The organism is Undibacterium sp. TJN25 (genome assembly GCF_049339885.1).
In the GTDB taxonomy this organism is placed as follows: Bacteria; Pseudomonadota; Gammaproteobacteria; order Burkholderiales; family Burkholderiaceae_D; genus Undibacterium.
Map to the genome: position 1 here is coordinate 279,922 of NZ_JBMPPM010000006.1, position 56,179 is coordinate 336,100.

A 56,179-nucleotide genomic window follows, 5' to 3' on the forward strand; every position below is an offset into this window, starting at 1 on the left:
GGCCGACCTGGATCAAAGGGATACGCTGGCTCGGCTGGCGAACCTGGCGCACTATATTGTCCATCTGGCACCACCCCGTTCCGAGGGCGAAAACGATGCCCGGACCCGTAATTTGACCGCCATTCTACCTGACAAGAGCCACCTTGTTTACATCAGCACCACCGGCGTGTACGGCGACTGCGGCGGCAGCGCGTTCGATGAAACGCGCCCGGTGCGGCCGCAAAATGCGCGCGCCAGGCGCCGCGTGGCAGCGGAAAAGCTGCTGCGGGCCTGGGCCAGGCGTAGCCAATCCTCGTTATCCATCCTGCGGGTACCGGGCATTTACGCCGGCGACCGTCTGCCGCTGGAGCGTTTGCAAAAAGGCACGCCGGCATTGATAGAAGTGGATGATGTCTATACCAACCATATCCACGCCGACGATCTTGCCCGGCTGATCAAGCTGGCGCTGTTCCGCGCATCGCCGGGCAGGGTGTACCACGCGGTGGATGACAGCGATATCAAGATGGCAGCCTATTTCGATGCGGTAGCGGATGCCTTCCAGCTGCCGCGCCCGCCACGATTGCCGCGCGCCGAACTCAGCGCAGCGGTCAGCCCCATGCTGCTGTCCTTCATGTCGGAATCACGCCGCCTGCAGAACAGCCGTATTAAGTCGGAACTGGGGATGCGGCTGCGCTACGCGCGCGTGGAGGACGGCTTGCGGCAGGCTTTGCGTGATCGCGCCGGAGCTTGAACAATCAATGGAGGACCGGGTTAAATAAAGTTGGCGCCGGTAAGTGCAATAGCGTCAGCGTATTGCACCGAATGATCTGGATACATGCATGAACAAATGCGCCGTATATCTGACGCCAGGCGGTGCAATACGCTAAAGCTATTGCACCCTACGATGTTGCGATGCCAAGGTTCCGGGCGTGGTCAGGCGTCGGCGACAGGCAATTCGATGAAAAACGTCGAACCTTCGCCTTCCACGCTGGTAAAGCCGATGCGGCCGCCCATTTTTTCCATCATAGTCTTGGTCAGCGACAGGCCCAGGCCGGTGCCTGCATATTTACGCGCTGCCTTGGCGTCTTCCTGGGTGAATTTTTCGAAGATGCTGCCCTGAAATTCGGCGGAAATGCCTATGCCCTGGTCCACCACCGACACCCTGGCCCAGCTGCCTTCGATGGAAATATACACCTGCACCTGGCCGTGCCTCCTGGAAAATTTGATCGCATTCGACAGCAGGTTGGACAGCACCTGGATAAAGCGCTGCTGGTCGGCATTTACGATGGCGTCCATGCTGTGCTGCGCGTCGAATACCAGCGCGATGCCGAATTTTTGCGTATAGCCTTTGTTTGCGTTGATCGACTTGGCTACCAGTTCCCGCAGCGAGCCCGCCTGCAGGTTGAACTGCATGCCGCCGTATTCCAGTTTTTCAAAATCCAGCAGGTCGTTGATCAGTAGTGTCAGCCGTTCCGCATTGTCGTTGGCCATGTCCAGCAGGGTTTTGGCCTTGTCCGGAAGCGCGCCGCCTATGCCACCCACCAGCAGGCCCAGGGAGCCGCGAATGGACGTCAGCGGCGTGCGCAGCTCATGCGACACCGCGGCGACGAATTCGCCTTTCAATTTTTCTACCCGCTTGCGTTCCGACAGGTCATGCAGGATCAGCACCAGCAGCGCCTGTGAGCCCAGCTCCACCCTGGCGATCGCCAGTTCCAGCGGGATTTCCTGGTCCAGCCGCTTTCTTCCCGTTAATTCCTGGCGGGCCTGTTTCTCATGCGGGGTTTGCCTGTCCTGCATATAGCTGTGCAGGAAGGCTTCCGATGCAGGGTCCGGGAACAGGCTCAGGATGTTGCGGCCGAACAGCGCACCGCGTGGATAGTCGAGCAAGGTCTCGGCGGACTGGTTGGCCGATTCAATGAAGCCGCTGGGGTTCATCGTGATGATGCCTTCCGCCGCATTGGCCAGGATGGCGCGCAGCCGCTCCTCGCTGTCGTGCAGCTGGCTGGTGCGGTGCGCCACCAGGATTTCGACATTGAAGGTGTGCGCCGTCACCACCAGCAGGTAAATGCCCAGCAGGCTGGTGAACAGCAGGCCGCCTATCATCGTGAACCAGGTGATCCATGATACGTGCACATCCCAGTAGGCAGCGGACGGCTGCGCCAGCAGTGCATACTGGCGGCCGCCGAAATTGATGGTGGACTGGAAGATGCGTTGCGGATCCACCTGCTTGATGGCATCGTAAAAGGTGCCGCGCTTGCCGGGGTAGGACAGGTCGTAAAACTTGATCAGGATATTCTGCTGCTCCTGCTTGCTGAGCAGGTCTTCCACCACCTCGCTCATTCTCAGTACACTCATGGCCACGCCCTGGAAGGCCGCGGCGCGTCTCCATGAACTGTCCAGCGGCTTGCCCGGCGCGTAGATAGGCGCGTACAGCAGCACCGAATACTGGTCTTCCTTGTCGGTCACCAGCACCAGCGGATCGGTCACGGTGACGTTGCCGCTGTCGCGCGCTTCCTCAATCGCATTGCGCCGCAGGTCATTGGAGCCCATGTCGTAGCCGAAGGCGCGCGTACCGGTCCTGAACGGCTCTATATACGTGATGGGGAAGTAGTCTTCGCGGTCGGCCACCGGCGTCAGCTTGCCGCCGGGCCCGTTCTCGGCAATCTTGAAGTTGACATAGCCTTCCCGCAGCACCGACGCCTCAAACGCCGCCTTGTCCTGCAGCGTGACCCGCGGCGCCCAGATCAGCGAAGTGATGGCCTTGTTGGTCTGTATCGTATGCTGGACGAAGGTGGAAAACGCACTGCGGTCCACGTTGCGGGCGCTGGAAAAGAAGCGTTCTATATTGCCGACCGCATCGGTATGGTTGTTCAGCTTGTTCTGCAGGTCCTGGCTGATACGCTCCACCTCCAGCCGGAATTCCAGGAACTGCTTTTGCTCTTCCCGGTGGCGGATATAGACGAATACTGTCACCACCACGGCCAGGCAGACTGTCAGCGGCAGCAGCACATTCCAGCGGCGCGAATACCAGATTTCGCGCGGTCTGCCGAACAGCACCATGACGATAGGTGTGATGGTCAGCACGCCCAGCGTATCGCCGACCCACCAGGTGGCCCAGTTGTTGAGCACATGGTTGCCGGGGATGATATTCAGGCAGTACAGCGACAGCACGCCTATGCTGGACCCGGTAATGCAGGCCAGCACGCCGCCGTGCAGGAAGAAACGGAAAATGGATTTGTCGCTGTCCAGTGCCAGATCGCGGCCGACGAAGCGGCGTATCAGGTAGCGGCCGCTGAAGGCCTGCAGCGTGGCGCCGCAAGCCAGCAAAGTTGCCAGCAAGACTGAAAGCGAGGACAAGCCCTCGGGGGATTCCCAACTGATCATCACATTGACCAGGAAAGCGCCCAGCGCCACACCCGGCAGCAGACGGTAGCCGGCCAGCAGCACCACGCCCAGCGCCAGACCTGCCGGCGGGTACACGGCCATTGCGTAGCCGGGCGGAATCGCCAGCAGCAGCGACAGGCGCCCCATCAGCAGGTAGGCGGACGCCAGCGCCATTATGCGGAACCATGCTTTCGTGAACAGGAAGGAAGAAAGCCGCCACACCGGCGAGCCCGTATGCCGCAGTGACGGCATCAATGCTCTCCCTGCCGCCGCATGGGCAGGGGGCTCAACTGCATCGAAGCAGGCTGTTTATACAGGGTATGCAGAGCAGCAGGCATGGCGCAATTTCCAGATCGTCAGACTATCGGACTATCAAACCAGCGCGGAAGTAACCTTCAGTACCTCTTCGGCAGTGGTCAGCCCCTCGATGATCTTGTAGGCGCCGGCAATGCGCAGCGGTTTCATATCGTCGGCGATGCTTTGTGCGCGCAACGCATGGATGTCCGATTCTTCCTTGATCAGCTTGCTGAAGGGCTGGGTCACCGTCAACAGCTCATACAGGCCGGTGCGGCCCATGAAGCCGGTCTGCCGGCATTCAGGGCAACCCACAGGCCGGTAGACGGTGGCGGGTTTGGGGATGTTCCATTCTTCGGTCAGGCTCTTCCAGACTGCATCCAGCATTTCCCCGTCCGCCGATTTGCAATGCTTGCACAGCGTGCGCACCAGCCGCTGCGCCAGGATGCCGATGATCGTCGCTTCCAGCAAGTAGTAAGGCACGCCCAGTTCCAGCAAGCGCATGATGGCTGACGGCGCATCATTGGTGTGCAGCGTGGACAGCACCAGATGGCCTGTCAGCGCCGCCTGTATCGCCATCTCCGCGGTTTGCAGGTCGCGGATTTCGCCCACCATGATGATGTCCGGGTCCTGCCGCATCAGCGCTTTCACGCCGTCGGCAAAGTTCAGGTCTATGCCGGGCTGCACCTGCATCTGGTTGAAGGAAGCTTCCACCATTTCTATCGGGTCTTCCACCGTGCAGACGTTGACGTCCGAAGTGGCCAGCGCCTTCAGTGTCGTATACAGCGTGGTGGTCTTGCCGGAGCCGGTAGGCCCGGTCACCAGGATGATGCCGTGCGGCTTGGCGGTGAGGTTGTCCCAGCGCACCGCATCATTGATGGGGAAGCCCAGTTCCGGCAAGGTCTTGACGACGACCTCGGGATCGAAAATACGCATGACGACCTTCTCGCCGAAGGCGGTCGGCATCGTGGACAGCCGCAACTCTACCTCCTGGCCGCCGGCGGTGCGGGTCTTGACTCGGCCATCCTGCGGCCTGCGCTTTTCTATCACGTCCATGCGGCCCAGCAATTTGATGCGGGCCGTCATCGCGATCATTACAATCGCCGGCACCTGGTATACCTGGTGCAGCACGCCGTCGATACGGAAGCGTATCGTCGCCATGTCGCGCTTGGGCTCCAGGTGGATGTCGGAGGCGCGCTGGTCGAATGCAAACTGCCACAGCCAGTCCACAATGTTGATAATGTGCTGGTCGTTGGCATCGACCTGCTTGTTGGATTTGCCCAGCTCCACCAGCTGTTCGAAGTTGTTGCGCAGCGCCAGGTCATTGTTGCTGGCTTTTTTCGCATCCTTGATGGATTTTGCCAGCGTGAAGAACTGCGAGATATATTGCGAAATATCCAGCGGATTGGCCATCACCAGCCGGATTTCCTTGCGCGTGATCTTGGCGATCTCGTCCTGCCACTCGCTGCTGTACGGTTCGGTAGTGGCGATGATGACAGCGGTCGGCGTGGATTCCACCGGCAGGATGTTGAAGCGCGTCGCATAGGTGGACGACATGACATCCGACACTTTGGTGAAATCGATCTTCAGCGGGTCGATGCGGTAAAACGGCAGCTTCACCTTGCCGGCCGTCCATTCGGTCAGCCAGTCCAGCGTCAGCACATGGTGGGGCGCCAGCGCCGACTGCAGCTTGCATTGCGCGACGGCAGTCAGCGGATGCATGGTGGCCGGGCCGTTGTTCAGGATGGACTGCGCATGGTTGAAATCGGTCTTGGCGGTTTCCTTCTTCACAACGCCGTCCGCCATCAGCCAGGTAAAGATTTGCTGCATGCTCAGCGCACGTGGCGCGGATTTGGTCATTGCGGTTGCCATGTGTGATGTCGCCTCAGGAATTCGTTTTCAAACCATTCACCCAGGATTTTGCCGGCAAGCCGACGCTTTCCTTGATGGCTACGGCGCGCTCATACAGTGCCGGAAAATCCAGTACGCGGCGGGACTTGAACGCAATTGCCACCACATTCCCGTCATGCACTTCAGGCAGGCACAGCACTTCGTCAAAAGCGAAGCGCATTGCTTTCATATTCTTTACATAGCTGGGGTGGTCGCCGAACAGGTTCACCGTCAGTACCCCCTGGTCCGTCAGGCAGGCTTCGCAGGCCTGGTAAAACTCGGCGCTGTCCAGCACCGGGCCGCGCGCGGTAGCGTCATACAGGTCTACCTGCAAGACATCGATCTTGCCGTGGTTGTTGGCATCGTTGACGAATTCATTGGCATCCATTTCCAGCACCTGCAGCCGCTCGTCATTCGGCGGCAGCTTGAACATGCTTTCGCAGACCGAGATCACTGAGGGGTTCAGGTCCACGGCCGTGACCTGGGCCTGCTCAAAACGGCGGTAGCAGAATTTCGTCAATGCGCCTGTGCCCAGACCCAACTGCACAATGTGCGCCGGCTCCTCAATGAACAGCATCCACATCATCATCTGCTGCGCATATTCCAGCTCTATCCAGTCCGGCTTGCGCAGGCGCATCGCGCCCTGCACCCACTCGGTGCCGAAGTGCAGATAGCGCACGCCATCCAGTTCAGACAGCGTAACGGGCGCAAACTTTGGTTTGCGGTTTTTTTTCAGTGCCGTTGCGGCAGCCTTGGGGCCGGAACGCAGGTTCGCCTCGGCTTCTATGGATTTACGTTTGATCAGCATGCGCTCATTTTACCTACAGGACAGCTTGCCACAGTAATAATTTCTGCGGAAATGACACTTGTACATTGGCCGGTGGTGACGAAGCAGCACTAAGGGCAGGCTGCAGCGCTGTCGTTATGCTGCTGCGGTGTTGCCATCGAACAAAGTTTATGTAATTTTGGCTATTTTTTCGCTTTGCAAGACGAAATTTGGTCTTCGGAAGGCGCGGGTTTTACATGCGTGTTTCAAAATACAAACAAATTGATAGCTATTTTTAATGACATTATGAAACATAATCTAAAAATCATTAGAATCCCCGTTTCGCTTGAAGATGAGAGCAGCGAATATCTACTGTAATCGGGTTTAGTCAGGCGGATCGGAATCTTTGGTCAAAAAAAGCAATAAAGGATGGCCAAAACCGGCGCGGCCAGAGGGGCACGGGACCTGACTTCAGGTATAGAAGGGCAGCTTACAAGAATCACAAGGCAAATCAGTAAATGAGCGGCGAGGCATCAAGGTCTCGCTCCGGCGTTTTTCATTCCTATGAAAAGGATTTTGTATGACGAGTGTTAGCGAAATATGTAAAGCACATAATGGTGTGACCACTTGGGGATTTTCACAGAGTGATCTTTCTGTGGCCTATCACATATTTTCCAATCCGGCCACGCGCTGGGGTATCTGTGCAGCTCTGTCTGCATATTGGATAGAGCGCCATGCACACGATGGTTCTCTCGCCAATGAGCTTGGCGGCGGAGGCGTCGGGCCCCTCAAGGTCGGCAAGATAAAAGAAATTGCCATGCTGCACGGCCACGTGTCGATGAGGGGTGATCGTTCAGATCAGCATCGCGATCTTGGACTCTGGCTAAAAATGCACGATCTCTTGCCATTACATGGATCTGAAGTCCTCAAAGGCGACTCAAAAAAGGTAAAAGGCATGTCCCCGACGCGCAACGAGTTCGTCGCGAGCACGACCGGTGCAATCGCAAATATAGAAGGCAACATGGTCAGGGGTATGCAAAAATTCAGCTCATGCTATTTGCGGCTGAACTTTGGCGGCAACATCCGGTTCAAGGGCGAGGGCGGCCACGCTGTTGCGGTCTGGCTCGGTGGCCGGACCTACGGATCGGCGGGAGACGCACTGTTTTTCGACCCTACCTATGGAGAGTTCTGGTTCGAATCGAAAGCGGATTTTTTCAGATTTTTCCCGGTTTTCTATAAGGCCAAGTATCTGTCCGGACTGATGAACTTTAATACACGCTGGGAAATTCTGCCGTGTGCCTTGCGAGCCTACTAATGCTGATGGATGCCTGTTAAAGCGCCATTGGGGAGCAGCAGCGCGACAGGTACTCTGCATACGGGCAGGCTGGCGAGGTCTTTATTCATCAATGCGGATGGGATAGGCCATCGCTGGCGACGTCGTATTCAGCTTTACTGCCGCGCGCAGCGCCATACTTGGTAATGCTATTCAAGATAGCGTGACAGAGCAGGCGAATGGGGGGCAATACACCAGTCTCGTGATCATGCCATTGCGAGCCTGTTTCGGCAAATATATTATTATCAAATAATGCCGCGACAAAAGCAGCGTCAAGCCAATGTCTCGCGCAATCTTGTCCAGATGATCAGCTTTTTCTCGAAACTTAAGGAAGCATGCGCAGGCGAGGTGGACGGCAAGATCAGCGTGCGGTAGCCGGCGGCGGCGAACTGCGGCGCAAATTTACCGGAGGTCTGGCCATTGAAGCCCACCGTCTCCAGCAACGGACACAACTCACGCAGGCGGGCGAAGTCATTGGCGGCGGGCTTGCGGATCGCAGAATCCAGGCTGCCCTCGCGCTCGCAGGCGCCCAGCACATCCCATAGTCCTATGCGATGCGAAAGAAGGCGCGGCAGGCGGTCGGCATAGGGCAGGCCGGCAAGATCTTCGCCAGTCAGCGCGGACAGGATGGGCCATAACTGGTTGCGGGGATGGGCGTAATACTGCTGCGCCTGCAATGATGCCTCGCCTGGGAAGCTGCCGAGTACCAGTGTAACGATGTTTTTGTCGATGACGGCAGGAAGTCCCTGCAGCCGCGATGATTCTTCTTTCAGCGTCATTGATTCGATCTGGGTGGGAGGATTGATGTCAGGTATCCATGATAAGTCTTTGTGCGGGTTGATGCAGGTGTGCGCATCGGCGACTTCTTTGCAGGAGACGGCATGAGGGGCCGAGGGAGCTGGATTGCTTTCTTTAAATAATATTGCTATATTGATATTTAAGGCAGGCAAATTAGAGGGCTCTGTCTTTGTCAGTGAAGGTTTCTCCGACTACAATGGATTGATGTGTCGGCCCGGACAATGGGGTGGCCTATATAAAAAATATAAATTCTTATTGGAGACGAATATGAATACCAGCGTCAGTCAGGCAAGAGCGGTGGATGTGCTATTGGAAAAATATGCGGAAAGCCACCAGAACCCAGTGAATGAATATATTCATTTTATCTGCGTGCCGGTGATCATGTGGACGGTACTGGGGCTGATCTGGGCTATCCATCCTTATGCGGCGGTGGCTGCCGCCCTGGTGTCGCTGGCATATTACTTTACGCTGTCGGTATCATTTGCGGTGGGCATGAGTATCATGGCGGCTGCCATGCTGTGGATATTGTATGTGCTGCCGCAGCCCTGGATATTGCCGGCGGCAGTCAGTGTGTTTGTGATTGCCTGGATAGGCCAATTTATCGGCCACAAGATAGAAGGCAAGAAGCCCTCGTTCTTCGATGACCTGCGTTTCCTGCTGATAGGGCCGCTGTTCGTGCTCGGCTTCCTGTACCGGCGCCTGAATATTGCGTATTGAATGTACGGTGAAATCAACATTCAGGGCTGGCATGGAACATTTCGGATAAAATCCTGTCCAACTTATTTGCTAATGTATGTGCTGAGGTAGGTACCGACTGCGCATCGCTTAACCTGAATTTTCGGAGAGTATTGTGAAAAAATTGTCTATGGTCGCTATTGTTGCTGCTATTTCCGCATTGAGCGCCTGCGCGGTGCAACCCCAGTCTTCCAACAGCGTCTATCGTTCTGGCCAGACACAGAACGAGCAAACCGTGCGCCTGGGCGTGGTGGAGTCGGTGCGTGAAGTGATTATCGACGGCGGCCAGAGCGGCGTCGGCACCGTGGGTGGCGCAGCGGTTGGCGGCATTGCCGCGGCTTCCACGATTGGCGGCGGCAACGGCTCCGCAGTCGCGGGTGTGCTGGGAGCCATTGCCGGCGGCCTGATCGGCAACAAGCTGGAATCCGATGCAACGCACCGCAAGGGCCTGGAAATCACTGTCAGGCTGGATAACGGCGAGCTGAAAGCGATTACGCAGGATGCCGATGAGGGTTTCCGCGCCGGCGAGCGCGTGCGCTTGCTGTCGACAGGCCGTACGACACGCGTCACGCATTAATTGATTGAATATGGCCGGCAGCAATGCCGGCATGAAAAAAGGGCGGTGCATGTGAATGCACCGCCCTTTTTGTTCGATAGCAGAGCCCGCAGATACGGGCTTCGCTATGCTTATTTGCTCAGCAGCATGTCGTTCAGACGCTTTACGAAAGAAGCAGGGTCCGTCAGTGAACCGCCTTCGGCCAGCAAGGCCTGGTCAAACAGGATGTGCGACCAGTCGCCGAATTTTGCATCTTCCACCTTCAGGCGCTGCACCAGAGGATGGTCCGGGTTCACTTCCAGGATAGGCTTGGATTCTGGTGCGGTCTGGCCGGCGGCCTTCAGCATACGCATCAGGTTGCCGGACAATTCGTTTTCATCCGCCACCAGGCAGGCTGGTGAATCGGTCAGGCGGAAAGTCACGCGCACGTCCTTGGCTTTGTCTGCCAGCGCCGTTTTCATTTTTTCCACCAGGTCCTTGAACTCGGTTTCCGTTTCTTCGTGCTGCTTCTTCTCGGCTTCGTCTTCCAGCGTGCCCAGGTTCAGGTCGCCCTTGGCGACGGAGGCCAGTTCCTTGCCTTCGAAGTCGGTCAGGAAAGACAGCATCCATTCATCGACGCGGTCGGTCAGCAGCAAGACTTCCACGCCTTTTTTGCGGAAAATTTCCAGGTGCGGGCTGTTCTTCGCGGCCGTGTAATTGTCGGCGGTGACGTAGTAGATCTTGTCTTGGCCTTCCTTGACGCGGCCCAGATAGTCGGCCAGCGATACGGTCTGCGCGTCGCTGTCGTTATGCGTGGAGGCAAAGCGCAGCAGCTTGGCAATGCGTTCCTTGTTGCCGGCGTCTTCGCCTATGCCTTCTTTCAGCACCTGGCCAAACTCACCCCAGAAGGTCGCGTACTTGTCTTTCTTTTCCTGCTCATCGGCATTCGCCAACTCTTCCAGCATGCTCAGCACGCGCTTGGTTGAACCTTCGCGGATGGCCTTGATGTCGCGCGATTCCTGCAGGATCTCGCGGGACACGTTCAGCGGCAGGTCGTTGGAGTCGATCACGCCCTTGACGAAGCGCAGGTACACCGGCATCAGCTGCTCGGCGTCGTCCATGATGAATACGCGCTTCACGTACAGCTTGATACCGCCGCGCTTGTTGCGGTCCCACATGTCGAAAGGGGCACGGGCAGGGATGAACAGCAGCTGCGTATATTCGCTGCGGCCTTCCACGCGGTTATGCGTATAGGTCAGCGGCGCCTGGAAGTCGTGCGATACATGCTTGTAGAATTCTTCATACTGCTCAGGCGTGATGTCGGACTTGCTGCGTGCCCACAAGGCGCTGGCCTGGTTCACGGTTTCCAGTTCGTCTTTGACTACCTGCTCTTTTTTCTCTTCATCCCACTCTTCTTTCTGCATCAGGATAGGCAGGGAGATATGGTCGGAATAAGTGCGGATGACGGACTTCAGTTTCCAGGAAGACAGGAATTCTTCTTCGCCTTCGCGCAGGTGCAGCGTGATGGACGTGCCGCGATCGGCTTTTTCTATCGCTTCCACGCTGAAATCGCCTTCGCCGGCGGATTCCCAGCGTACGCCTTCAGACGCAGGCGTGCCCGCGCGGCGCGATTCCACCGTGATCTTGTCTGCCACGATAAAGCCGGAGTAGAAGCCGACGCCGAACTGGCCTATCATTGCCGCGTCTTTTTGCTGGTCGCCGGACAGTTTGCCGAAAAATTCCTTGGTGCCGGATTTGGCGATGGTGCCCAGATGGGCAACCGCGTCGTCGCGGGTCATGCCGATGCCGTTGTCGGCGATAGTGATGGTGCGCGCTTCCTTGTTGAAGCTGACCTTGATCTTCAGGTCGGGATCGTTTTCAAACAGGCTGCCGTTGTTGATGGCCTCAAAACGCAGCTTGTCGGCCGCGTCGGATGCGTTGGAGATCAGCTCGCGCAAGAAAATTTCCTTGTTGGAATACAAGGAATGGATCATCAATTGCAGCAACTGTTTTACTTCTGCCTGAAAACCCAGGGTTTGTTTATCATGATCAGACATGTTTTCCCTCAAAAATCGAATAAGTGGTGTAGTAACGTGGTGATGTGTTTATTTTTTGTACCTGCTCGCAAATGAGGCTTTTAACACTGTTTTCAAGAGGGCCTTTGCATCATTGAAGTGTGTTCCTTCATAATGTTTTCATTTTGCTACAATTTGTGCGTTGCAGTATCCGGCGCATCTCGTCTATCCTTGATACGATACCATCCAGCTTATCCATCCCGGCTCTCCATACCATTCAACACCGTTTTGCACGTCCCGTTCATGAGTTCACGCTAAAGGAAATATCATGCAATTGAAAGATAAAGTCGCCGTCATCACAGGTTCCGCCAGCGGCATCGGCAAGGAAATTGCACAGGAATACGCCAAAGAAGGCGCCAAGGTCGTCATCGCCGATCTGGTGCTGGAAGCGGCCGTCAAAACGGCGGAAGAGATCAAGGCAGCCGGCGGCCAAGCCATAGGCGTGGCGATGAACGTCACCGATGAAGCGCAGGTAGACAAGGGCATTGCCGATGCCGTAGCAGCCTTCGGCGGCATCGACATCCTGATCAGCAACGCCGGCATACAGATCATCAGCCCGGTAGTGGACCTGAGCTTTGATAATTGGAAAAAAATGCTGGCGATCCACCTGGACGGCGCTTTCCTGACCACCCGCGCCTGCATGCGCGAAATGGTCAAGGGCGGCAAGGGCGGCTCCATTATCTACATGGGTTCCGTACACTCGCACGAGGGATCACCGCTGAAAGCGCCTTATGTCGCCGCCAAGCACGGCCTGGTCGGCCTGGCGAAAGTAGTGGCCAAGGAAGGCGCCAAGGACAAGATCCGCGCCAACGTGATCTGCCCCGGCTTCGTACGCACGCCGTTGGTGGACAAGCAGATTCCCGAGCAGGCCAAGGAACTGAACATCAGCGAAGACGACGTCATCCACAAGGTGATGCTGAAGGATACGGTAGACGGCGAGTTCACCACCGTGGCCGATGTTGCCCGCACCGCGATCTTCCTGGCAGCCTTCCCGACCAATGCGCTGACAGGACAATCGATCGTCGTCAGCCACGGCTGGTTCATGCAGTAACAGCAGCCAGCAAAAATGTAGCCTGGATGGAGTGCAGCGTAATCCGGGAAGGCCGCCGCGAATTTTGCGGCGGCAATCGTTGAACAGGTTCAGGCTTTGTGAAAATCTGCTGCCGCCAGACCCGCTACAGCTTGACCCGGATTGCGTTACGCTCCATCCGCGCTATGTCCCACCTATTTGTCCCACCTATACCGGCTTGATCGTCATGCCCGCCGCAGTATCTTCCACTTCATAACCCAGCTCGCGCAATTCCTTGCGCAGCGCGTCGGCTTCCGCCCAGTTCTTGCTGTCTCGCGCGGCCTTGCGGCGATCAGCCAATGCCTGGATGCCGGCGGGTATGTCTTCCTGCACGGGCTGCCAGTGCTGCAAGTCCAGCCCCAGCACTGCATCAAAACGATCTACTGTCGCCTTCTTCACTTGCGGCGGCAGCTCGGCTTTTAGCAGTTCCCACATTACCGCCAGTGCGCGCGGCAGGTTCAGGTCGTTATTGATTTCGGCGTGGAAGCGCTCCACAAAGCGCGGGTCGGCTTCCGCCGCGGCATTGCCGGTCCAGGACAAGTAGGTATCCCGCAGGCGTTGCAAGGCGGTTTGCGCGGCGGTCAATGCTTCCCAGCTGAAGTTCAACTGGCTGCGATAGTGCGCCGTCAGGCACAGGTAGCGGTAGGCCAGCGGGTCCACGCGGCGGTCGGCCAGCGTTTGCAGGCGCAGGAAATCGCCGCTGGACTTGGACATCTTGCCGGCATCGATCTGCAGGAAATAGCCGTGCATCCAGAAGTTCGCCAGCCGCGTGCCATAGCAGGCTTCCGTCTGCGCGATTTCATTGGTGTGGTGGATGGGGATATGGTCCTCGCCGCCGCAATGGATATCAAACCACGGTTCCAGGTATTTGGCAGACATCGCCGAGCACTCTATGTGCCAGCCGGGGAAGCCTCGGCCCCAGGGGCTGTCCCATTCCATTTGCCGGGTTTCGCCGGCGGGGCTGAACTTCCACAGCGCAAAGTCGGTGGCATTGCGCTTGTCGCCCAGGGCAACGCGCTTGCCGGCTTCCTGGCCTTCCAGGTTCAGCCTGGCGAGGTAGCCGTAGTTGTCCTGCCTGGAGGTGTCGAAATACACGCCGTCCCCAGTGATATAGGTATAGCCTTTTTCCTCGATTACGCGGATGAAGTCGATCTGCTCGGCGATGTGATCGGTTGCCTTGCACCAGATGTGCGGCTCCAGCATGTTCAGGCTGCGCATGTCCTGTTTGAAGGCAACGGTAAAACGTTCGGCAATGTCCCAGGCCGATTCACCGGCCTTGCGGCTGCCTTTTTCCATCTTGTCTTCGCCGTCATCGGCATCCGACACCAGGTGGCCAACATCGGTGATGTTGACTACATGGCGCACCTGGTGGCCGTTGAATTCCAGCGTGCGGCGCAGCACGTCCTCAAACAGGTAGGTGCGCAGGTTGCCGATGTGCGCGTAGTCGTACACAGTGGGGCCGCAGCAGTACAGGCCGGCCCAGTCCTGGCGCAGTGGCTGGAAGGGGCGCAGCTTGCGCTCCCAGTTGTCGTAAAGGAGGATGTCCATTGTATTGATGGAATAAAAAAAGCAAATCGGGAAAATCGGCACCCGCACAAAATTGCAGGCATGGGAGGGCTTACAGCATCAACAACAATGTTGCTTCATGCGAGGTGCAGCGGGGAGGGCGGTGTGGCGTGGTCTGGCCTGCATAAGCTAATTCGAAAGTGATTATTCGTAATTTACCACAGCCCTTTGCCCTTGGCATGGTTTTGCCGCGTATTTGCTGCGCCAAGAGGGGGCCTCAGAGATATAATGATCTGAGCGAGAAGAATGAATAACAACGAACATCCGCCCGGAGTGCAGCCATGCAAACCCTCTATCCCGACGTCAGCGAGGACCAGTACCGTTCGCACTACCTGAACGCGGACATCGCGCAGTGCCGCCGGGTTGTGACGGTGGCGATGTGGGCCATGCTGCCGCTGATGTATTTCGATTTCAGCCTGCGCCAGCCGGGCAGCCTGTACCTGTTGCTGATGGCCGCGCATGCGGCGGTGTTTGCCTTTTCGCTGTGGTTTGCCCGCCAAATGCCCAAAATTTTGGGAGCGCCCAAGCTAGACCAGCAGATGCTGCGCTGGGTCTGGCTGGCGCTGGCCGTGACACTGGCCGGCAATGCCTCCCGCCCGGTCGACTATTTCGGCCACTACTACATCGATATCTGGATTGTGGCGATGTATTTCGTCGTACTGCCGCTGCCGCTGCGGCTGCTGAACCCGCCCATGGTCGGCTTTGTTGCCGTGTCGCTGTCGCTGCTGTTTTTATACAAGCAGGCACCTGCGGTCTCTTACACGTATAACGTGGCATTGATGCTGCTGCTGGCAGCCATTTCCGGACATACCATTTCTTCGCGCACGCACCGCTTCCGCCGCAAGACGCTGAGCGCCGAGCAGGAACTGGAAAGACAGGCCAGCACCGATCCGCTGACGGGCGTTGCCAATCGGCGCGAGTTCATGCGCATTTCCGACGGCGAACTAAAGCGCCATGCGCGCCTGGGCAAATCCCTGTCGCTGCTGGTCCTGGATCTGGACCACTTCCGCAAGATCAATGAGGCGCACGGACACCAGGCCGGCGAGGTCGTGCTGGTGGAAGTCACCCGCAGGATGAAAAGAGCAACGCGCAGCTATGATTGCCTGGCACGCTATGGCGGCGAGGAATTCTGCGTGCTGCTGCCGGAAGCGTCGATAGAAGACGCAGGCAAGATTGCTGCGCGCACCAAGCACACCATCATCGCCATGCCGGTATCGGTATCCGGCAAGGAGCTGCGCGTCAGCGCGACGATAGGCATTGCCACGATGCTCACCGGAGACACCATCGCCAGCATACTGAAGCGCGCTGATGCGGATCTGCATAGGGCCAAGAAAGAAGTTGCAGATGGTGCAGGTGCGGATACGTCGACTCCCGCATCGGCTGACCCCGCTTCTTCTGCTCCCTTGCCTGTTTCCTTGCCGGCGGAGGCAGGCAAGGCCGCGTGAAGCCCGTCGTTTTCACTTTCACTTTCAATAACTGCTTGCCTGGTCTAGGTAAAATGGCAATAAATTGCTGTGTATTCGCAATAGTGATTTATTGCTAATTTTTTGCGCAAGCGTATCGCCGTTGTGACGCATTTTGTTGCCCGCGACCAAAAAAATACAATCATCCGCCCAAATCTCAGCCAACTGTTGACCGCGAAGTAATTGTCGTGCTAAACATCGAAAAGTTACAATTTTATCGCTCTATTCGGAAGATGGATGCTTGACATTTTGCTGTATGGAAATGTCAGTGTCTTGCTGGGAGGTAAGTTACTTCGATGTAATATATTAATGCTATGATCGAGGATTACCTTAACGACATCGCAATGGAGATGCGTTAATTTGCGTTGATTGGGAATGGCGGACTATCCGCCGTGCATCATTGTGGTGAATGCATGCAGGGGTTATCCTGAGGGCTTACCTTGTTATCGTATTTTTAGCGGATTTCTTTAATTTAAGGCGCCTGGAATAGATCTATTTATATAGGTATCTAAAAAACGGCGCCTTGGATGCATAAAAAAGCAGTACAGCAGTACATAAGCACCAAGCAAGCATAAAACAAGCAATGACCAAGCAGTGCAGGCATTAAGGGTTTCCCGGTTGGGAGAGAAAAATAAAAACGACTCAACAAGATCTTGATATACGCAGCCGCCTGATGGCTGCGCGCTTGCCATCCATGCCTCAGACCCTGCTCAAGTTGATGGAGCAATGTCAGTCCGAGGAAGTAGGGGTGGCGGATTTGTCACGCCTGATCGCCCAGGACACGGCAATGACGGCCAAGATGCTGGCTGTCGCCAATAGCTCCGCCTATCACCGCAACGGCCCCTCCAACGGGCTGGACCAGGCGCTGCAGGCTATCGGCACCGAGATGATCAAGACTATCGTCATCAATGAGTCCGTTTCCCAGATTTTCGACAAGCTGTCGCAGTCCGGCAGCGCCGACCTGCGCGGTTTCTGGTCGCACTCGGTGCAGTCCGGCATGACAGCCAAGGTCATCGCGCTGCGCATAGGCTATTCCAATCCCGAAGAAGCCTACCTGGCCGGCCTGCTGCACGATGTCGGCCGCCTGGCGCTGTTTGCGATCCTGCCCAAAGAGTATGCTTTCAATTTTTTTGCACCGGATGACGACAACCTGTGCGCGGTGGAAGAGCGCACCCTGCAGACCACGCATGCCGAAGTCGGCTCCTGGCTGATAGAGCAGTGGAGCCTGGATTCTTTCATCGCCGATAGCGTGCTGTACCACCATGAAGCGCCGGCCCGCCTGGAGAAGGCGCACCCGCTGATCCGCATCACTTACCTGGCCCACGCGCTGAACAGCAGTGCACTGACTGACGCACAGCTGGAAAAAGCCGGCGCCCTGTGCGGACTGAAGCTCAGCGACCTGAATGACATCCGCGGCCGCGTGACCGACCAGGTCAAGAAATCGGCACAGCAGCTGGATATCGACCTGGAAGAAGAAGTGCAGCCACCCGCGCCGGTAGCGCCGGTCGCCAAGGATGTGACCAAGGACAAGATGATAGAGCAGGTGCGCGGCATGGTGCTGGCGTCCGAGCTGGGCCGCTCCTTCTCGCGCCAGCAGGGCGAAAGCGGCCTGCTGGAAACCATCGCCAAATCGGCGCGCATCCTGTTCCATTTCGACGGCGCCGTCATCCTGCTGATGAACGGTACCCGCGATGCGCTGGTCGGCAGCCGCGTCGGCGAGCACAGGTTGCGGCTGGCCGACTTCTCGCTGCCGCTGGATACCGACGGCAGTGTCATCGCAGAAGCTGTGCGTGAGCGCCGCGTGATGTTCACCAACGTCCAGCAAGCCGGCGAAGAGATGGGCGTTTTTGAAGAACAATTGCTGCGCCTGTTTAATACCGACCAGCTGGCTTGCCTGCCGCTGCATGCCGATGGCGTCAGCCTGGGCGTGATCCTGGCCGGCTTCATGGCATGGCAGGCGGACGACCTGGGCAAGCGCGAAAGCTTCCTCAAAACTTTCAGCAGCCAGGCATCCATTGCGCTGAGAACCCTGCTGAACGAAAAAGACGAAGCCGACAATATGGTCGAGAACCTGTCGCGCAACTACCGCGAAGCATCGCGCAAGGTGGCGCACGAGGTCAATAACCCGTTGTCCATCATCAAGAATTACCTGGGTATCCTGGACCGCAAGCTGCTGAACCGCGAAGTGGTCAGCGGCGAGGTGACGATACTGAATGAAGAGATAGACCGCGTCGGCAAGATCATCGACGAATTTGTCGACGTGAACGTGGTGGAGCAGTCCGGCAAGACCGACATCAGCCGCGTGGTTGGCGAAGTGGTGCGGCTGTTCCAGCAGGCTGAATTTGCATCGCCGCTGGTAAAGATAGAAAACCGCATGCTGGACGAATCCTTCGAGATAGACGGCAGCGCCGATACCTTGAAGCAGATTTTCATGAACCTGATCAAGAACGCGCTGGAAGCGATGTCCGGCGGCGGCGTGATCGAGGTCGGCAGCCATGGCCTGGTGAACCGCGACGGCGTGCTGTACGTGGAAACCTGGGTCAAGGATACCGGCCCCGGCATTTCGCCTGAAGTGATGGCCAAGCTGTTCTCGCCTGTGAAAAGCAGCAAGGGCAAGGGCCATAGCGGGCTCGGCCTGAACATCGTACACGGGCTGGTGAAGAAATTGCAGGGTCTGATCAGCTGCCGCAGCACCAAGCAGGGCACGACGTTTGAAATATTGTTACCGGTAGCACAGCGGACGGAGCATGATTCCGTCGCTTACTCCTAAAGCCAAAAAGAACCCTCTGGGACAAAAATGAGCCTGATAAACTCGTATGACTCGACCGCAATCAATGTCGCACTGGACGGAATGGATCCAGTGACCAGACTTGAACAGGCGAAAATTCCGCGTTTACTGCTGGTGGACGACGAACCCAGGCTCCTGAGCAGCTTGCACGAACTGCTGCGCACCGGTGAATACCAACTGGTGACGGCAACCAACGGCGCCGAGGCGATGGAGCAGCTGAGCAAGCTGCATTTTGACCTGGTGCTGCTGGACCTGCGCCTGCCCGACGTCAGCGGCCACGACCTGATGGATTTCATCATCGAACGCGGCATAGATGCCAGCGTCATCGTGCTGAGCGGCGACCGCGGCATCGACGCTGCCATCGGTGCCTTGAAGCGCGGCGCCTACGGTTACCTGCGCAAGCCTTACCCGCATGAAGAATTGCTGAAGACGGTAGAAAATGCGCTGCAGAAGCGCCGCCTGGAAGCAGAAAACCGCGATATGGCCTGGCGCCTGGAGTGTTCGGAAAAACTGTACCGCTACCTGGTGGACAGCTCGCCCGACATCATCTACACGCTGAACATAGAAGGCAAGTTCACCTTCGTCAACGACAGGGCGCATCAACTGCTCGGCTACAAGCCGGACGAACTGATCGGCAAACATTATTCCGTGCTGGTGCATGAAGAAGACCTGGGCCGCGCGCGCTACGTGTTCAACGAACGCCGCATCGGCGCGCGTGCATCGCGCAATATAGAACTGCGCCTGCGCTACCAGAACGAGCCCGACCGCGACCGCGAATTCGACAACACGGTGATGTCCATCTCCTTCAACTCGGTCGGCATGTATTCCGTCGACCAGGGCGACGGCAAGCGCGAATTTTTCGGCACCTACGGCGTGGCGCGCGACATCACCGAAAGCAAGCGCGCCGAACAGCTGATTTCCTACCAGGCCTACCACGACATCCTGACCGACCTGCCCAACCGCGCGCTGTTCCGCGACAGGCTGAACCTCGCGCTGATCCAGTCCAAGCGCAGCAAGTCCGAGCTGGCGGTGATGTTTGTCGACCTGGACCGCTTCAAGCTGGTCAACGATACGCTGGGCCACATCAAGGGTGACGAGCTGCTGCAGATGGTAGCCTCGCGCCTGCGCGAACGCCTGCGCGAGGGCGATACCTTGGCACGCCTGGGCGGCGACGAATTTACCTTGCTGCTACCGGATCTGCGCGACAAGCAGGATGCAGCGATGATCGCCGACCAGATCGTGCAGACGCTGAGCCAGCCTTTCCAGCTCGGCGCGCATAAAGTGCACGTATCCGCCAGTGTCGGTATCGCCGTCTGCCCCGGCGACGGTGAAACCGCAGACGACCTGATACGCCACGCCGATATCGCGATGTACAAGGTCAAGGCGCTGGGCAAGAACGGCCACAGCTTCTACGACAGTTCGATGCAGGATGCCTCGCACCAGAAGATCCAACTGGAACAGAGCCTGCGCAAGGCGCTGGAACTGGGCGAGCTGGAAATGTATTACCAGCCGCAAATCGACGTCAATACCGGCCAGGTGATAGGCGCTGAAGGACTGATACGCTGGAACCATCCGGAGCGCGGCGTGCTGACTGCCGGCGAGTTCCTGCCCTTTGCGGAAGAAAACGGCCTGATCCTGCCGATCAGCGACTGGATGCTGGCGCCGCTGTGCCGCGACCTGAACGAATGGAACACCGTCACCGACCAGCCGCTGCGCCTGTCGCTGAACCTGTCGCCGCAATACCTGGACCGCGGCGATTTTCACAAGAAGCTGAAGGCCGCGCTGGCGGTGCACGAGATATCGCCGTCGCAGGTGGAAGTGGAAATCACCGAGAACCTGTGCATCCGCAATCCCCAGTATGCGATCGAGCAGCTGAACAAACTGTGCCAGCTGGGTATCAGCGTTGCCATTGACGATTTCGGCACCGGCTATTCATCGCTGGCCTACCTGCACCGCTTCCCCGTGCATACGATCAAGATCGACCAGTCCTTCGTTCGGGAAATCCAGGAGGCGGACGGCCACTACCCGGTTGTGCTGGCCATCATCTCCATCGCACGCGGCCTCGGCCTGCACCTGATCGCCGAAGGCGTGGAAACGGATACGCAGGCGCGCTACCTGGAACAGGCCGGTTGCACCACCTTGCAGGGCTTCCTGTTCCATGAGGCGCTGCCTCAGCAAAAATTCATCCAGCTGTTGAGAGAGAATGCCAGTGAATTTTCACTCAAATGAAACCGCAGTACATCGTAAAGGTTTTCAGGATTTGGAAGTTCGTCGCACAACCGAATGGATGACAGGTTTATGGAAATGCAAATGAAGCGGGCTGCCGATGAGGGCGATGCGGATGCGCAATACCATCTGGGCCTGCAATACATCCACGGCAAGGGATCGGAGCAGGATGCCAAGCTGGCCATCCCCTGGTTCCACAAGGCTGCCGAGCAGGGCCACGTCATGGCCCAGTTCAACCTGGGGCTGATGTACGCTACCGGGCAGGGCGTGCAGCAAGACACCGAACAGGCCATGCACTGGTACCGCCGCGCGGCCGAGCAAGGCTATGCGCGTGCGCAGTTCAACCTGGGCCTGATCTACAGCAGCTCCGCCAAATTCCAGAACCACATCCAGGCACTAGCCTGGTACAGCAAGGCCGCCGAGCAGGCGCATACCGGTGCGCAAAACAATATTGGCCTGATCTACATCACCGGCCAGGGCATGCCGCGTGACTACCGCAAGGCCATCACCTGGTTTGAAAAAGCCGCCACGCTGGGCGACGCCGCCGCGCAAAACAACCTGGGCATGATCTACGGCAACGGCAAGGACATGCCGGCCGATTATCCACGCGCCATCTCCTGGTACAGCAAGGCGGCGGAGCAGGGCTATGCCAGCGCCCAGTTCAACCTGGGCCTGCTGTACGACACCGGACAGGGTGTGCCGAAAGATCACAAGCAGGCCATCGTCTGGTACCTGAAGGCGGCCGAACAGGGCCACATCAAGGCGCAGTTCAACCTGGCGCTGGTGCATGAAACCGGCGAGGGCGTGCCGCATGACATGAAGCAGGCCGCCAACTGGTACCGCAAGGCGGCCGAGCAAGGGCACCCTGCCGCGTGCTACAAGCTGGGCCTGATGTACGACCAGGGCCTGGGCGTCATGGAAAACGGCCGCGCCGCGCTGGACTGGTACCTGAAGAGCGCCGCATCGGGCCATGCAGGCGCGCAATTCAAGCTGGCGCTGCGTTACGACAACGGCCAGGACGTGGAACAGAATTACAAGCAGGCCCTTGCCTGGTACACCAAAGCGGCCGAACAAGAAAACGCCAGGGCGCAGTTTAATTTGGGTTTGATGTATGCTTACGGTCACGGTACGGCGGTGGACCTGGTGCAGGCCCACAACTGGCTCAGCCTGGCGGCCATCAACGGCATGCAGAAAGCCAACAGGCACAAGCACATCGTCGAATTCAAAATGACTCCGCAACAACTGGGGCAGTCGCAGCATACATCGCTAGAGTCGCTGGAAAAAAACAGCAGGCTGATCTGATCAGGACCGGAAACTCCGCTTGGCCGGGCCCGAACCTGTGCAGGCACCCGCTTCACGCGATCTGGTAGTATGCGCGGCTCCTCCGCCATCAGACAAAGGAACAACATGAAAACCAAAGCAGCGATCGCCTGGAAGGCGGGACAACCCCTGACAATCGAAGAAGTGGAACTGGGCGGCCCGCGAGAGGGTGAAGTCCTGGTCGAGATCAAGGCCACCGGCATCTGCCATACCGATTACTACACCTTGTCCGGCGCTGATCCGGAAGGCATTTTTCCCGCCATCCTGGGCCATGAAGGCGCGGGCGTGGTGGTGGATGTCGGCCCTGGCGTCAAAAGCCTGAAAAAAGACGACCACGTCATTCCTCTGTACACGCCGGAATGCCGCGAATGCAAATTCTGCCTGTCGCAAAAAACCAATCTGTGCCAGAAGATACGCAGCACGCAAGGCCGCGGCCTGATGCCGGACGCCACCAGCCGCTTCTCTCTGGACGGCAAGCCCATCTTCCATTACATGGGCACCTCCACTTTTTCCAACTACATTGTCGTGCCTGAAATCGCTCTGGCAAAAATCCGTTCCGATGCGCCGTTCGACAAGGTCTGCTATATCGGCTGCGGCGTCACCACCGGCGTCGGCGCGGTGCTGTTCACCGCCAAGGTAGAAGCCGGCGCCAATGTAGTCGTCTTCGGCCTGGGCGGCATAGGCCTGAACGTGATCCAGGCGGCCCGCATGGTCGGCGCCGACAAGATCATCGGCGTGGACATCAATCCGGCCCGCCAGGAAATGGCGCGCAAGTTCGGTATGACCCACTTCATCAATCCTACGCAAGTAGAAAACGTCGTGGACGCCATCGTCCAGCTGACCGACGGCGGCGCCGACTACAGCTTCGAATGCATAGGCAACACCACCACCATGCGCCAGTCGCTGGAGTGCTGCCACAAGGGCTGGGGCCAGTCCATCATCATCGGGGTGGCTGCAGCGGGGCAGGAGATCAGTACGCGTCCCTTCCAGCTGGTCACCGGCCGGGTCTGGAAAGGCTCAGCCTTCGGCGGCGCACGCGGCCGTACAGACGTACCGAAGATTGTCGACTGGTACATGGAAGGCAAGCTCAACATCGACGACCTGATCACCCACAGGCTGCCGCTGGACCGCATCAACGAAGGTTTTGATTTGATGAAGAGCGGCGAATCCATCCGTTCCGTCGTTATCTACTAAGGCGGCCGCAATGTTCGAGACAATCAGCGAGTACGGCTGCTTCGGCGGCATACAGGGCTTCTACAAGCATGCATCGGGCAGCATAGGCCTGCCCATGCGTTTCTCGGTGTACCAGCCGCCGCAGGCCAAGGACGGCCCGGTGCCGGTGCTGTTTTACCTGGCCGGCCTCACCTGCAACGAAGAAACCTTCATGATCAAGGCCGGCGCGCAGCGCTTCGCCGCCGAGCACGGCATCATGCTGGTGGCGCCTGACACCAGCCCGCGCGACACCGGTATTGCCGGCGAAGCCGATAGCTGGGATTTCGGCACCGGCGCAGGCTTCTACCTGGATGCCACGCAGGAGCCGTGGAGCAAATTCTTCAAGATGGAAACCTACATCGTGCAGGAGCTGCGCGAACTGGTGCTGCAACATTTCCCCGCCCGCAAGGACAGAGTAGGCATCTTCGGACACTCCATGGGCGGCCACGGCGCACTGACGCTGGCGCTGCGCCACCCCGGCGTCTACCAGTCAGTTTCCGCCTTCGCGCCGATTGCCGCACCAACGCTATGCCCATGGGGCGAAAAAGCCTTCAGCAATTACCTAGGTAAAGACCCGGCCAAATGGCAAAGGCACGACGCCAGCGTGCTGATGCGTTCAAAATCCGCCGCACCGTATCCAGGCGGCATCCTGATCGACCAGGGGCTGGCCGATAAATTCCTGGAGCAGCAGCTGTTGCCGCAGGAGTTCGAGGCCGCGTGCGAAGCGGTAGGGCAGCCGCTGACTTTGCGCAGGCATGCGGGGTATGACCATGGGTATTATTTCATCAGCTCTTTTATTGAAGAGCATTTGAAATTCCACAGCCAGCATTTGGTGTAGTCATCGGCATTGTCGTAATCCTGTTTCGCTTCCAGCGCGCTTAGCTGTGCCAACTTCTGCGGCGACAGCAGTTGGCTTTCGACTCGCTGATCTGCCGTGAGGAAGGCCTGGATGTCAGCAGCCATGTTCTAAATCACCAATCCTGCTGATACTTTAATGCTTAGTCGATGACTAGCATGCCGCCTCAGAAATGACCATACGGTACAAAATTGTCGAGCTCGAGCTCGAGCTCGAGCTCGAGCTCGAGCGCGCAGCCTGACCTCCTTTACTTCTCCCAAATACCGGGGCAGGTTCCACATGCTGGCATCGTCCGTATGGTCAGAGTAATTGCCAGCCAACTGATCGTAGCAATATATCTCGATACCGGCTTCGGGCAAGAAGGACTAAAGGGCTTAAAGATATTCGTAAGAAAAGCCGGGGCCGCCGTGCCACACCAGCACCTTGGTGCGGCTGTTGCCTATGCATTTAGTCCAGACTTTATATTTGCCGCCTGCTACCGGAATTATTCAGATGCCGGCCTTACGGATGTCGCCCGGATTCAATCTATCAGCCAACGTCAAGAGTTCTCCACAAGACGTGCCAACATTCGGCGTGGCGACTATTACGGGCACAGCGGCGCTGCCGCGATCAAGGTGACGCCTGTTACCAGGAACATTATTGAACCTTTTTGAACAATTTCTGAACTAACCAAAGTTATTTTCTAATTTGCAGATCATTTAATAGCTGTTGTTTGTGAATATTGTGCTCATGAAGGAAGCAAATTTTTCCATAGGAAAAATTTGAGGCCAGAGAAATGTCGGAGTTTGATTGCTATTTAAGTGATTTTTCGACCATATTGACACCCACATAGCGTACCTACAACTCATCAAGCAGCATGGGCACATTTGATGAATCTTGCGCGAAAAATTGGAAACTACCCATACGACTCGGGCCAGCCGACATGGCTGCTGGCTCGATCCTTAAATTTTTTTCCTTAACCAGAATATTTTTAACGATAACTATGCTGAACCATCAAGTAGAACCAGCTCGAACACTCAGCCGCTCTGGCCCGCTAGGTTTTATCCTGACCAATCGATGGGGAGTGCGTCCCATTATTGCAATCGCTCTGGTTTGGGCGAGCGACCGACTAGTGAAAAAAATGCTGGGTGGACTAGCCAATCCGGTTCAGCACTCGGGTACGACCGATACCCTGCTGCTTTCCCCTGTGCTGATCACGGAGTTCTGCCGTTTGGCAGGCTTGATCCTGGTTTTCACGCTCTTCTCGTACATCCAAAAAGAACCGATTGGTGCCTGGGGTTACCGGGATGCCAAAGCGCTAAAGCGGCTTTGCTGGGGCTTGTTTTTCGGTTTTTTGTTCATGAGCACCTTGGTGTTGAGCTTATGGGGTGCACATCTGCTGATTTTCCTGCCGAGCGCATTTTCTTTAGTCGAGACGCTGCGACTTGGTACGCTGTGGGCCCTGATGTTTTTGCTGGTGGGTATCTTCGAGGAATCGCAGTGTAGAGGATATTTGCAGTACGTGCTGACCAGGAATATCGGGTTCTGGTGGACCGGGGCATTGATGGCGCTGTACTTTATGTATGCCCATTGGACGAATCAAGGGGAGAACATGATCGGCTTGATCACGGTAGGGGCTTTCTCTTTGGTCGCCTGCTATAGCCTGTGGCTGACCGGTTCGCTTTGGTGGGCAATCGGCTTTCACGCGGCCTGGGACTGGACACAATCGTATTTTTATGGCGCTGCAAACAGCGGCGTGGTATTTGAGGGGCATTTTCTCGCCGTACAGCCGGCGGGTTCCGATTTCTGGAACGGACGGATGGCCGGGCCGGAAGGCACTCCCTTGATGCTGCTGTGGCTGCTACTGAGCGCGATCGCCATGTATCTCTATTGGGGACGTCGGACTAAGCGTCCGTTAGCTACAGTAACGTCTATTTAGGGAGGTCATTTTTACGATTTTGGTATTCCTACATCGCAGAGTCATGGTGCTCCGCCAGCAAATTCGCTTTGCCTTAAGGGCACAAGAGGGCACCGAGTACAACCGTCTTGAATTCAGCTAGCGCGGCTCCGCTCTTTTCCACGCGCATGCGCAAAAGTGCCCCTTCCCAACTGTTGAACATAAATCGCGCCAACAGGACAGCCGGCAAACGATTAGTGATGGTGCCTTCTAGTTGTCCTTCAGCGATACAAGATTCGAAGATCTGGCTCCACGTGTTCCAATTCTTCTCCAGATGCTCGCGGATCAGAGCACTATGGTCCGCCGCCTCAGCACTAAAATTCCCCATCAGGCAACCCCGGCCGTACCCGCCGGCAGTCAATGATGCGATGCGATCATCAAAAAAGGCTTCTAAGCGCTCTAATGTTGGCAGCTCAGGGTTCAAAAGGAAGGCGCGTAGATTCTCCTCTGCAAGCCTTGAATACGCATCGATAACCTCCACTCCAAAGGCTTCCTTGCTTTCAAAGTGATTGTAGAACGAGCCCTTGGGGACGCTAGCTTCCGCCACAATCGTTTGAAGGCCCGTTGCCGCAAACCCTTGGGCATGAAAGGTTTTCAAGCCCGCGCGAATAAGATTGTCACGTGTGTTTAGATTTGGCTTAGGCCCCCGGCGAGGCGATGAGAACGAGTTCATATTTTTGACTTGACTAATTTAAGACGACCGGTCACATTATATACCTAAGCTGTTGTGACGTTTTCAGGACACAAGGAGATAGCTATGGTGACCACGCATGACGTACGCATTCAGGCGGACGGACATATTGAACTTGGGGCACGCCTGTATTTACCGGAACGCAGCGGACCGCTTCCCGCAATCAGCATGGCCCATGGCTTCGCCGGCACGATGGCACATGGCCTGGGGCGTTTTGCGGAAGCGTTCGCGGCAGCGGGTTTCGCGGTACTCGTCCATGACCATCGGAATTTTGGGACGAGTGGAGGCGAGTGCCGCGGCGATATCGATCCATGGCAACAGATTGCCGATTGGCGTCGTGCGATTTCCTATCTGGAATCTCGCACGGAAATCGACCCGACTCGAATTGGGATCTGGGGTACAAGTTATGCGGGGGGCCACGCCATCGTCCTTGGCGCAACCGATCGCCGACTGCGATGTGTCGTCGCTCAGGTACCTACGATCAGCGGCTACGAACAAGGATTGCGCAGGGTGTCTCCCGACGCACTGCCTGCTCTCAATAACGCCTTTGCGGAGGACGAAAGGGCGCAGCTTCGAGGTGAACCTCTTCGCCGGCAGGCTGTGGTCAGTACCGACCCCGGGGTTCCGGCCGCCTACCGGTCTCAAGACGCCATTGAGTTCTACCTGCAGCCCATTTCGTCCGGGCTATGGGAAAACGAGCTGACGCTCAGATCGACCCGCGCCGCGCGCATGTACGAGCCTGGTGTCTGGATTTCCCGGGTTTCGCCTACGCCTTTGCTTTTTGTCGTGGCCCTGGACGACAAGGTGACACTCACGGATCTTGAACTTGCCGCCTATGAGCGCGCACTCGAGCCCAAGCGCCTGGTCCTGGTGCCCGGTGGCCATTTCGCCCCCTATGTGGACCAATTTGCCCTGGCCGAGAGGGCCGCAACCGCTTGGTTCAAGGAACATCTGGAAGCAGCGTCCGGATAACACGCAGATCGGAAGACCTTCCGACCGCAAACTAGACCGAGCTTGCAAACTCAATTTTGTAAAATTCTCTGATACCAAACCTCGGACCAGAGGAGCTGTCTAAGATCATTCGACCCAGCGGTTCAACTCAACGTGAAAACAAGGAATATAAAATGCTTATCAAGTCCAATGCATCTTCCGTGACGGTCGCTGAAATCGAAGAAATTCGTAGCCTGTTCCTGCGGCAGGCCGCAGGGGAAACGGCCCACGACCTAAACGTCATCGAATCGGTGCTCGCCCACGCGCCCATCGGGCAACCCGATCCCGTAAACTTTGTGGCAAGGGCCTATCGTTTCTGGGGCCGCGAGGCAGTGGTCGAGCATTTTCGCGAGGTATTTAAGGGCACCTGGCGCTTCGAGCCAGTCGAGGAAGAAATCCGCATCTTGCCATTGGGGCCGGACGCCGCCCACATTTATGCGCCGACCCACATCACCGCCGGCGCCCCAGGCAAGGAAGCCGCAACCTTCACTTTCCTGGTCAACGAGATCGCTATTCGTACGGCCGAAGGTTGGCGCATCTCGGCCATAGTTCCGGTCCCGGCACAATAATCGACGTCTCGACAATAGCAGGAGGTTCGTCATGTCCCATCTGAATTGCACTATAGATCAGCAAGTCGCCATCCTCACACTTGACCACGTGCCTCAAAACCGCATCGACGATCAAATGGTCGAAGAACTCGCCGAAGCGTTGAGCATGATTACGAACAGCGATGCCAGGGCCGTACTCGTATGCGCCGCTGGCGCCGACTTCAGCTATGGCGGCGATATCCTACCTTGGCCGGAGCGCGACCGCGCCCAGCTTCGTAGCACATTCGAGCGTTACATGGAGGTGTTCAACCGGTTCGAACGCTTGCCTCTTCCTGTCGTTGTCGCTGTTCAGGGGCTTTGCTTCGGGGGCGGGTTTGAGCTGGCCTTGCGTGCCGATGTCATCTTCGCCGCCGACTCGGCACGGTTCGGCCACCCCGAGCAAACCATTGGCATCGTGACCTTGCTTGGCGGCATTTACCGTGTGGCGGAGCGGGCAGGACGAGCGCGAGCGTCCGAATGGGCGCTGACCTCCGAGCAGGTTCCTGCGGCGGTAATGGCACAGGCGGGCGTCATCAACAAGGTCTTCGCGGACGACGCACTTCTTGACGAAGCCCGCGCCTTTGTCGACCGCCTCGCCAAAGGACCGACCCGTGCCTTCGCTGCACACAAGGCGCTGTTGCGTACGGCGGCAACGGCCGGCGTAGCGGTAGCCGACGAGATCATGTTCGACGTTGCAATGCCGGTATTCGATTCTCAAGATGCGACCGGCGGAATCGCATCTGCCGTAGATGCGATCAGGCTTGCCCAGCCGCGGCCATCCTTCCCGTTCAAAGGCCTCTAGCGCTTGCGCACCGGCAGACCACACCCTTTCACCGGAGACACTTATGGAAAACGCTGCCCCTTTTGCTGCCCGCGACGCGTGGATGGTCATAGTGCGCCAAGCTGATCGAATGCTTTTTGCGGAACACTTCGATTTGCAAGCGACCCTCACTACGTCAGTTTTTGAAAGGGTAATCAAAGGGGCCGATGAAATATACCGGTACTTCGAGGCGACGCGGGCCATGTTCGACAGCTTTGCCTTCAATAGCGAGGTAAGCCACGAGGGCCGCACCTTCATGACCTGGGAAGGACATGCTTTGGAAAAGACATTGACTGGCGTAACAATAGTGGAACGCAATCCGGCGGGTCTTGTAACGAAGGTGGAAATCTATTCCGGCCCCCTTTCGGCGCTCACCCCCTTCGCCACCGATCTCGAGCGCCGGCTAAAGGAAAGGGTTGCCCCGACATAAGCCTGCGCCGAGGTCCTAGTATTTCCAAACGTGGGCCTATCAAGATGTATGGGATTGGCACCGGCACTGAAAGGCCGGCAACGCGGGACGCCGCAGCATGCGTATTGATTGAACGAGGAATGGCGCCCGCCCTCGATGACCGTTCGCGCGCACTGTATCTTCCGTAATCCAGTTCTAAGCAGCCTTCTCTATTGGGAGGGCGCTGCAGTCGATAGACGATTTGCAGACATTGCTACCTATACATTTCCAGCATTGGTATTGATATTCGATTTTTGCTAGCGGTGGCTTTTGCCTATTGCTGCGGGTAAAACAGTGGATTCGCGGTAAGGAAAACCCGCTGCAAAGAAAAACTCAATCTCGACAGGCCCTAACGCTTATGGCTGTCGTCTGAAACTCCACGCCAGTTATTTTTAAATAGTTCGCCAAATGGAAAACTATCATGATATAGTTCACCACATGGAAAACTATTCTGCATCTCTCAACAACGTATTCCATGCATTGGCCGACCCTACGAGGCGATCAGTGATTGCCAGGCTCGGCAGCGGCTCCGCCTCAATCAAGGAACTTGCCGAACCGTTTGGTCTGGGCTTGCCTTCGTTTTTGAAGCACATCAAGGTTCTTGAAAGTAGTGGTCTCATTGCATCAGAAAAAGTGGGACGAGTACGAACCTGCAAACTGAAACATGAAAACTTGACTGCTGCACAAAAGTGGTTCGACGAGCAGCGCATGGTCTGGGAAAATCGATACGAAAATCTGGATAACTTATTGACTACCCTGAAAGGCGAAGAAAGTGAAAGCTGACCTCCAATTTGACTTCCTTGTTGATAAGGAAAAAAATACCATCACGATCAAAAGAGAGTTTGCTGCCAAACGGCAACTGGTGTGGGACTGCTACACGAAAAGTGAACTGCTCGACCGGTGGTTTGCGCCTAAACCTTTAACCACGAAAACCAAGTATATGGATTTCAGGGAAGGCGGCCATTGGCTCTATGCGATGGTGGAACCCGCTGGACAAGAATACTGGGGCCGCATGGACTATCAAGCGATTCACCCCATTGACAGTTACGTTTCGCTGGACGGTTTTTGCGATGACACCGGTACGCTGAATCCTGAGATGCCCAGATCCAAGTGGAATGTCACTTTCTCGGATCGCGCCGCGCGCACCCTTGTAGAGACGGTTGTTTCTTATGGATCGCCCGAGGCACTCCAGCAAGTCATCAATATGGGACTGAAGGAAGGCTTGGCCTCGACTTTGGAACGTCTGGACGAACTTCTTTTGACCCTCAACTAAGAAGTGAAAGAACCGTCATCCGATGCCTACGCCAAAATATAACCCCGGGCTTGACGCTTATGCGGAAAAGGCCGAAGACTTTGCGAGACCCATCTTCGCTCACTTGCGTGCCCTCATCCATGCAACATGCCCAGCAGTAATCGAGGAGGTCAAATGGGGGATTCCGCATTTTGACTACAAAGGCGACATGATGTGTATTTTCGCCGCTTACAAGAAGCATTGCTCCTTTACTTTCTATAAGGACGCGCTGATGGCTGATGCGCGCCTCAAGGGCAATGACAGCGTCCCGGCCGCGAAGCGATTTATGGGCAAGCTCACCAGCCTTGAGGATCTGCCGCCGGACCGGGAGCTTAAATCCTGGATCAAGGAATCCATGGCGCTCAATGAGCAAGGCATGAAACTTCCTGCACGAGAATCCAAGACTCCCAAAGAAGTCGGAATGCCTGCGGCATTTGCAGAAAAGCTCCAGGCCAACCCGAAAATCGCAAAGATTTTCGAGAGCAAGTCAGCATCTTTTCAAAAGGAATACAAGGTCTGGATTGGCGAAGCGAAGACTGATGCAACGCGCGATAAGCGCATAGAGGAAGCCATGGCCTGGATCGCGGAGGGCAAGGGACGTTTTTGGAAGTATGCCAAGTAGCGGCCGTCTGCTCCTGGGCGAGGGCTGCATTGAGAGCAGTTATTGCAGCTTCCTACACATTTCAATGTCATTTGTTCCGCAAATCATTTCCATCAACTGCCGAGCCTTGAAAGCGGTTGCAGGTTTAGCGGCTGCCTTGACTAGCCATTCGAGTGCCTGCGCCGGATCTTTGTCGTAGCCCCATCCGTACGCATACATGGTGCCCAGATCCATCTCGGCTTTGGCGTGGCCTTGTTGTGCTGCTTTGTGAAACCATTTACCGGCTTCCAGCATGTCCTTGGGGGCGTCCACACCCTGGGAGTAGATACTTCCCAGGTTGTACTGCGCTGATGCATAACCGCGCTCCGCCGCTTTCTGATACCAAGTGATTGCCTGCTCTGGATTTTTGGCGAAGTCACTTCGACCTGTTGCATATATTTGACCTAAGTTAAAAATGGACTCGATATCGCCCTGGGCTGCCGCGCTTTTGAAGAGCTCAACGGCTTTTGCCGTATTTTGCGGTACGCCTTTACCGTCTTGGTACAAATTGGCGAGATTGAATTTTGCGGCGGCAAGATCATTGTCTGCCGCTTTTTGGAACAACAGTGCCGCCAAAACGTAATTCTTCGCCGCACCTAGGCCATCGGCATATAGATTTGCCAGATTATTTTGCGCTCTTTTATTTCCCAAGGTGGCGGCCACCAGATACCAAGTGCGCGCTGTCTTATAGTTGCCTGCGACAAAGGCACTGCGGCCGAAGCTATAGGCATTAAGCACGACCCCTAGAATCAGCACGCAAGATATACCCAGTAACAAAAAAAACAGGGCACGAGGTTTTGCAATTCTCATTGTTCAAATCAAGGTATTAATTCATTGTTATTTGGCGCCGCGGTTTAGCTGGGCTCAATCAACCGGACGACTGATTGTATGCATTTAAACAGGGCGTTGTTCTGTTCAGTGCCATGTGTTTTTTGGCATTCCGCAACACGGGGATAGATTGTTTCCAGGCGGGGCATGCGAACAGCACCGAGGGTTTCGCGCATACATACTTCGGATCGGAATGAGTAATAGGCATACACGGACAATTGTGGAAACCGGTATGCATCTTCAACATTTTCATGAAGGGCGCTGACAAAGCGTAAGCCCATCGCTTTTGGAGCAGGGGGGATCAGCTTCTCTACATCTTCCTTGGTGCGGCCATTTTTCTTGTACTCCCATATCTGAAGTACAGAGCTTGCCTGGTCGCGACACAAGGTGTTAGATGCGGCGATCATCGTGTCAGGGGCGGGTAGAGACCAAGCTGTCACGTCCTGCGCGGAAGAGGTTTCGGCCAAGGCAAATATCAGGAATAAAAACACAGCTTTCATATTTGTGGTCCCTAGTTGTAATGATCGATTGAAGATTGTTGCCTTTGTTTTAATTATTTTATAGCCAACAGGAAAAATTTGCCATAATTTAATGCTCCACGTGGGAGCAAGGATATGGATGCTGTATGCTAAAATAGATAGGTAGCCTACCAATTTATATCAACCATGACCAATCCCAAAGCCTCGCCGGTTTCCGACGAAGCGCTGGCCGTTGCTGACGGCTTGCGCGTGGCGCTGTACCGGCTGTTCCGGCAGATCAAGCGCGAGAGTGCGGAAATTAATTCCGGCATCTCTCCCTTGCAAAACTTGTTGCTGTCCCTGATCAATGAGCGCCCAGGCATTGGCGTCGGTGAACTAGCCAGCCTGGAGAAGCTGCGCGGGCCTACCGTCAGCGGCCATATTAAAAACCTGCTGGCAGCGGGGATGGTGGCCCGCGCCGCGCCGGACAAGGAAGACCGCCGGCGCGTAGGTTTGCTGCTGACCGACAAGGGCCGCGAAACGCTGGAGGCATTGCGTGAGCGCCGCCGCGACTGGCTGGCGCGCCAGCTGGACGGTCTTTCCCCCGATTCCCTGGCCGCTATCCGCAAAGCGATCGGCCCCTTGAGTGAGCTAGGCAAATGAGTACACCGACACCGCAATCCGTAACCGGCAGTGCAACTGCCTCTGGCGTTCCTGCCACACCTGGCATCCCCGCTGCACCGGCGGCGACCGCGAAGGAAATCCGCGTCATCTATTTCGGCCTGATGGTCGTGATGGGGCTGGGCGCGATGGACCAGAGCATCGTGGCCACGGCATTGCCGCGCATTGTCAGCGACCTGGGCGGCATCACGCATTTGTCCTGGGTGGTGACGGCCTATGTGCTGGCTTCCACCAGCACGATGCCGCTGTACGGCAAGCTGAGCGACCAGTACGGCCGCAAGCCTTTGCTGTATTTCGCCATCATCACTTTCCTGGTGGGCTCGGCGCTGTGCGGCATGGCGCAAAGCCTGACGCAGCTGATCATCTTTCGCGCGATCCAGGGCATAGGCGCAGGCGGCTTCTTGCCGCTGACGCAGATCATCATCGGCGACCTGGTGCCGCCGGCGCAGCGCGGCCGCAGGCAGGGTGCGATTGCCGCCGTGTTTGCGGCGTGCAGCGTCATCGGCCCGCTGCTGGGTGGCGTCATTACCGATCTGCTGTCTTGGCACTGGATCTTTTACGTCAACGTGCCGTTCGGCGCAGCAGCGCTGGCCATCATCGCCAGGGCCATGCGCAGGCCGCATCACAACCATGCGCACCGCATAGATTATCTGGGCTCGGTGCTGCTGACGACATGCACAACGGCATTCCTGCTGGTGCTGGCCCTGGGCGGCACCGAGTGGGCCTGGGATTCACCGCAGGTATCCGGCGTGTCCTTGCTGGCGACGGTGCTGGGCGTGATCTTTGTATGGCATGTGCGGCGCGTGCCGGAGCCGGTGTTGCCACTGGATTTATTTGAGAACAAGCTTTTCCTGATCGCCTGCATCGTCATGTCGCTGACCTTCATGGGCCTGCTGGGCGCCAGCATTTTTTTCCCGCTGTTCTTCCAGGTGGTGATGGGCGTCAGCCCTGCGCACTCGGGTTTGCTGACGGGGCCGCTGATGATAGGCGTGGTCATTTCTTCCGTCGTCAACGGCAGGGTGATGGCGCGTTCCGGGCGCTACAAGCCGGCGCAGGTTGGTGGCCTGGCGCTGGCGGTGGTGGCATTCGGTACGCTGGCCTGGGGCATAGAGACAGCGCAGGGTTTCGGCGTGATCGAACCTGCGATCTTCCTGCTCGGCCTGGGGCTGGGCTTGGTGATGCCCAACATGACGATCGCCGTGCAGAACGCATTGCCGGCAACCCGGCGCGGTGTGGGCACGGCAATGCTGGCCTTTTTCCGCTCGCTTGGCGGTCTGATCGGCGTTACCGGTTCCGGCGCCATCCTGGCGCGGCAACTGCACATGAATGCGGGCAACGGCCGCGCGGCATTGGCCAATATCAGTACGCAGAGCATTGCTGCACTGGGGCCGCAGGCCCAGGCCCATGCGATCTCTGTGTACCGGCATGCAATTGCGATCAACTTCACTGCCGGTGTGGTGATCGTCGCGGTGGCGCTGGTGGCATTGCTGTTCCTGCCGGAGATTCCGTTAGCGGGGCATCCGGCCGCGGCGCCGAAGCCGGAGTCGGGAAACTGACGTTCGCTCAGAAGAAAGGCAGCCGCAAGGCTGCCTTTCTTCTTTTTGCCAAGGGCGGATATCAGGCCATGGTCTGCACAGTGCCGCCTTCTGCACGGATTGCCGCGCCATTGATAATGGCGGCACGGTCGCTGGCGAGGAAGGCAACCACGTTCGCAACTTCCGCCGGCTTGGCCAGCCGGGCGATCAGCGATGTCGGTTTGTTTTTATCAATGAACTTGCGCTCTGCGTCCGCATACGGCAGATCTGGGTTGACCGATTTGATGAAGCCTTTCAGGTTGTCTGTTTCTGTCGGACCAGGCAGCACGGAATTGACGGTGACGGCGGTGCCCTTGGTCAGTTCGGCCAGGCTGCGAGAAATCGACAGTTGCGTGGCCTTGCTGGCGCTGTAGTGCGCCATCGATGGCATAGGCGTCAGCGCTACTTCACTGGAAATAAAAATCACACGCCCTTGGCCGCGTTCCAGCATGCCCTTCATATAGGTACGCGCCAGGCGTACGCCGCTCCATACGTTGACATCAAACATGTGCTGCCAGTCTGCATCCTCGGTGCTGAAAAAGTCGCTGAGCGCGTAAGTGCCGAGGTTGTTGATCAGGATATCCACGGCAGGGTAAGCTGCAGCGGCAATTTTCTCTCCGCCGGCAACACCCATGTCTGCGACCAGCGGTAACGCGCGGCCTGGGCCGTATTTGTCATTCAGCGCATCTGTTGCGCGTTTTACCACGCCTTCGCTGCGGCCATTGATGATGACGGTAGCGCCATCTTCCAGCAATTGTTGTGCGATGGCATACCCTATGCCGGAAGTGGAGGCGCTGACCAGCGCTGTTTTGCCGTTGAGATTCAGGTTCATGATGATTCCCTTGTTTGATGATTGATTGATAGGTTGGAGGCTGGTGAAGCGTTGCTTGCCTGTGAACCTAGTATGGATCTGAACCCGCTCTTTAATAAGGCCATCTAATGGAATATAATTTTTGAAAAAAATTCATCAATGTCACCAATGTCATCAACGTTACCAATGGCGGAATCATGGATAGTCGTAGTGGTGAAATGCTGGTGTTTGCCAAGGTGGTGGAAGCGGGCAGTTTTTCGGCGGCGGGCACGCTGCTGGATTTGTCGCCCTCCGCAGTCAGCAAGCTGATTACGCGTATTGAAGAGCGGTTGGGCGTGCTGCTGTTCCAGCGTTCGACCCGGCAACTGGTCGTCACCACGGAGGGCAGGAATTTCTACGAAAGCTGCATCCGCATCCTGGACGATATCGAAGAAGCGGAACAAGGCATTGCCGGAGGCAAAGTTGCACCGCATGGCGTGCTGCGCGTCAATGTATCGGTGCCGTTCGGCACGCATCAGCTGATTCCGGTATTGCCCGAGTTTTCACAACGTTATCCGGAAATTACGCTGGATCTGTCGCTGACAGATGCGCTGGTTGATCTGCAGCGCGAACGCATCGATGTTGCCATCCGCATGGGGCCGCTGGCAGATGCCAGTTTTCGCGCGCGCCTGCTGGGCGAAAGCCGGCGTGCGGTGATCGCGGCGCCGGCTTATCTGGCAGCACACGGCCATCCGGCAACGCCGGAGGAACTCGTCCGGCATCGCTGCTTCAATTTCAATTTCCGGCGCACGCTGGACGAATGGCCCTTCCGCCTCAACGGGCAGATCGTGCATCTGGCGGTGCGCGGCGGCATGCTGACCAATAACGGCGAAAGCATGCGCCAGCTGACCTTGCAGGGCATGGGCATCGGCCGTCTTGCGCTATTCCATGTCGCTCGCGATATCGAGGCCGGGCGCCTGGTGGAGTTGCTGCCCGAATACAACGCCGGCGATGTCGAGGAAATCAATGCAATCTTTCTTAACCAGCGCTTCATGCCGCAGAGGGTGCGGGTATTTATCGATTTCCTTGTGGAACGCCTGGGGCCTGCGCTGAAACATGCCTAGAGCCGGATAACTGCCCAGGCAAGTGGGAGCGGGGCGCATCATCACCGGGCAGAATGGCGTGTAATATTGGTGCAGGATGGGGCCGGGAGCGCCGGTTCTTTGGACTTGACACTGAGGATGATGTTCGTCATCATCGTTCGCAAGCTTGGGCGCCTCATTCGTAGTGGCGTGCGGCATGTAGCGGACAAAAGCTAAAGGAAGAGACATGATGAAGGCATCCCACGAAGTTTTATCTCCCGGCTTTTCCGTCGCAGAGATGCGCCGCTTCGGCAGGGCGGCAATATTGCTCGTTTTTGCCTGGGTCGCTGTGTTGCTCCAGGGCTGCGCTTCCTTGCCCAAGGTGGAGAGGGTGCCGTCTGCCGCCATTCCCGCGAGCCAGAACGAGGAACTGGGCCGCATTGCCGTGCAAAGCATGCGGGGGGATGCCGACGCCGGCGTTCGGCCCTTGCCGCTCAGCGTATTTTCCATGGATGCGCGGCTGACGCTGGTGCGCCACGCGCAGGCGACGCTGGACCTGCAATACTATCTGCTGCAAAACGATGTCACGGGCCACAAGCTACTGCGGGAAGTGCGCGACGCCGCATTGCGCGGCGTCCGGGTGCGCATCCTGGTGGACGATCTCTACACGTCCGACAATGACTTGATGCTGATGGAGCTTTCCGCCTACCCGAACATTGAGATCCGCCTGTTTAATCCTTTTCCTACCGGGCGTGCCTACGCGTTTACCCGCTGGCTGTTCGCCGCCGGCGACTTTGCCCGCGTCAACCACCGCATGCACAACAAGATGCTGATTGCCGACGGCGCGTTTGCCGTGGCCGGTGGGCGCAATATCGCTGACGAATATTTCTTCAGCAGCAAGGGCGGTAATTTTGTGGATTTCGATCTGCTGATCACAGGGGATGCCGTGCCGCGCATGGCTGCCATTTTTGATACCTACTGGAACAGCGAGCGCGTCTTCCCGCTGCATGCGCTGGAAACGACCCGGCAGACGCCGCAGGCCCTGCGCGACGAATTTGAACGGCTGACCTCGGATGCCATCAGCGCCTATCCGGTGCTGCCGGCCGACAAGCCGGATATTCTCGGTTATCTGCCGCTCAGCAGGGACATGCAGCATCCGCCGCTGAAACTGCTTTACGGTGACATCAATGTCTTTGCCGACGATCCGGAAAAAGTGACAGGCCGCGCCGAGGCGGGGGATGACAGCACCACCGTGACCGCACGCGTGGGCAAGGCAATGGCTACTGCGAGGTCGGAGGTGGTCGTGAGTTCGCCTTACTTCATTCCCGGCAAACTGGGCATGGATGAAATAAAATTTGCCACCGATCATGGCGTGCATATCAAGGTCATGACCAACTCCCTGGCGTCCAATGACGAACCCTTTGCCAGCGCTGCCTATGGCCACTACCGGGTGCCGATGCTGAAAATGGGCGTTGAGCTCTATGAGATCGATTCCGCCCAATTGAAAAACGATCCGCTGATTGGCAGCGCGCTTGGTGCGAGCACAGGCCGCTCTCATTCCAAGCTGATCGTCATCGACCGCAAGACCGTGTTTGTCGGCTCCATGAATATGGATTTTCGTTCCTCACGCCTGAATACGGAGCTGGGCATGCTGGTGAATTCGCCGGAATTGGCGGAAGTGATCATGGAGCTGGCCAAAAGGGTTGCCAACGGCAGTTATCGCCTGCAGCTGAAAGAACCGGGCGACCACCTGCAATGGGTCGCCACCAAGGACGGCGTGGAAAAAATCTACGATGAAGAGCCCGCAGTCGATTTCGGTACGCGTCTGCAGCTGCTGTTTGTTTTTCCGTTTATCAGTGAGAGCCTGCTGTAGCAGGGTGGCGGCGCAAGGCAGGCAGATCTTGAACGTAGGGCATCGAGTCATTGCGGTCCAGAACGTAAAATCATTACCTCTTTTGTGCCCCCTTCTTGGGGATAATTCATTTTCAATCACTTAAACCAGGGTGTGTCCGTATGCGCCGTGAAAAACTGTTGACAACAGGTTTCCATGGAAACTAAAATTCGTTTCCATGGAAACCAAAAAAGAATCGATCAACATGAGTACGACCAGACGACAACCCGATAGAGTCAGCGACCTTGAGGAGCACTTGGGTTTTTGGCTTCGTTATGTTTCAAATCATGTGTCCGAGGGCTTCATCAAGCGTTTGGATGCGCATGGAATATCCGGGACTGAGTGGGTGGCTCTTCGCACGCTCTATGGGCGGAGTACTACTACGCATTCGACGCTGATCAAGGCCCTGGGTATGACCAAGGGCGCGGCTTCCAAGGTCATCACGCGCCTGGAACGGAAGGGGCTTGCTCACCGGCGTCCTGTCGAGGTAGATGGTCGCGAACAGCAACTGGAGCTGACGACCGAGGGGATGAACCTGGTGCCAACGCTCGCAGCTCTCGCGGACGAAAATGACGCACACTTTTTTGGGCACCTCTCGCAAGAGGAGAGGGCCGCGCTCATAGCTCAAATGAAAGACATCGTGAACCGGCGAATGCTGAAACAAATTCCCACTAAATGAATCTAATCCACAAGGACTATCTATGAATCAAGAAATTATTGCAGCTATTCACGAAACCTATGCGGCTTCGAGCGACGGTAAGCTTCATTTCGGCCAGGTTGTCGGCCAATTAATACAGGCGGGCGTAGAGGCTTACCACGTTGATTACCGGGGGCGACGCGCAACCTACTACCTGCCTGATGGCCAAGCGCATACCATCGAGACAGGTGGACCGGAATTGCAGATACCTGAGGCGTTCGACCCGGACGCATTGGTCAGGGCGATTCGCGGAGCCCAGGCAGGCAATGTGAAATACCCCGAGTTCAAACTGCTATCCCAGGCGGCCGGTTGCGTCAGCTACACGGTCTGGATTTCCGGCCGTCATGTCATCTACTTTGGTCGCCGTGGCGAAAGCCATATTGAGAAATTCCCTGATCGTCCCGAATAAAACGGGAAGGACGCGATGAATCTCAATTCGCTTCTGTCTGGAAATAAGCCAGGAACATATCCACGATGGTGCTCACCACCGCTGCCTGTCGGTCTTCAGCCAATGGCCCCTGGCCCATCGCAATCTGCGGCCAGAATGCAAACGTCTTTAGTTGTCCTTGCAGTAGCATGGCGGCAAATTCCGGGTCTGCCGGTTTCAGCTTGCCGTCTGCCTGCGCGGCGCGTATCCATACCGTGACGCCTTCTTCGCGCTTGCCTATGCGCGACAGCATTTCCACCGCGCGTTCCGGCGAATGGATGGCCGCCGCAATCGCTACCCTGGCCAAATCCATGAAATGGGCGTCGCTCATCATGCGCATTTTCTGCTGCATCAGTTCCAGCAGCTGCTCGCGCAGCGGCCGCGCCGCACTGTAGCTGAGTTCGCTCATGGCCGCGCTGCTTTCCCAGAGTTGCTGCAGGATGGCTGCAAACAGGTCGTCCTTGCTGGGGAAGTGGTTATACACGGTGCGTTTGGATACATCGGCCGTGGCGGCGATCTTGTCCATGCTGGTGGCTTCATAGCCGCTGGCGCGGAATTCGGCAATGGCGGCCTGCAATATGGCTTCGCGCTTGCGGTCGGTGAGGCGGGGCGGATTGGTCATGGAAATGCATTCGGTTCAGATGCAAATATTTTACACTGATTAGTTTACTTTTTGCGGGTTTGGTACTACACTTCGTTAAAACTACACTGTGTAGTGTAATTTCAATATAAGAAGTCCGATTTCATCCCTGACCCGCAGGAACCACCATGGCTACCGATACCTTCAGCACCGGCACTAAATTCCGCTTTCCGCACCCATCATTGCGGACAGACGGCAAATTCCAGAACCGCGCGCCTCGGCACAAGCCGGGCTTGGCTAAAAGCCTGAAACTGATCTGGCGCTTCATGTTCGACAAGCCGGCCAATACCGTGCCGGCCTTGCCGATACCGGTGCAGGCGTTGAGCAAGGCGGAACTGCTGTCAGCGCCCGACCGTTCACTGTACCGCCTCGGCCATTCAACGATGCTGCTGAAGCTGCGCGGCGAATTCTGGCTGACCGACCCGGTGTTTTCCGAGCGCGCGTCGCCGTTCCAGTGGGCAGGACCCAAGCGTTTCCATCAGCCGCCGATCAGCATTGCCGATCTCCCACCCATCAAGGGCGTGATCCTGTCGCATGACCATTACGACCACCTGGACCACGCGGCCATCCTGCAGCTGAACGACAAGGTCGAGCATTTCATTACGCCGCTGCGCGTCGGCGATACGCTGGTCAAGTGGGGTATTCCCGCGGCAAAGGTAAGGCAGCTGGACTGGTGGCAATCCGTGACGATAGACGGCCTGCAACTGGTGGCGACGCCTTCACAGCATTTCTCAGGGCGCGGCCTGTTCGATGGCAACAGCACTCTGTGGGCTTCATGGGTGATCCTGGATGACGATATGCGCGTATTCTTCAGCGGCGATACCGGCTACTTCGACGGCTTCAAGACCATAGGCGATACGTACGGCCCCTTCGATGTCACGCTGGTGGAAACCGGCGCCTATGGCGCTGAATGGCCGGACATCCACATGCAGCCCGAGCAGACCTTGCAGGCCCACCTGGATTTGCGCGGCAAGACGCTGGTGCCCATTCACAACGGCACCTTCGACCTGGCGATGCATCCGTGGCACGAACCGTTTGACCGCATTGTCGAGCTGGCGCGTCAAAATGGCGTGACGCTGAGCACGCCGCAGATGGGTGAACAGCTGGATCTGGCGCAGCCGCAGGCGGGCCGGCACTGGTGGCAGCTGGCTGAGTAAACCAGGGAAGAAACACAAAACATCAAAAGGCCGTTTCGAAAACGGCCTTAATCATTTACCGACTTCCTGCTCCAGGAATTCCCACACGCCAGGGTCCGACATCGCGGCGATATTGATGCGCATGCGGGTAGATGGCAACTGGTTCGGCGAGAACAGGCTGCCCGGCGCCAGCAGGAAGCCCTGTTCCATCGCTTTCTCCGTCAGTGCGTTGGTATCGCAGCCGGTGTCGGTCCACAGGAACATGCCGGCCGGCGTGCGGTAGTCCACTTTCATGCCCAGGTTTTCCACGCGCTTGGTAATGTCGTCCCTGACTGAATCGAGCTTGACCCGGATGCGGTCCACATGCTTGCGGTAATGGCCTTCCGATAAAATTTTATACACAACGCGCTCGCCGATTTCCGTTGTCGTCAGTGTGGACAGCATCTTTCTGTCGGATAGCCGTATCGCCATCTGGTGCGACGTGGCGATAAAGCCGACGCGCAGGTTGGCAGCCAGCGTCTTGGAAAATCCGCCCAGGTAGATGACCCGGTTCAACTGGTCCAGCGCGGCGATGCGGGTAGCCGCCTGCACGGCGGTGCCGGGGTGCATGTCGCAATACACGTCGTCTTCCACGATCATGAAATCATGTTCTTCGGCCGTCTTCAGCACCTGGAAAGCCTTGGCCGCGGACAGCGACGTGGACGTGGGGTTATGCATGACCGAGTTGATGATGTAAAGCTTGGGTTTGTGCACGACGGCCAGCTCAGCCAGCTTGGCCACGTCCGGGCCGTCGTGCAGGCGCGGTATGCCGATGACCTTGGCGCCGAAGATCGCAAACGAGCCGAACATCAGGAACCAAGCCGGATCATCGACAAAGATGGTGTCGCCCGGCTGCGTGAACTCGCGCGCAACCAGATCCAGTGCCTGCGTGACGCCGGTCGTCATGACGATCTGCTCCGGCGCGGCGGCGATTTCCAGTTCTGCGAGCTTCAGCTGCAATTGCTGGCGCAACGGCAGGAAGCCTTGCGGCGTGCCATAGTGCAGCAGCAGGTTCTGGTTCAGGCGGCTGATGGAGCGCAGGCCGTTGGCGACCAGTTCGCCGTCCAGCCAGTCATGCGGCAAAACGCCCGAGCCAGGCATCTTGTGCGCCGGCAACTGGCGAAACATGTTGCGGACCAGCCACACCACATCCAGCTGCTGTCCGGAAGGCGTGTGCTGCACGGCGCCGCCGTTGCTGATCATTTGCGCCCGTTCACGCACAAAGAAGCCGGAACCGCGCCGCGATTCCAGGTAGCCTTTCGCCACCAGCCTGTCATAGGCTTCCACCACGGTGAAGCGCGACACGTCCTGCTCGTCGGCAAACTGCCGTATGGACGGCATGCGCGCGCCGGTACGCAGCAACTTGTCGTCGATGCGGGAGGCGACCGAGCGCACGATCTGCTCGACCAGCGAGCCGCCGGATTCGCGCGAAATGAGTGGATTGCTGGATTGCATGGCCTGGATCCTATCAAGGCAAATTAACTGTACTGGGGAAAACGCCACTACAGTGTGTGAATTATCGCTTTTACTGTACTGGTACTGTACAGGTGATGTGAATTAGGATAGCACAAACAGTTCGCTCATTCGCAAGGTGGCTCCATGAAAAAAATCAATGCAAAAGACTCCCTGATCCTGTCCGCGGGAGAACTCGTCTCGGTCAGCGTGGATGTCATGCTGAAGCTGAGCATTGATTGCGGCCGCGTGTGGGTGACGCAGGAGGGCGACGAATACGATTACTGGCTGCAGGCCGGCGATACCTTGATCCTGCATCCTTTACGGCATATCGTGGTGGAGGCGGACGGTTTGTTCAGCCGCATGGACCTGCTGCCCTGCATCTTCAGCGAGCGCAACCTGCCTTCCGACCGTTACACCGCAACCGCCTGAAGGGACGTGTCATGACATTTACCTTGCCCGGCAAGGCCGAACTGGAAAGCGCCGCCCGGATCGTGTATGCAGCGATGCCGCCGACACCGCAATACCAGTGGCAGCAGATTTCCGATGCGCTAGGCGCGGAGATGTGGATCAAGCATGAAAACCATACACCGGTCGGCGCCTTCAAGGTGCGCGGCGGCCTGGTGTACATGCATGAACTGCAACGCCGCCTGCCGCAGGTAAAGGGAGTGATCTCCGCTACCCGCGGCAATCACGGCCAGTCGGTTGCGTTTGCAGTGCGCCGCTGCGGGCTGAGCGCGACCATCGTCGTCCCGCATGGCAACAGCAAGGAGCAGAATGCGGCGATGCGGGCGCTGGGTGCGAACCTGATCGAGTACGGCAGTGAATTCCAGGAGAGCAGGGAATACGCGATCGCGCTGGCGGAGGAACAGCGGCTGCACATGATCCCGTCATTCCATGGCGATCTGGTGCGTGGCGTCGCAACTTACTGGACGGAGCTGTTTACCGCGCAGCCGGAACTGGATGTGGTGTATGTGCCCATTGGCCAGGGCTCGGGATTCTGCGCGGCCATCGCGGCCCGCAATGCGCTTGGCCTGTCTACCCGCGTTATTGGCGTGGTGTCCAGCCATGCGCTGGGCTACCAATTATCTTTCGAGCAAAAACGCAAAATCGAATCGCCAGTCAGCACGCAGATTGCGGACGGCCTGGCCTGCCGCGTACCGGACGACGCTTCGCTGCAGGTAGTGCTGGACTATGCAGAGGATATCGTCGCGGTCAGCGACGAGGAAATCAAGGCAGCCATGCGGCTGCTGTTCAAGGCGACACACAATGTCGTTGAAGGGGCCGGCGCATCGGCGCTGGCGGCAGCGATACAGGCAGGCGGAGCGATCCGCGGCTTGAAGGTCGGTGTGCCGGCCAGCGGCGGCAATGTCGATCACATGGTGTTTGCAGATGTTTTGCAGGGCTGACGCTTCTTGCAGAAATGAGTCACCCGGCCATACGTTAATTCAGAGCTAAAACTAAAACAAGGAAGTAGAACATGCACGGTGCGGAAATATTTGCCTTTCTGGCGTTTGCCTTCATAGGCTGCTTTACCCCGGGGCCGAATGTCGCCATTGCGGCGACGACCGGCGTCAACCACGGCATGCGCGCGGCACTGCCGCAGGTGGCCGGCGTGCCTATCGGCTTTGTGGTGATGATGTGGGTGGTCGGCATGGGCGGCATGGCAGTGTTGCAGGGTAATGAGCATCTGCTGCTGGTAATGAAAATCGCCGGTAATGCCTATCTGCTGTACCTGGCGTGGAAGTTGTGCTTTTCCAGCAAACTGTCCAACGCCGGCACCATCAAGCCGCTGAGCCTGCAGCAGGCGGCGATGTTCCAGATCGTCAACCCCAAATCCTGGATGACCCTGGTTGCAGCGACTTCCACGTATGCGATAGGCCATGAAGATTTTTTTACCCGCATGATCTGGATGAGCCTGGGCTTTGCCGCCATCAGCGCGGCCAGCCTGGTGGCCTGGGCCTGGATGGGACAGTCGCTGCGCACCTGGCTGCTGGTCGGCAGGCGCCTGCGCATCTTCAATCTGTGCATGGGTATTTCGCTGGCGCTGACGGCGGTGTGGATGTTTTTCCTTTGAGGTAAAGGGGGAAAACTAGCCTGGAAGGAGCGGAGCGCAATCCGGGGGTAATGTACCGCGCTGTATGTGGCGCCGTGTTTGAATACTGACGATGCGTAGATTACTCCCGGATTGCGCTGCGCTTCATCCGGGTTACTTGTGCAGTTCATTTAACTATTTGGAAAAGGCATCATGCAGGCAGATCAGGCCCGACAGAAAGAGGAGAAAGACGAAGCAACCGGCATGTGGCTGGGTGCCGTCGGCGTGGCCATTTTCAGCCTGACCTTGCCGTTTACACGGATGGCGGTTGCAGAGCTGAATCCTGTGTTCGTGGCGCTGGGCAGGGCCGTAGTGGCGGGAGCGATTTCTGCGATGCTGCTGTACAAATTGCGCGCTGCCTTTCCAAACAGGGCACAACTGAAAGCCCTGCTGATCACGGCGCTGGGCGTGGTGGTCGGCTTTCCTGTGTTTTCATCGGTGGCCATGCGCTATGTGCCGGCGTCGCACGGCGCCATTGTGCTCGGTATCTTGCCGCTGGCGACTGCGCTGTTTGCCGCGCTGCGCTTTCATGAGCGGCCTTCGCCGGGTTTCTGGATCATGGCCTTGCTGGGCAGCGGGCTGGTAGTGGTATTTGCATTGCAGCAGGGCGGCGGCAGTTTCCACCTGGCCGACCTGGCGCTATTTGCCGCGGTGATTGCAGCGGCCATGGGGTATGCCGAAGGCGGCCGCCTGTCGCAAAGCATGGGCGGCCAGCAGGTGATTTCGTGGGCGCTGGTGCTGGCAATGCCGGTACTGTTGCCGGTAACGGTATGGCTGGGCTGGCATTACGGTGTGCAGGCTTCGCCGCGCGCGTGGATGGGGTTTGCCTATGTCTCGCTGTTTTCAATGTTTATCGGTTTTTTCTTCTGGTACAAGGGGCTGGCGATGGGCGGGATTGCGCGCGTGGGCCAGGTGCAACTGATCCAGCCTTTCCTCAGCCTGCTGGGCGCCGCCGTGATCCTGGGCGAAGCGCTCAGCATCAACAACATCGGTTTCGCCGTGGCGGTGATCGTGGTAGTGGGCATAGGGCGGCGCATGAACATTCAGCGGCGGACTTGAGAAAATAACTGCAAACACCGAATTAAATCAGTGCGATGCGGGATATTTAGGGGTGTTAATCATGGCTTCACGGTCGTACAATACGTAATTCGCCTCCTGATGGTCGCAACTCTGTCAAGAAGCTTGCCTTGCAACTAACATTTTTGGAATAGCCATGTCTTTTTACGAAAAACTGAAAGCACTGAACATTGAATTGCCAGCTGTCGCGGCGCCCGCTGCAGCGTATGTGATGTTTGTGCAGACAGGCAACACCGTTTTCCTATCCGGCCATATTGCAAAAAAAGACGGCAAGGTATGGGTAGGCCAGCTGGGTAAAAACATTACTACCGAAGAAGGGCAACAAGCAGCGCGCGCAGTGGCTATCGACCTGATGGCAACCCTGCAGGCGGCATGCGGCGGCGACCTGAACCGCGTCAAGCGCATTGTCAAGCTGATGAGCCTGGTCAATTCCACCGGCGATTTCACCGAGCAGCATCTGGTGACCAATGGCGCGTCGGAACTGATCGGCGAAGTATTCGGCGAACAAGGCAAGCATGCGCGCTCCGCTTTCGGCGTAGCGCAGATCCCCTTGGGCGCCTGCGTGGAAATTGAACTGATTGCAGAGATAGAATAATCCAGCCGGCAGAGCAGCCGGTGCAGCGGGCCGCAACAACATGCACGCCCCAGCATGCGCCGGACTGGCCTGAGCCGTTTTTTAAAGACTTCCTGGAATGACCATGAAACTCGAAAACCCTAGCCCCATACAGTGGAAATTTTCCCATCGCGCCGAACAGCTGCAAAGCTCCGCGATCCGCGAAATCCTGAAGATCACGATGCGCCCGGAAGTCATTTCTTTTGCCGGCGGCCTGCCTTCGCCTGAAACCTTCCCGGTAGACCGCATGCGCGCCGCATTCGATGCGGTGCTGACCCGTTCCGGCAAGGTGGCCCTGCAGTACGGCCCGACCGACGGTTATGCGCCCTTGCGCGAATTCATCGCCGACTCCCTGTCCACCGACGGCGCCAAGATCCTGCCCGAGCAGGTGATGATGGTGTCCGGTTCGCAGCAAGGCCTGGATCTGCTAGGCAAGGTATTGATCGACGAGGGTAGCAAAGTGCTGGTGGAAACACCAAGCTACCTGGGCGCATTGCAGGCCTTCTCCGTGTACCAGCCTACGTTTGAATCGGTGGACATGGATGAACACGGCCTGGTGCCTGCCTCCGTTGCGGCCAAAGGCGCCGGCGCACGCCTGCTGTACGCGCTGCCGAATTTCCAGAACCCGACCGGCCGTACGCTGTCGGTAGAGCGTCGTTATGAACTGGTGGATATCTGCGCCCGGCTGGGTGTGCCGCTGGTGGAAGATAATCCATACGGCGACCTGTGCTACACCGGCGAACCGCTGCCGAAGATGCTGACGATGAATCCGGGCGGCGTGATCTACATGGGCTCGTTTTCCAAGGTGCTGACACCGGGCATACGCCTGGGGTATGTCGTCGGCCCCGTGCCGCTGATCCGTAAGCTGGAACAGGCCAAGCAGGCAACTGACCTGCATACGTCGCAGCTGACGCAGATGGTCGTGCATGAAGTCATCAAGGATGGTTTCCTCAACGAACATATTCCGACTATCCGCGACCTGTATTCCAAGCAGTGCGCCGCGATGCTGGAAGCGCTGGGCAAATATTTCCCTGCAGGCGTGACGTGGACGCGTCCTGAAGGCGGCATGTTCATCTGGGTGACCTTGCCCAAGCACATTGACGCCAACCAGCTGCTGGCGGCGGCAATCGAGCAAAACGTTGCCTTTGTTCCCGGCGGCCCGTTCTATGCGAACGAAGCAGAGACCAATACGCTGCGTCTGAGTTTTGTGACTGTGCCACCGGCCAAGATCAATGAAGGCGTGGAAAAACTGGGCAAGCTGATCAAGGCCAAGCTGTAATCCTTGAATATTGACTGAAGTCTGAAGACGGGTTTGCTGCAAGCGGCAAACCCGTTTTTTTATTCATCGTCGTGCGTCTGGTGGTGTTCGCTGGCGCCGCTTCTCCAGTAGCTTGCCGCATGCACCTGGCTTTTGTCCATGCCGCGTTGCTGCACCAGATAGTTGCGCACCGCAAGTACGGTGTTCAGTTCTGCGGCAACCCATGCGTAGCCTTCCCCTTGCGGCAACTGCAATTCTTTCAGCGCTGCCAGGAACAATTCCGTCGTATCCCCAGTGCTCTGGTCGAGCCAGATGATCTGGGTGTGCGCCTCGCTGTCCAGCGCCATTTTTTCACTGGCGTCCGCGATAGCGATGATGGCGATCGCCCGGGTCTGCGCAGGCAGTTCTTCCAGGCGGCGCGCGATGGCCGGCAGCGCCGTCTGGTCGCCTGCCAGCAGATACCAGTCATAATCCGCCGGTACGATCATCGAGCCGCGCGGGCCGCCTACGCCCAGCGTCATGCCGGGTTTGGCTCTTGCCGCCCAGCTTGCCGCAGGTCCGTCGCCATGCAGCATGAAATCGATGTCCAGTTGCTGGCCGACGGGATCGTAGCGGCGCGGCGTATAGTTACGGGCGATCGGCTTTTGCGGAAGGCCCTCGGTAATGATGCCTTGCTGCCCCAAAGCCGGCAGGACAGGCTGGTCTGAGCCCGGGGGCGGGAAGAACAGCTTGACGTGATCGTCATGCGCGGCCGATACAAAGCCCTCCAGGTCATCGCCGGTGAGGGTGACGCGCAGCATGTGCGAGGTCAGCAATTCTGTGCGCAATACCGTCAGCACGCGCATTTTTAAGGGATGGCGCACGCGTTCCACACGGTGCTGCCGGCTAGTGGTTTCTGTCATGTTGCTGGTTCTTTCTGTCGGATTCTTCAGACTTCATCGACGATATCGTGGGCCGCCTGTTCCAGGATCGCGGAGACGCGTTCGGCCTCGGCGGCGGTCCAGCTTCCCTTGCGTAGCAGCAGCGCATGTTTCAACGTATGCATGGACTGCATCACGCGCTCCGGCAGGGATTGCTTGGCCTGTACCCGCGCCAGCAAGTCCAGCCTTGCCAATACGCCGTCTACCTGGGCGCGGTTATCCGCCAGATAGGTGCGGCCGGCATCGGTGATGGAGTAACGCTTTTTACCGCCGGTGGCCGTACTTTCTTCTGACTGCACCAGATCCTGCTCTTCCAGTAGTGTCAGCGTAGGATAGATGGCGCCGGGGCTGGGCGCGTAGGCGCCGCCGCAGCGTTCTTCTATGGCCTTGATGACTTCGTAGCCGTGACGCGGGGCGATTTCTATCAATGCGAGTACGATCAGCGGCAGGTCGCCGCGGCCGAACACGCGTTCCGCGCGGTCGCCTCGTCCACGTCCGTGCCCATGGCCGCCACGCATGCGCTCGCCGCCGGCATCATCGCCGAAAGGATCGTGATGTCCCGCAAAATAATAATGGCCCTGATGTTCTTCATGGTGATGGTGATGGCCATGGCCATCCCGATGATGATGTGAATTTCTCATGATTTCCTTATGCGTCTGTTTCGATATGCTTGAAAAGTAATTAAAGAATAATCTAAAGACTAAATTAAAGAATAATTTAAAGATATATCTTTAACTGTTACTCATGATATATCTTAAGCCGCCGATGTCAAGTTTATTTTGCGAGGGCGAACGGGCAAGGAGGGTATGGAGGGGGGCGGGGAACAGGCCAGCTTGAGAGGGGATACATACCCCAGGTCAAGCCGACCTGGGGTAGCACTAGACGGCTTTGATCAGACCAAGTTGCTGCAGGGCGCTTACGCCATCGTCAAGGCCCAGCTCTTCAACGATCTTGCCGTCTTTCAGGCGTAGCACGGTTGTACCGGTGAAGCGCATGGCGCGGCCGGTTGCCGCAGGCAGCGAGCCGATCAGAAAATCGCTGAATGCCGGCCCGGTGTGCGTGCCACCGCCTACCCAGCGGCCAACGACATAGTCGCCTTCGGCGATCAGTTCGGCGGCGCCGGCGAAAGCCAGGTCTGGAAACGCTGCGCGAAAGTCGCCCATGAATGCCTTGATATCGGCGCGGCCGCGGCGCGGTTCATGCAGCGAGTACTGCAGCAGCATGTCGGGAGCCGCGAGTTCATCGACCACGGAAGGGTTATAAGCAGAACCCCAGAACTCCGTGAACCAGCGGCCTACGGTGGCTTTGTTGTCGTCTTCTTTTGACATGATAAATTCCTTGATAAAGTCCGTTGAAAAAGAGAAGCAGGATGCATCTCTTAGCCGGGACAATACCAAGTGGATGCCTGCGCGGCGCTCCGTTTCTTGCTGCGCAATCGCCTCGCCTCGCTCGATCGTGCAGGCAATTGAAACTTGCGAATAAGAATTCACATACGCCGACAACGGCGGTATTGAGAAATGTGCGGGCGGCTTACTGCTTTAAACCCAGCAGGCCCTCGCTGCGGATAAATTCAATAATTGTCGCTACGCCGTCGCCGCTCTTCAGGTTGGTAAAGACAAAAGGCCGGTCACCGCGCATGCGTTTTGCATCCTGTGCCATGATGTCCAGGTTGGCGCCGACATAAGGTGCAAGGTCGGTCTTGTTGATGATCAGCAGGTCGGAGCGGGTAATGCCGGGGCCGCCCTTGCGCGGGATTTTTTCGCCGCCGGCGACGTCGATGACGTAGATGGTCAGGTCGGATAATTCGGGGCTGAAGGTGGCTGCCAGATTGTCGCCGCCGGATTCCACGAGGATCAGGTCCAGGTTGGGGAAGTCGGCGCACATGCGGGAAATCGCTTCCAGGTTGATCGATGCATCCTCGCGTATCGCCGTGTGCGGGCAGCCGCCGGTTTCCACGCCCATCAGTCGTTCTGCCGGCAGTGCATCGGCGCGCAGCAGGATTTCCATGTCTTCCTTGGTATAGATGTCGTTGGTGATGACGGCCATGTCGTAATGGTCGCGCATCTGCTTGCACAGCATTTCGCACAGGGCCGTCTTGCCGGAACCTACCGGGCCGCCTATGCCTACGCGCAATGGATTGGATGTTGTCGTCATTTTCTTCTCTCGATATTTGTGGGATGTCAGGACCGGTAAAGCCGGCTGTACTGTACTTCGTGCTGCATGGACAGCAGCGACAGGCCGGGTGACCAGTTGGATAATTCGGTATCTGCCAGGGTTTGCGCGGTAACGGCGGCGGCCTCCAGTTCCGGCCGCATGCTCAGCAGCAGGCGCTGGCCGGCAACCTGGCCCAGCGGCACCGATTTTACGCAGACCAGCACCTGGTTCTCTGCCCACGAGAAGAGCATGCCCAGTAGCGCTGCTTCGGCAGGCACGTCCAGTGCGACAGCGGCACAAGCGAGTGCCGTGGGCAAGGGCACCTCGGGCAGCTGTTGCAGGCAGGCCAGCAGGCCGGCATCGCTGATGTTCAGGTCGGCAACCAGTTTACCCAGCGAGTAGCCCATCTGTATGGTCTCGGCGCGAAACTCGGCTGTGTCGCGCGCGGCGATAAAACGTTCGGTCCAGTCCAGCACGGCCTGGCGGTCGCGCGCGGCAAATGCGTGCAGCAGGCGCCATAAGATCGGCGCCTCGAAATGCGCAACCACGTGCTGCAGCTGGTCCGTGATCCATGGCCTGGCGTCTGCTTCGGTTTTGACCATGCCTTTTTCTATCGCGCTTTCCAGGCCTTGCGAATAGCTGTACGCGCCTATCGGCAGCGACGGGCTGGACAGTTGCAACAGGTGCAGCAGGGATGCGGCGGCTAGCATGCGTATTTCCCGTGCTCGTTATTGTTTGTCGGATGGCCGGTGTATTTTCTGGCGCAATGGTATGGGCGCCAGCGGATTGTGCGGATGGCCGTCATCGCCATGATGGTGCCCGCCGCCGTAGGCGCCGGCTTCCGGCTCAAATGCCGCCAGCTCTTCGGCCACGGTAGCTCCCAGGCCTTCCAGCATTTCTTTCAGTACATTGTCCTTGCGGATACGCAGAAAGCCGTCGCCGACCTGCGCCTGTGTGTGGCGATTGCCCAGGTGGAAGGCGCAGCGCAGCAGTTCGCGCGCGCTGGCGCACACCACGCGGTAGGTCGGCTCGGATGCAGCAACGATCCTGACGACAAAGCCGTCTTCCGAGGAAATCAGTTCGCCGTCGCGCAGTACGCTGCCGCGCACCGTCAGCACGGCAACGTCTTCGCCGGAACTGAGGCTGGCGCGGAAGCGGCTTTTTTCCCGCAGATGGAAAGGGAGGGTCAACTGATCGTGAATTTCGGGGGCATTATCCAGTTTTGTGTGCAGCGTACGCATAGGTCTCCAGGGCGTTCAATCGTTCTTACTTGGCTAGCATGTTCCATGCCAAAATGGCCGGCTGGCATTGTCGTGCCAACTGCGTTGAGCCAAATCACAAGCAATTGTAATATTTGCACGTGCCCCATGCGAGCCTGTACTAAAATATAAATCAATCCGCGCTCCACCCCTTTCTTGAGGCTTACAATGAAAAAACAACTCCTTATGGTCTCTCTGGTGCTGGCGTGTATGGGCGCTGCCCATGCACAGGACCTGACGCCAAAACAGCAATATGCAGCCGAGAGCAAACGCGCGTCGGCGCGCTATGCCGATGACAAGAAGCTGTGTTCGGAAGAGTCGAGCTCCGGCGCGCGCATGCAATGCCTGCGCGACGCAAAGGCAGAATACGACAGGTCGCTGGCCGGCGCCAAGGCTGCCTTGAACGAGGCCCAGCGCCGCCCGGGGCAGAATGAACCGACAGGCATCTGCCGCGATTGCGGCAAGGTCGTAGCCGTCAATGTCAGCGAAAAAGATGGCGAGGGCAGCCCGCTGGGCCTGATTGCCGGCGGTGTTGCCGGTGCAGTGCTCGGCCATCAGGTGGGCAGTGGCACGGGCCGCGACCTGGCAACCATCGCCGGCGCTGCGGGTGGCGCTTATGCGGGACGCAAGGTAGAGCAAAAAGTAAAATCGTCCAAAGTATGGGCGGTGACCGTGCAATATGAGGACGGCAACAAGGCCAGTTTTAATTTTGATCATGATCCCGGCTTGCAGGCCGGCGACCGTGTCCGCAACTCGGGCAACAGCATCATCAGGCGCTGAATTTCTCAGGCTACGCCGCGGTCCTGGGCAAGTGCGGCGGGAGCCGCTACTGAACGCAAACGGGCAAAGAATCACAAGGACCTTGCCCGTCTGTCCTCACGAACCCGCCTCTGCGTTATTCCCCATCGATAATAGGGATTTTCTCCTACACCGGTTTGCGCTCCGTGCCTGTGGGACATTCGCGTTGCTGGACGCATGATGAATGCCAGAAGCCATGCATGTGATGTGTGCTAGTCGAGGGCTGTGCTTGTCGTTTGTATGCACCGGCAGCGTTGAGGGAGCCATGGTGTTTATTTGCCAATTGCATTTACCGGAATGGCAGGAGGCGGGTGACAAATGTACGCTTTTGTTTCCATACGCGCTTATAGTCGGCGATTTTGTTTCCATAGCACCACTATATTCTTGCAAATAGATCCCGCTGTCACTACACTAAAGATCAAAATTCCACCGATACGGGAGTAGGTTTGCTGTGCACTTAATTCGCCCCCACGCATATCTGCGACTCGTAACCGCTTACCACCTTGCTTTACTTGCCCTGCTGGGAGCCGCATTTAGCCTGGTTTCCGGAGTGGCCACCGCCGCAGATGACACTGCCTGCAAACACCTGATCGCCACCGGCAATCCTGAATACCCTCCCTATCTGTGGCGCGACCCGGACAATGAAAGCAGGCTGATCGGCGCCAATGCCGACCTGATGCAAATGCTGGCGAAGGAAATCGGCGTAACGATAGAAGTCAGGTACACCGGCCCTTGGGCCCGCGTGCAGGAAGAGGTCAAGCTGGGCCGCGCCGACCTGATCGCCGGCGCTTTTTTTACCGTGCCCCGGCTGGAATACATGGATTATTTTTATCCGGCCTTCCGCGAAACCAGGACGGTGATCTGGACTAAAAATAACAGTACTCTCAACTTCAGGAAGTGGAGCGATCTGGTCGGCAAGCAGGGCATGACGGTGATCAACAACAGCTTCGGCGAAGAGTTTGACCGCTATGCGAAGGAGTCCCTGAAAATATCCACCGTGCCCAGCCTGGAGCAGGCGCTGAAGATGCTGAGCCTGTCCCGCACCGACTACCTGATCTATGAAGAAGATCCTGGCCTGGCCTATGTCGCCAAGATGAACATCGCCGGCGTCAAGACCGCGCCGACTGCGGTCACGAATGAAAACCTGTATCTTACCTTGTCTCACAAATCCGCCTGCAATAGCGGCGAGATGCGCGGCCGGATCGCGAAAGCCATTTACAAGCTGACCCGGCTGAACGTCATGAACAAGCTGATAGAAACAAATATCCAGCTTTGGCGCAAGCAATCGAAGTAAGGCCGCACGCGCTGGGCACGAAATTTCAGCCGATTGCCGCTGCCGGACCTGCATCACAACAAGCTAGTGTCTTTTGATATTGGGCGACATTTGGGCAAACTATCCCTTCGACAAATTCTGATACTCGGCGTAGGGCTTGGCATCATGCTGCCGGCCCTGGTGCTGGGGCGTTTCCTGCTCAAGGACCGTTATGAGCGCGAGGTGGATCTGCGGGTGCGGGTACCGATGTCGCAATATGCCGACATGTTGTCGCGCGCGATGGCGGTGCCGGTCTGGAACGTTGATAAGGAAGTGGCAAACCAGTTCGTGCAGGCGGTGATGCGCAACCCGGAGGTGGTCAGCGTTACCGTGGAAGACGAATCGAAGAACCGTTTCGTGCACAGTGAAAAGGACGATCAACGCGGCGGCGAGGTGTTGCGCGAAGACCGGCAAATCTTTCTGGACAATAAAGTCATCGGCATGGTGACGGTGGAACTGACGACGGCCCGCATAGAGCGCGACCTGTTCCTCGATTTTTTGAAACTGGCAGGTGCGCTGCTGGCGCAGGTAGTGATTTCCTTTGTGCTGATCCTGCTGCTGTTTGAACGCAGGATAGTGCGGCCCCTGCATGAATTGCAGATGGCAACAGCCCGGCTGGCGCGCGGCCAGCTGGACCAGGCCTTGCAATGGCACCGCAAGGATGAGATCGGCAGCCTGGCTCAGGGCCTGGACCGGATGCGCGAAGAACTGGGCGGCCTGATTTCCGATCGCGACATCAGGAACGCCGCTTTGCAGCAGGAGCTGAATGAACGGCTGAGGGCAGAGCAGGCACTGCGCTTCACGGAAGAAAAGTTCACCGCCATTTTTCATTCATCGCCGGTGGCAATGACGGTGGCACGCAAGGAAAATGATTTTGCCGTCATTGATGTCAATGATGCCTGGGTACGCCAGTTCGGCTGGCCGCGGGAAGAGATACTGAATAATAAATCCGCGCAGCACCTTCTGTGGCGCAAGCCCGAAGACCAGGAGGAGGTGCTGAAGATTGCCGAGCGCGACCATGAGATTCACGGTTACGAAGCCTGGCTGCGCTGCGGTAGCCAGGACAAGTCGCTGTTGTGCGAAATCTCCGGCAAGATGATTTCGCTGGGCAGCGAATCATTGCTGATCCTGGTGCAGGAAGACATTACCGAAAAACGCCACAACGAACAGGAAATCCTCAGCCTGAACACCAGCCTGGAAAGACGGGTGTCCGAGCGTACCCAGGCGCTGGAGGTAGCCAATACCGAACTGACCATCGTGCTGGAAAACCTGCAAAGGGCGCAAAGGGAATTGCTGCGCACCGAAA

At 57.4% G+C, this 56,179-nt stretch carries 54 protein-coding genes (2 of these 54 running past the window's edge); 36 read left to right on the forward strand and 18 right to left on the reverse strand.

Annotated elements, in window-relative coordinates; translation table 11 throughout:
* On the forward strand, positions 1–730 hold the 3' portion of the coding sequence (locus tag ACO0LO_RS16935) for an SDR family oxidoreductase (protein WP_422965530.1). Its footprint begins 170 nt before the window's first position; the window shows 730 of its 900 coding nt (coding positions 171–900); its start codon lies beyond the left edge, outside the window; its stop codon occupies positions 728–730.
* A 182-nt stretch (positions 731–912) separates the two neighbouring features.
* On the opposite strand, the gene ACO0LO_RS16940 is transcribed toward ACO0LO_RS16935, so the two are convergent.
* The 3 genes from ACO0LO_RS16940 to ACO0LO_RS16950 form a co-directional block, all read right to left on the reverse strand.
* Positions 913–3,615, reverse strand: coding sequence for a CHASE domain-containing protein (locus tag ACO0LO_RS16940; protein WP_422965532.1), 2,703 nt, complete (start codon positions 3,613–3,615; stop codon positions 913–915).
* Between the two features lie 120 nt (positions 3,616–3,735).
* Positions 3,736–5,529 carry a GspE/PulE family protein gene (locus ACO0LO_RS16945; protein WP_422965534.1) on the reverse strand — a complete coding sequence of 598 codons (1,794 nt, stop codon included), beginning with the start codon at positions 5,527–5,529 and terminating at the stop codon, positions 3,736–3,738.
* A gap of 13 nt (positions 5,530–5,542) precedes the next feature.
* Positions 5,543–6,355 (reverse strand): methyltransferase domain-containing protein, encoded by an 813-nt coding sequence (locus ACO0LO_RS16950; protein WP_422965536.1) that lies wholly within the window; start codon positions 6,353–6,355, stop codon positions 5,543–5,545.
* A gap of 538 nt (positions 6,356–6,893) precedes the next feature.
* Here ACO0LO_RS16950 and ACO0LO_RS16955 point away from each other — a divergent pair.
* Positions 6,894–7,628: a YopT-type cysteine protease domain-containing protein gene (locus tag ACO0LO_RS16955; RefSeq protein WP_422965538.1), complete on the forward strand. Its 735-nt coding sequence runs from the start codon at positions 6,894–6,896 to the stop codon at positions 7,626–7,628.
* Positions 7,629–7,918: 290 nt separating this feature from the next.
* Here ACO0LO_RS16955 and ACO0LO_RS16960 read toward each other — a convergent pair whose 3' ends face one another.
* The gene (locus ACO0LO_RS16960) at positions 7,919–8,425 is read right to left on the reverse strand and encodes a DNA-deoxyinosine glycosylase (RefSeq protein ID WP_422965540.1); all 507 of its coding nucleotides are present in this window, start codon (positions 8,423–8,425) and stop codon (positions 7,919–7,921) included.
* Between the two features lie 286 nt (positions 8,426–8,711).
* On the opposite strand from ACO0LO_RS16960, the gene ACO0LO_RS16965 reads away from it, so the two are divergent.
* Together ACO0LO_RS16965 and ACO0LO_RS16970 are read left to right on the forward strand one after the other, a co-directional pair.
* Positions 8,712–9,161 (forward strand): DUF962 domain-containing protein, encoded by a 450-nt coding sequence (locus ACO0LO_RS16965; protein WP_422965541.1) that lies wholly within the window; start codon positions 8,712–8,714, stop codon positions 9,159–9,161.
* Between the two features lie 148 nt (positions 9,162–9,309).
* Entirely contained in the window at positions 9,310–9,756 is a 447-nt protein-coding gene (locus ACO0LO_RS16970; RefSeq protein WP_422965897.1) for a glycine zipper 2TM domain-containing protein, read from the forward strand.
* A 110-nt stretch (positions 9,757–9,866) separates the two neighbouring features.
* On the opposite strand, the gene htpG is transcribed toward ACO0LO_RS16970, so the two are convergent.
* Positions 9,867–11,771, reverse strand: a complete 1,905-nt coding sequence (htpG, locus tag ACO0LO_RS16975; protein WP_422965542.1) for a molecular chaperone HtpG — start codon at positions 11,769–11,771, stop codon at positions 9,867–9,869.
* Positions 11,772–12,057: 286 nt separating this feature from the next.
* On the opposite strand from htpG, the gene ACO0LO_RS16980 reads away from it, so the two are divergent.
* A complete protein-coding gene (locus ACO0LO_RS16980) occupies positions 12,058–12,840 on the forward strand; it encodes a 3-hydroxybutyrate dehydrogenase (protein WP_422965544.1) in 783 nt (260 codons plus the stop codon).
* 186 nt (positions 12,841–13,026) lie between these two features.
* Here ACO0LO_RS16980 and cysS read toward each other — a convergent pair whose 3' ends face one another.
* Entirely contained in the window at positions 13,027–14,406 is a 1,380-nt protein-coding gene (gene cysS, locus ACO0LO_RS16985) for a cysteine--tRNA ligase (protein WP_422965546.1), read from the reverse strand.
* 299 nt (positions 14,407–14,705) lie between these two features.
* Between cysS and ACO0LO_RS16990 the strand changes: the two genes are divergently transcribed.
* The 8 genes from ACO0LO_RS16990 (at position 14,706) to ACO0LO_RS17025 (ending at position 26,207) form a co-directional block, all read left to right on the forward strand.
* On the forward strand, positions 14,706–15,869 hold the full coding sequence (locus ACO0LO_RS16990) for a GGDEF domain-containing protein (RefSeq protein ID WP_422965548.1): 1,164 nt from the start codon (positions 14,706–14,708) through the stop codon (positions 15,867–15,869).
* Between the two features lie 691 nt (positions 15,870–16,560).
* Positions 16,561–18,657 (forward strand): HDOD domain-containing protein, encoded by a 2,097-nt coding sequence (locus ACO0LO_RS16995; RefSeq protein WP_422965549.1) that lies wholly within the window; start codon positions 16,561–16,563, stop codon positions 18,655–18,657.
* Between the two features lie 81 nt (positions 18,658–18,738).
* Positions 18,739–20,904 (forward strand): EAL domain-containing response regulator, encoded by a 2,166-nt coding sequence (locus tag ACO0LO_RS17000; RefSeq protein ID WP_422965899.1) that lies wholly within the window; start codon positions 18,739–18,741, stop codon positions 20,902–20,904.
* 81 nt (positions 20,905–20,985) lie between these two features.
* On the forward strand, positions 20,986–22,203 hold the full coding sequence (locus ACO0LO_RS17005; RefSeq protein WP_422965551.1) for an SEL1-like repeat protein: 1,218 nt from the start codon (positions 20,986–20,988) through the stop codon (positions 22,201–22,203).
* Positions 22,204–22,308: 105 nt separating this feature from the next.
* Positions 22,309–23,415 (forward strand): S-(hydroxymethyl)glutathione dehydrogenase/class III alcohol dehydrogenase, encoded by a 1,107-nt coding sequence (locus tag ACO0LO_RS17010; protein WP_394782238.1) that lies wholly within the window; start codon positions 22,309–22,311, stop codon positions 23,413–23,415.
* A gap of 10 nt (positions 23,416–23,425) precedes the next feature.
* The gene (fghA, locus tag ACO0LO_RS17015; protein WP_422965554.1) at positions 23,426–24,271 is read left to right on the forward strand and encodes an S-formylglutathione hydrolase; all 846 of its coding nucleotides are present in this window, start codon (positions 23,426–23,428) and stop codon (positions 24,269–24,271) included.
* A gap of 314 nt (positions 24,272–24,585) precedes the next feature.
* Positions 24,586–24,942, forward strand: a complete 357-nt coding sequence (locus ACO0LO_RS17020) for a hypothetical protein (RefSeq protein ID WP_422965556.1) — start codon at positions 24,586–24,588, stop codon at positions 24,940–24,942.
* Between the two features lie 329 nt (positions 24,943–25,271).
* The gene (locus tag ACO0LO_RS17025) at positions 25,272–26,207 is read left to right on the forward strand and encodes a lysostaphin resistance A-like protein (protein WP_422965558.1); all 936 of its coding nucleotides are present in this window, start codon (positions 25,272–25,274) and stop codon (positions 26,205–26,207) included.
* A gap of 73 nt (positions 26,208–26,280) precedes the next feature.
* Here ACO0LO_RS17025 and ACO0LO_RS17030 read toward each other — a convergent pair whose 3' ends face one another.
* Positions 26,281–26,898 carry a TetR family transcriptional regulator C-terminal domain-containing protein gene (locus ACO0LO_RS17030; protein WP_422965559.1) on the reverse strand — a complete coding sequence of 206 codons (618 nt, stop codon included), beginning with the start codon at positions 26,896–26,898 and terminating at the stop codon, positions 26,281–26,283.
* 84 nt (positions 26,899–26,982) lie between these two features.
* Between ACO0LO_RS17030 and ACO0LO_RS17035 the strand changes: the two genes are divergently transcribed.
* The 7 genes from ACO0LO_RS17035 to ACO0LO_RS17065 all read left to right on the forward strand — a co-directional run bounded on the left by ACO0LO_RS17035 (position 26,983) and on the right by ACO0LO_RS17065 (position 31,674).
* Entirely contained in the window at positions 26,983–27,888 is a 906-nt protein-coding gene (locus ACO0LO_RS17035; RefSeq protein WP_422965561.1) for an alpha/beta hydrolase, read from the forward strand.
* Positions 27,889–28,040: 152 nt separating this feature from the next.
* Positions 28,041–28,475 (forward strand): YybH family protein, encoded by a 435-nt coding sequence (locus ACO0LO_RS17040; protein WP_422965563.1) that lies wholly within the window; start codon positions 28,041–28,043, stop codon positions 28,473–28,475.
* Positions 28,476–28,506: 31 nt separating this feature from the next.
* On the forward strand, positions 28,507–29,295 hold the full coding sequence (locus ACO0LO_RS17045) for an enoyl-CoA hydratase/isomerase family protein (protein WP_422965565.1): 789 nt from the start codon (positions 28,507–28,509) through the stop codon (positions 29,293–29,295).
* Positions 29,296–29,338: 43 nt separating this feature from the next.
* A complete protein-coding gene (locus ACO0LO_RS17050) occupies positions 29,339–29,743 on the forward strand; it encodes a hypothetical protein (protein ID WP_422965567.1) in 405 nt (134 codons plus the stop codon).
* Positions 29,744–30,199: 456 nt separating this feature from the next.
* Positions 30,200–30,544 (forward strand): ArsR/SmtB family transcription factor, encoded by a 345-nt coding sequence (locus tag ACO0LO_RS17055; RefSeq protein ID WP_422965569.1) that lies wholly within the window; start codon positions 30,200–30,202, stop codon positions 30,542–30,544.
* The gene (locus ACO0LO_RS17060; RefSeq protein WP_422965571.1) at positions 30,534–31,034 is read left to right on the forward strand and encodes an SRPBCC family protein; all 501 of its coding nucleotides are present in this window, start codon (positions 30,534–30,536) and stop codon (positions 31,032–31,034) included. The genes ACO0LO_RS17055 and ACO0LO_RS17060 overlap by 11 nt, the downstream gene beginning before the upstream one ends.
* A gap of 22 nt (positions 31,035–31,056) precedes the next feature.
* Positions 31,057–31,674: a DUF1801 domain-containing protein gene (locus ACO0LO_RS17065; protein WP_422965573.1), complete on the forward strand. Its 618-nt coding sequence runs from the start codon at positions 31,057–31,059 to the stop codon at positions 31,672–31,674.
* Between the two features lie 39 nt (positions 31,675–31,713).
* On the opposite strand, the gene ACO0LO_RS17070 is transcribed toward ACO0LO_RS17065, so the two are convergent.
* Together ACO0LO_RS17070 and ACO0LO_RS17075 are read right to left on the reverse strand one after the other, a co-directional pair.
* The gene (locus ACO0LO_RS17070) at positions 31,714–32,502 is read right to left on the reverse strand and encodes a tetratricopeptide repeat protein (protein ID WP_422965575.1); all 789 of its coding nucleotides are present in this window, start codon (positions 32,500–32,502) and stop codon (positions 31,714–31,716) included.
* Between the two features lie 44 nt (positions 32,503–32,546).
* Positions 32,547–33,020 carry a hypothetical protein gene (locus tag ACO0LO_RS17075; protein ID WP_422965577.1) on the reverse strand — a complete coding sequence of 158 codons (474 nt, stop codon included), beginning with the start codon at positions 33,018–33,020 and terminating at the stop codon, positions 32,547–32,549.
* Positions 33,021–33,185: 165 nt separating this feature from the next.
* On the opposite strand from ACO0LO_RS17075, the gene ACO0LO_RS17080 reads away from it, so the two are divergent.
* Both ACO0LO_RS17080 and ACO0LO_RS17085 read left to right on the forward strand, forming a co-directional pair.
* The gene (locus ACO0LO_RS17080) at positions 33,186–33,641 is read left to right on the forward strand and encodes a MarR family winged helix-turn-helix transcriptional regulator (protein ID WP_422965579.1); all 456 of its coding nucleotides are present in this window, start codon (positions 33,186–33,188) and stop codon (positions 33,639–33,641) included.
* Positions 33,638–35,215 carry an MDR family MFS transporter gene (locus tag ACO0LO_RS17085; protein WP_422965581.1) on the forward strand — a complete coding sequence of 526 codons (1,578 nt, stop codon included), beginning with the start codon at positions 33,638–33,640 and terminating at the stop codon, positions 35,213–35,215. The genes ACO0LO_RS17080 and ACO0LO_RS17085 overlap by 4 nt, the downstream gene beginning before the upstream one ends.
* 61 nt (positions 35,216–35,276) lie before the next feature.
* Here the strand turns inward: ACO0LO_RS17085 and ACO0LO_RS17090 are convergent, their stop codons facing one another.
* Complete coding sequence (locus ACO0LO_RS17090; RefSeq protein ID WP_422965583.1) at positions 35,277–36,065, reverse strand: SDR family NAD(P)-dependent oxidoreductase; 789 nt, start codon at positions 36,063–36,065, stop codon at positions 35,277–35,279.
* A gap of 176 nt (positions 36,066–36,241) precedes the next feature.
* On the opposite strand from ACO0LO_RS17090, the gene ACO0LO_RS17095 reads away from it, so the two are divergent.
* The 4 genes from ACO0LO_RS17095 (at position 36,242) to ACO0LO_RS17110 (ending at position 40,102) form a co-directional block, all read left to right on the forward strand.
* Positions 36,242–37,147, forward strand: coding sequence for a LysR family transcriptional regulator (locus tag ACO0LO_RS17095; protein WP_422965585.1), 906 nt, complete (start codon positions 36,242–36,244; stop codon positions 37,145–37,147).
* 205 nt (positions 37,148–37,352) lie between these two features.
* Positions 37,353–38,978: a phospholipase D family protein gene (locus ACO0LO_RS17100; RefSeq protein ID WP_422965587.1), complete on the forward strand. Its 1,626-nt coding sequence runs from the start codon at positions 37,353–37,355 to the stop codon at positions 38,976–38,978.
* 196 nt (positions 38,979–39,174) lie between these two features.
* Complete coding sequence (locus ACO0LO_RS17105; RefSeq protein ID WP_422965589.1) at positions 39,175–39,675, forward strand: MarR family winged helix-turn-helix transcriptional regulator; 501 nt, start codon at positions 39,175–39,177, stop codon at positions 39,673–39,675.
* A 22-nt stretch (positions 39,676–39,697) separates the two neighbouring features.
* The gene (locus ACO0LO_RS17110; RefSeq protein WP_422965590.1) at positions 39,698–40,102 is read left to right on the forward strand and encodes a DUF1398 domain-containing protein; all 405 of its coding nucleotides are present in this window, start codon (positions 39,698–39,700) and stop codon (positions 40,100–40,102) included.
* Between the two features lie 22 nt (positions 40,103–40,124).
* On the opposite strand, the gene ACO0LO_RS17115 is transcribed toward ACO0LO_RS17110, so the two are convergent.
* Positions 40,125–40,742, reverse strand: a complete 618-nt coding sequence (locus ACO0LO_RS17115) for a TetR/AcrR family transcriptional regulator (RefSeq protein ID WP_422965592.1) — start codon at positions 40,740–40,742, stop codon at positions 40,125–40,127.
* A 146-nt stretch (positions 40,743–40,888) separates the two neighbouring features.
* Here ACO0LO_RS17115 and ACO0LO_RS17120 point away from each other — a divergent pair, with 146 nt between their 5' ends.
* Entirely contained in the window at positions 40,889–41,917 is a 1,029-nt protein-coding gene (locus ACO0LO_RS17120) for an MBL fold metallo-hydrolase (protein ID WP_422965594.1), read from the forward strand.
* A gap of 51 nt (positions 41,918–41,968) precedes the next feature.
* Here the strand turns inward: ACO0LO_RS17120 and ACO0LO_RS17125 are convergent, their stop codons facing one another.
* Positions 41,969–43,390: a PLP-dependent aminotransferase family protein gene (locus tag ACO0LO_RS17125; protein ID WP_422965596.1), complete on the reverse strand. Its 1,422-nt coding sequence runs from the start codon at positions 43,388–43,390 to the stop codon at positions 41,969–41,971.
* Positions 43,391–43,534: 144 nt separating this feature from the next.
* Between ACO0LO_RS17125 and ACO0LO_RS17130 the strand changes: the two genes are divergently transcribed.
* The 6 genes from ACO0LO_RS17130 to ACO0LO_RS17155 all read left to right on the forward strand — a co-directional run bounded on the left by ACO0LO_RS17130 (position 43,535) and on the right by ACO0LO_RS17155 (position 48,451).
* Positions 43,535–43,819 carry a DUF2917 domain-containing protein gene (locus ACO0LO_RS17130; RefSeq protein ID WP_422965598.1) on the forward strand — a complete coding sequence of 95 codons (285 nt, stop codon included), beginning with the start codon at positions 43,535–43,537 and terminating at the stop codon, positions 43,817–43,819.
* An 11-nt stretch (positions 43,820–43,830) separates the two neighbouring features.
* Entirely contained in the window at positions 43,831–44,796 is a 966-nt protein-coding gene (locus ACO0LO_RS17135; RefSeq protein ID WP_422965600.1) for a threonine dehydratase, read from the forward strand.
* A gap of 71 nt (positions 44,797–44,867) precedes the next feature.
* Positions 44,868–45,464 (forward strand): LysE family translocator, encoded by a 597-nt coding sequence (locus ACO0LO_RS17140; RefSeq protein ID WP_422965602.1) that lies wholly within the window; start codon positions 44,868–44,870, stop codon positions 45,462–45,464.
* A gap of 171 nt (positions 45,465–45,635) precedes the next feature.
* Entirely contained in the window at positions 45,636–46,541 is a 906-nt protein-coding gene (locus ACO0LO_RS17145) for a DMT family transporter (protein WP_422965603.1), read from the forward strand.
* 154 nt (positions 46,542–46,695) lie between these two features.
* The gene (locus ACO0LO_RS17150) at positions 46,696–47,154 is read left to right on the forward strand and encodes a RidA family protein (RefSeq protein ID WP_422965605.1); all 459 of its coding nucleotides are present in this window, start codon (positions 46,696–46,698) and stop codon (positions 47,152–47,154) included.
* Positions 47,155–47,257: 103 nt separating this feature from the next.
* Positions 47,258–48,451 (forward strand): PLP-dependent aminotransferase family protein, encoded by a 1,194-nt coding sequence (locus ACO0LO_RS17155; RefSeq protein ID WP_422965607.1) that lies wholly within the window; start codon positions 47,258–47,260, stop codon positions 48,449–48,451.
* A gap of 59 nt (positions 48,452–48,510) precedes the next feature.
* Here the strand turns inward: ACO0LO_RS17155 and ACO0LO_RS17160 are convergent, their stop codons facing one another.
* From ACO0LO_RS17160 to ureE, 6 genes are all read right to left on the reverse strand, one after another.
* The gene (locus tag ACO0LO_RS17160) at positions 48,511–49,332 is read right to left on the reverse strand and encodes a siderophore-interacting protein (protein ID WP_422965608.1); all 822 of its coding nucleotides are present in this window, start codon (positions 49,330–49,332) and stop codon (positions 48,511–48,513) included.
* A 26-nt stretch (positions 49,333–49,358) separates the two neighbouring features.
* On the reverse strand, positions 49,359–49,991 hold the full coding sequence (locus tag ACO0LO_RS17165; protein WP_422965610.1) for a PadR family transcriptional regulator: 633 nt from the start codon (positions 49,989–49,991) through the stop codon (positions 49,359–49,361).
* 237 nt (positions 49,992–50,228) lie between these two features.
* The gene (locus ACO0LO_RS17170) at positions 50,229–50,678 is read right to left on the reverse strand and encodes an ester cyclase (RefSeq protein ID WP_422965612.1); all 450 of its coding nucleotides are present in this window, start codon (positions 50,676–50,678) and stop codon (positions 50,229–50,231) included.
* 202 nt (positions 50,679–50,880) lie between these two features.
* Positions 50,881–51,504 carry an urease accessory protein UreG gene (ureG, locus tag ACO0LO_RS17175; protein ID WP_422965614.1) on the reverse strand — a complete coding sequence of 208 codons (624 nt, stop codon included), beginning with the start codon at positions 51,502–51,504 and terminating at the stop codon, positions 50,881–50,883.
* Positions 51,505–51,530: 26 nt separating this feature from the next.
* Positions 51,531–52,214 carry an urease accessory protein UreF gene (locus ACO0LO_RS17180; RefSeq protein WP_422965616.1) on the reverse strand — a complete coding sequence of 228 codons (684 nt, stop codon included), beginning with the start codon at positions 52,212–52,214 and terminating at the stop codon, positions 51,531–51,533.
* A gap of 18 nt (positions 52,215–52,232) precedes the next feature.
* Positions 52,233–52,745 carry an urease accessory protein UreE gene (gene ureE, locus ACO0LO_RS17185; protein WP_422965618.1) on the reverse strand — a complete coding sequence of 171 codons (513 nt, stop codon included), beginning with the start codon at positions 52,743–52,745 and terminating at the stop codon, positions 52,233–52,235.
* A gap of 186 nt (positions 52,746–52,931) precedes the next feature.
* On the opposite strand from ureE, the gene ACO0LO_RS17190 reads away from it, so the two are divergent.
* From ACO0LO_RS17190 to ACO0LO_RS17200, 3 genes are all read left to right on the forward strand, one after another.
* A complete protein-coding gene (locus ACO0LO_RS17190; protein ID WP_422965620.1) occupies positions 52,932–53,543 on the forward strand; it encodes a glycine zipper 2TM domain-containing protein in 612 nt (203 codons plus the stop codon).
* 568 nt (positions 53,544–54,111) lie between these two features.
* Positions 54,112–54,855: a substrate-binding periplasmic protein gene (locus ACO0LO_RS17195; protein WP_422965622.1), complete on the forward strand. Its 744-nt coding sequence runs from the start codon at positions 54,112–54,114 to the stop codon at positions 54,853–54,855.
* 90 nt (positions 54,856–54,945) lie between these two features.
* Positions 54,946–56,179: the 5' portion of an ATP-binding protein gene (locus ACO0LO_RS17200; RefSeq protein ID WP_422965624.1), read on the forward strand. Its footprint extends 761 nt past the window's final position; only the first 1,234 of its 1,995 coding nucleotides appear in the window; its start codon is at positions 54,946–54,948; the stop codon falls past the right edge of the window.

Excerpts from the sequence above, each read along its gene's own strand:
- ACO0LO_RS16940 (WP_422965532.1), bottom strand. The coding sequence starts at position 3,615 with ATGCCGTCACTGCGGCATACGGGCTCGCCGGTGTGGCGGCTTTCTTCC.
- ACO0LO_RS16945 (WP_422965534.1), bottom strand. The coding sequence starts at position 5,529 with ATGGCAACCGCAATGACCAAATCCGCGCCACGTGCGCTGAGCATGCAG.
- ACO0LO_RS16950 (WP_422965536.1), bottom strand. The coding sequence starts at position 6,355 with ATGCTGATCAAACGTAAATCCATAGAAGCCGAGGCGAACCTGCGTTCC.
- ACO0LO_RS16955 (WP_422965538.1), top strand. The coding sequence starts at position 6,894 with ATGACGAGTGTTAGCGAAATATGTAAAGCACATAATGGTGTGACCACT.
- ACO0LO_RS16960 (WP_422965540.1), bottom strand. The coding sequence starts at position 8,425 with ATGACGCTGAAAGAAGAATCATCGCGGCTGCAGGGACTTCCTGCCGTC.
- ACO0LO_RS16965 (WP_422965541.1), top strand. The coding sequence starts at position 8,712 with ATGAATACCAGCGTCAGTCAGGCAAGAGCGGTGGATGTGCTATTGGAA.
- ACO0LO_RS16970 (WP_422965897.1), top strand. The coding sequence starts at position 9,310 with ATGGTCGCTATTGTTGCTGCTATTTCCGCATTGAGCGCCTGCGCGGTG.
- htpG (WP_422965542.1), bottom strand. The coding sequence starts at position 11,771 with ATGTCTGATCATGATAAACAAACCCTGGGTTTTCAGGCAGAAGTAAAA.
- ACO0LO_RS16980 (WP_422965544.1), top strand. The coding sequence starts at position 12,058 with ATGCAATTGAAAGATAAAGTCGCCGTCATCACAGGTTCCGCCAGCGGC.
- cysS (WP_422965546.1), bottom strand. The coding sequence starts at position 14,406 with ATGGACATCCTCCTTTACGACAACTGGGAGCGCAAGCTGCGCCCCTTC.
- ACO0LO_RS16990 (WP_422965548.1), top strand. The coding sequence starts at position 14,706 with ATGCAAACCCTCTATCCCGACGTCAGCGAGGACCAGTACCGTTCGCAC.
- ACO0LO_RS16995 (WP_422965549.1), top strand. The coding sequence starts at position 16,561 with ATGGCTGCGCGCTTGCCATCCATGCCTCAGACCCTGCTCAAGTTGATG.
- ACO0LO_RS17000 (WP_422965899.1), top strand. The coding sequence starts at position 18,739 with ATGGATCCAGTGACCAGACTTGAACAGGCGAAAATTCCGCGTTTACTG.
- ACO0LO_RS17005 (WP_422965551.1), top strand. The coding sequence starts at position 20,986 with ATGAAGCGGGCTGCCGATGAGGGCGATGCGGATGCGCAATACCATCTG.
- ACO0LO_RS17010 (WP_394782238.1), top strand. The coding sequence starts at position 22,309 with ATGAAAACCAAAGCAGCGATCGCCTGGAAGGCGGGACAACCCCTGACA.
- fghA (WP_422965554.1), top strand. The coding sequence starts at position 23,426 with ATGTTCGAGACAATCAGCGAGTACGGCTGCTTCGGCGGCATACAGGGC.
- ACO0LO_RS17020 (WP_422965556.1), top strand. The coding sequence starts at position 24,586 with ATGGTCAGAGTAATTGCCAGCCAACTGATCGTAGCAATATATCTCGAT.
- ACO0LO_RS17025 (WP_422965558.1), top strand. The coding sequence starts at position 25,272 with ATGCTGAACCATCAAGTAGAACCAGCTCGAACACTCAGCCGCTCTGGC.
- ACO0LO_RS17030 (WP_422965559.1), bottom strand. The coding sequence starts at position 26,898 with ATGAACTCGTTCTCATCGCCTCGCCGGGGGCCTAAGCCAAATCTAAAC.
- ACO0LO_RS17035 (WP_422965561.1), top strand. The coding sequence starts at position 26,983 with ATGGTGACCACGCATGACGTACGCATTCAGGCGGACGGACATATTGAA.
- ACO0LO_RS17040 (WP_422965563.1), top strand. The coding sequence starts at position 28,041 with ATGCTTATCAAGTCCAATGCATCTTCCGTGACGGTCGCTGAAATCGAA.
- ACO0LO_RS17045 (WP_422965565.1), top strand. The coding sequence starts at position 28,507 with ATGTCCCATCTGAATTGCACTATAGATCAGCAAGTCGCCATCCTCACA.
- ACO0LO_RS17050 (WP_422965567.1), top strand. The coding sequence starts at position 29,339 with ATGGAAAACGCTGCCCCTTTTGCTGCCCGCGACGCGTGGATGGTCATA.
- ACO0LO_RS17055 (WP_422965569.1), top strand. The coding sequence starts at position 30,200 with ATGGAAAACTATTCTGCATCTCTCAACAACGTATTCCATGCATTGGCC.
- ACO0LO_RS17065 (WP_422965573.1), top strand. The coding sequence starts at position 31,057 with ATGCCTACGCCAAAATATAACCCCGGGCTTGACGCTTATGCGGAAAAG.
- ACO0LO_RS17070 (WP_422965575.1), bottom strand. The coding sequence starts at position 32,502 with ATGAGAATTGCAAAACCTCGTGCCCTGTTTTTTTTGTTACTGGGTATA.
- ACO0LO_RS17075 (WP_422965577.1), bottom strand. The coding sequence starts at position 33,020 with ATGAAAGCTGTGTTTTTATTCCTGATATTTGCCTTGGCCGAAACCTCT.
- ACO0LO_RS17080 (WP_422965579.1), top strand. The coding sequence starts at position 33,186 with ATGACCAATCCCAAAGCCTCGCCGGTTTCCGACGAAGCGCTGGCCGTT.
- ACO0LO_RS17085 (WP_422965581.1), top strand. The coding sequence starts at position 33,638 with ATGAGTACACCGACACCGCAATCCGTAACCGGCAGTGCAACTGCCTCT.
- ACO0LO_RS17090 (WP_422965583.1), bottom strand. The coding sequence starts at position 36,065 with ATGAACCTGAATCTCAACGGCAAAACAGCGCTGGTCAGCGCCTCCACT.
- ACO0LO_RS17095 (WP_422965585.1), top strand. The coding sequence starts at position 36,242 with ATGGATAGTCGTAGTGGTGAAATGCTGGTGTTTGCCAAGGTGGTGGAA.
- ACO0LO_RS17100 (WP_422965587.1), top strand. The coding sequence starts at position 37,353 with ATGATGAAGGCATCCCACGAAGTTTTATCTCCCGGCTTTTCCGTCGCA.
- ACO0LO_RS17105 (WP_422965589.1), top strand. The coding sequence starts at position 39,175 with ATGGAAACCAAAAAAGAATCGATCAACATGAGTACGACCAGACGACAA.
- ACO0LO_RS17110 (WP_422965590.1), top strand. The coding sequence starts at position 39,698 with ATGAATCAAGAAATTATTGCAGCTATTCACGAAACCTATGCGGCTTCG.
- ACO0LO_RS17115 (WP_422965592.1), bottom strand. The coding sequence starts at position 40,742 with ATGACCAATCCGCCCCGCCTCACCGACCGCAAGCGCGAAGCCATATTG.
- ACO0LO_RS17120 (WP_422965594.1), top strand. The coding sequence starts at position 40,889 with ATGGCTACCGATACCTTCAGCACCGGCACTAAATTCCGCTTTCCGCAC.
- ACO0LO_RS17125 (WP_422965596.1), bottom strand. The coding sequence starts at position 43,390 with ATGCAATCCAGCAATCCACTCATTTCGCGCGAATCCGGCGGCTCGCTG.
- ACO0LO_RS17130 (WP_422965598.1), top strand. The coding sequence starts at position 43,535 with ATGAAAAAAATCAATGCAAAAGACTCCCTGATCCTGTCCGCGGGAGAA.
- ACO0LO_RS17135 (WP_422965600.1), top strand. The coding sequence starts at position 43,831 with ATGACATTTACCTTGCCCGGCAAGGCCGAACTGGAAAGCGCCGCCCGG.
- ACO0LO_RS17140 (WP_422965602.1), top strand. The coding sequence starts at position 44,868 with ATGCACGGTGCGGAAATATTTGCCTTTCTGGCGTTTGCCTTCATAGGC.
- ACO0LO_RS17145 (WP_422965603.1), top strand. The coding sequence starts at position 45,636 with ATGCAGGCAGATCAGGCCCGACAGAAAGAGGAGAAAGACGAAGCAACC.
- ACO0LO_RS17150 (WP_422965605.1), top strand. The coding sequence starts at position 46,696 with ATGTCTTTTTACGAAAAACTGAAAGCACTGAACATTGAATTGCCAGCT.
- ACO0LO_RS17155 (WP_422965607.1), top strand. The coding sequence starts at position 47,258 with ATGAAACTCGAAAACCCTAGCCCCATACAGTGGAAATTTTCCCATCGC.
- ACO0LO_RS17160 (WP_422965608.1), bottom strand. The coding sequence starts at position 49,332 with ATGACAGAAACCACTAGCCGGCAGCACCGTGTGGAACGCGTGCGCCAT.
- ACO0LO_RS17165 (WP_422965610.1), bottom strand. The coding sequence starts at position 49,991 with ATGAGAAATTCACATCATCATCGGGATGGCCATGGCCATCACCATCAC.
- ACO0LO_RS17170 (WP_422965612.1), bottom strand. The coding sequence starts at position 50,678 with ATGTCAAAAGAAGACGACAACAAAGCCACCGTAGGCCGCTGGTTCACG.
- ureG (WP_422965614.1), bottom strand. The coding sequence starts at position 51,504 with ATGACGACAACATCCAATCCATTGCGCGTAGGCATAGGCGGCCCGGTA.
- ACO0LO_RS17180 (WP_422965616.1), bottom strand. The coding sequence starts at position 52,214 with ATGCTAGCCGCCGCATCCCTGCTGCACCTGTTGCAACTGTCCAGCCCG.
- ureE (WP_422965618.1), bottom strand. The coding sequence starts at position 52,745 with ATGCGTACGCTGCACACAAAACTGGATAATGCCCCCGAAATTCACGAT.
- ACO0LO_RS17190 (WP_422965620.1), top strand. The coding sequence starts at position 52,932 with ATGAAAAAACAACTCCTTATGGTCTCTCTGGTGCTGGCGTGTATGGGC.